Genomic DNA, 55,308 nt, shown 5'->3' with positions numbered 1-55,308 from the left:
TGCCTGCCCGCACTGCGCGGAGGCTGTCAGGACATTTGAAGCGTTGGGCGGGGCAATTCTTGAGCAAACCGAACCGACCGCGTTGTCAGCCGATGCGCTTGCGAAAACATTGGCCCGCATCGATGCAGAAGGGAAACGAGAGGCGAGTGGTGACAACCACAGTCAGCCAATCGTCATCGACGGTGTACGCCTTCCCGACACGCTAAAGGGCTGTGAGATAAGGCGCTGGCGATGGATCGGACCCGGCATTCACATGAGCAGGGTTGGTGTACCGCACGACCCTGAAGCGAATCTCATTTTGCTGAAAGTTGGGCCGGGTCGCGCATTGCCAGACCACGGACATGTGGGGACCGAGCTTACATATATAGTCTCAGGATCATACACCGACGCTCTGGGACAGTTTACACCCGGAGATATTGCTGACGTTGACGAGCATGTTGAGCACCAACCCATCGTTGATCGCGATGGGGAGTGCATCTGTTTAGCCGCAGTTGAGGGCAAGATGCGCTTCAACAGCCTGATAGGCCGCATGTTGCAGCCGATATTCGGGATCTGACATGTGTGCGACCGCGATGTTCTTTGCTGTCGCGGTTCTATCAAGCCTCGTGATGTGCGGTGCCTGGCTCGTGGTTGCAGGCGGATCGAAATTCGGCTGGATCGATGCGAGCTGGTCTTTCCTCGTTGGACTTGCGGGGGTCGTTGTCTCCCTCTTTCCGATTGAAGGTTGGGAGGCGGAGTTCTGGCGACGGACCGTTGTTGCAACTGTTGCCTTGGCTTGGTCGCTTCGGCTCGGTCTGCACATCGTTAGTCGCACGCTGCGAGGAAAAGATGATCCGCGCTATGTCGCCCTGAAAGCGGAATGGGGAGCAAATTGGCGCGGTCGCCTGTTCTGGTTTCTACAAATTCAGGCCGCGGTGGCGCTGCTGCTGGCGGTGACCATATTTATGGCCGCGCGAAACCCGCAGCAGGGATTGCACTGGAGCGACCTCGCCGGGCTGACCCTGCTGGTCATCGCTGTGGTCGGTGAAGGAATCGCTGACGCACAACTGTCGCGATTTGCCCGCAACACGAACGACAGAGACGCAGTTTGCGATGCTGGACTTTGGAGTCTCTCGCGACATCCAAACTATTTTTTCCAATGGTTGGGCTGGCTGGGATATGCGGTCGTCGCGATAGGCCCCTCCGGCACTTGGCCGTGGGGATGGTGCGCCCTCCTAGGACCCTTGATGATGTATTTGCTGCTGACGCGAGCCTCCGGCATACCGCCACTGGAAAAGCACATGATGCAAACGCGGGGCGCGGCATATGCCCAATATCAAAAGCGCGTGAATGCGTTCTGGCCAGGCTTTCAACGCAGCGGGAGTACAGCATGAATATGGCGCAAGCCGCAATCGCGGCTGCTGAAAACCTGCCGCTACCCGACGCTGCACTTCGATTCGGGGTTGCTCGACTTGTCGGGCGCACGAGCCGCTTGCTAGCGAATGCCCGCAATTCAGATCGTGAATTTGCGCAAGGCATGGCGGGGTGGCCCATCGCCACGAATGTCGATCAGGCAAATGAGCAGCATTATGAGTTGCCGCCTGCATTTTTTGAATTGGCGTTAGGGCCACAGAGAAAATACTCGTGCTGCCTGTATCGCGGCCCTGAAAGTACCTTGGCGGAAGCCGAGCTTGCTGCGCTTGAAGAGAGTTGCGAGCATGCCAATCTGACCGACGGTCAGAGCATTCTCGAGCTAGGTTGCGGGTGGGGTTCGCTGTCGCTTTTCATGGCGGAACGCTACCCGCGTTCGAGCATCGTTTCGGTATCCAATTCAGTTTCGCAGCGCATGTTTATCGAAAGCGAGATAGTGCGCCGCGGATTTGAGAACCTTAGCGTCGTGACCGCCGATATGAATGATTTTGACGCGCAAGGAAAATTCGACCGCATAGTGTCGGTAGAAATGTTTGAGCACATGTCGAACTGGGACGCGTTGCTGCGACGTGCCCGTGATTGGATCGCGCCTGATGGCCGGGTTTTCATTCATGTTTTTTCCCATTGCGACAGTGCTTATCGCTTTGATCGCGCCGATAAGACGGACTGGATAGCGCAGCACTTTTTCACGGGTGGCTTGATGCCGAGCCACACTCTGATGCGCCAGTTCGAGGAGAGTTTTGTCGTCGAGCGAGACTGGCGGTGGAACGGGATACACTATCAACGCACTGCGCTTGACTGGTTGGGAAATTTCGACCGCAACAGCGCTGCGATCAGGACGATTTTTCAGCGAACCTATGGTGAAGACGCGGCTCTATGGATGCGCCGATGGCGCTTGTTCTTCCTCGCTACCGCTGGCTTGTTCGGACACGAAGCCGGCAATGAATGGAGTGTCAGCCACTACCTATTGCGACCTTCGGGATCGTGACTGCGATGGGCGCTTTGCAAAGGCTGAGTGCTGCGGTCAATGCATACATCGGAAACCCAGATCCGCGCGTGGCTTTGGCCAACTCCGTTTCCGTTCTGGTTGCGTCAAACCAGCCATTTTATCCGCTCTATCTCTGGTGGTTCGTTGGCGGAAACATAACGCCTGCTTTCTACACATTTCTTTCGACGCCGTTCTTTCTGGCGGTTCCCGCAATCGCGCGGGTAAATTCGGCTGCCGGGCGCGGTCTGCTACCGGTGACGGGCATTGCCAACACTTTGCTTTGCGCCAGGCTTTTCGGAGTTCAATCCGGGGTGGAGATATTTCTCATTCCGTGCGCGGTTCTGGCGCTGCTGATTTTTCGTTCACGCGAGCGGATATTATCGCTCGCTTTGGCAGGTGCATGCTTCGCGGCGTTTCTGTTTTTGCATGGTCGCTATGGCGAGCCGGTCGTGTCTTATTCCGCTGACGAATACGCAGCCTTGGTGCGGCTCAATGTCATGAGCGCGAGCGCGCTTACCGCTCTCGTTGCAATCATGTTCTCGCGGCTGCTGGCGGAATGCGAGGTCTCAGCCAAAGCGACTGGCAGCGAGAAAGCCCGCTGAAGCACCAACGGCGGATACAAACATTCCCCATGGAATATCGGCGAGCGTGATTGTCAGCGGCCAATCGCGCAGCGTTGCCTGGTTTGTAAGATCATATGTGGCGTAGGCGACCAACCCAAGGATGGCGCCATTTAGAGCTGCCTTGGTCAGCCCACCATCCTGAAGCGCTGGGAGCACTGCGAAATAGACGATACCGGCGATATAGATCAGATAAAACAATGTGGCGGGAGCCAATACAAACCCGTCAGCGAGCTTGCTCCCAAGCAGCGGTCGATAAAGTGTCTCCGCCATAACGGTCAGCCAGATGGCATCTACAGCGAGAAATGCCAGACCCGCGACAACATAGGCAACCATAATCGTTTTCATGTTTCGCCCTGTGTGAACATCGAAGTTTTACGTGATTTCCGGGTCGGCGGATCACCCGCCGGTGAACCGAAATGCCTCCACCAACGTAATAGGTAAGACAGGGAGGAAAACGGGTATGGCAAATCCTGTTTCTTATGTGCTTGCTGCGGCATTGCTGTTTGCGACACAGGCTTTCGCCCAGCAAGAGCCTGACCCCAGCGGTGTCTGGATGCGGGATGACGGAAATGCGCGTGTCCGCGTTGCCGCGTGTGGAACCAAAATCTGCGCCACAAACCTGTGGATAGGAGATACCAGCGGCGGCGAAGAAGTTGGCGACAGGCTGGTTATGTCATTGAAGCCAGACGCGACAGGCAAGCTAGCCGGCACAGCCTATGATGAAAAACGGGACCGCACCTACGGTATGACGATGACCGTCGCCAAGGACAAACTGGTTACGCGCGGCTGTGTGCTCGGTGGCATTTTGTGTAAGAATGTTAGCTGGAAGCCTTCAAACTGACGCTCATGGCAATGACAGACAAGCCGACAATAGTTCTTTTCCGCCATGACCTTCGTTTGCGAGATAACGGTGCGCTTGCCGAGGCTGCGCGACTGGATAAGCCGGTCATTCCGGCTTTTGTGTTTGATGACGGTGAAGGCGATTTGCGCCCGAGAGGGGCAGCATCCCGCTGGTGGCTCCATCAATCGTTAAAGGAGTTGGAAAAGGCGCTGGATGGCCTTGCCGGCAAGCTCATCATTCGGCGGGGCGAGCTTTCCAAAGTTGTTTCCGAACTTGTGGCGGAGAGCGGAGCGGATGCCGTGACGTGGAACCGCAGGTACGACCCAAATGGGGCGACAGCGGACCGCAGAATGGAAAAAGCGCTGCGGGCGAATGGCATACGCACCCGAGATTTCGACGGGCATCTGCTGCATGAGCCTTCGCAACTCGCCACCAAATCAGGTTCGTTTTACAAGGTGTTCAAGCCGTTCTGGAATGCTTTGTCGTCTGGCCCGGAACACCGGGACCCGATAGATGTGCCAAAGAGTTTGCGGGCATATTCAGGCGAGGTTTGGACTGAACCTGTCGATGAAGTTCTGCCTTTGCCGAAACCCGATTGGGCAAGCGGTTTACGAGAGGCATGGACGCCCGGTGAGGAAGGCGCGATTGCCGCGCTAAAGGAGTTCGTAGCGGAAAATCTTCGTGGGTATGCGGAGGGACGCGACTTTCCCGCGCGTCTCACATCGCGGCTGTCTCCGCATCTCGCGCATGGGGAAATCACGCCTTTCACCATTTTTGCGGCGATTGCCAAAAATCGAACCTCAAACAGCTCCGATGCTGCGAAATTCAGGCAGGAAGTGGGTTGGCGCGAGTTCTGTTATCACCTCCTGTCGCACAATCCCGACCTTGCACAGCAAAACTTCCAGCGCGCCTTCGATCATTTTCCCTGGCTGACCAACAAGCGCGCGTTGCATGCATGGCAACGCGGAGCGACGGGCTATCCGATTGTCGATGCGGGTATGCGCGAGCTTTGGCAAACGGGCACGATGCACAATCGCGTGCGGATGATTGCAGCGTCGTTTTTGACCAAACACCTGCTGATCGATTGGAGAGAGGGCGAGCGGTGGTTTTGGGATACGCTCGTGGATGCAGACCAGGCCAGCAATCCAGGCAATTGGCAATGGGTCGCTGGGTCGGGAGCGGATGCCGCACCGTATTTTCGAATATTCAATCCGGTTTTGCAGGGTGAAAAATTCGACCTCAAGGGCGAATATGTTCGCACATACGTGCCCGAACTGGCAGCGCTTCCGGATCGCTTCATTCACCAGCCTTGGGAAGCGTCAAGCGGTGTGCTGGAAAAAGCTGGCGTGATTCTGGGTGAAAACTATCCCGCGCCAATTGTGGATCACGCCACAGCGCGCGCCCGCGCATTGGCCGCATACCAATCCGTAAAGGCCGACGTATGAGTCGCGCACGCATCACGACGACTGCCGCGAACGGGACCGCACCGGACGCTGCCGGCACACTCTATGCTGGCAGCGTTATGCACCAGCGCCTGAAGCCGTTCGGCCACCGCTTTTCCTACTCAGTATTTTCTCTCCTCGTGGATCTGGACCGCTTGCCGGAGTTGGACGGACAGACCTTTCTCCTGTGCGTCAATCGGCCCGGCATGGTTTCGCTTTATGAGCGCGACCACGTCGAACAAACCGGCGAGACGCTTAGGCAATACGCTGATGGGTTGCTCGGCAAAGCGGGGTTTCAAAAGCCCGCGCACAGGATTCTGATGCTCGCTTATCCGCGCATCTTCGGATACGCGTTTAACCCCATTTCAGTCTATTTCGCATATGACCAAAACGGGGCTTTGACCGCTCTTATCTACGCTGTGCGAAACACATTTGGCGAACGGCACAGCTATGTTGCTCCGGTTATGCATGGTGAGTCCGGCCCCGCCGGAATTCGGCAAACGCGCGCAAAAGTGCTGCACGTTTCACCGTTCATGGAAATGAGCGCGCGCTATCATTTCCGGGTTTTACCACCGGGCAGGACAGTTCGGCTGCGCATTCACGAAGAAGTCGGCGACGAGCCGGTGTTGGCGGCTACATTCAATGGGGACGCAGTGCATCTCGACAGCGCAAGCCTTGCGGTGTGCCTGGCCAAGTTCCCTTTCATGACGTTGAAGGTAACGCTAGGGATCCATTGGCAAGCACTGCGCCTGTGGTTCAAGGGAGCAAAGTTTCACAAGAGCCCACCGCCGCCACCACATGCATCGTTTCGCGATAGCTGAAATTTATCAGCCTGGCTGTCAGCGCCACCCAAGTTCCGGCGCTACGTACTTTAGAATGGCTTCCAGCACGTGGGCATTGTATTCGACCCCCAACTGATTGGGTACGGTCAGCAACAGCGTGTCGGCCTCTGCGATTGCCTCGTCTTTTGCCAGTTCCTTTATCAAGGTTTCGGGCTCGCCAGTATATCCGCGGCCGAAAATGGCGCGCGTGTTCTCTTCAATGAACCCTATCTGGTCTTGTTCTCTGCTACCGCTGCCGAAATACGCACGGTCGCGATCATCAACAATCGCAAAGATGCTGCGGCTGACCGAAACGCGAGGTTCGCGTTCGTGACCGGCGGCCTTCCATGCCTCCCGGTAAACCCTGATCTGTTGGGCTTGCTGAATGTGGAACGGCTCGCCCGTTTCGTCGAACTTCAGGGTTGAACTCTGTAAGTTCATACCAAGCTTTGCAGCCCACTCTGCTGTCGCATTCGTTGCAGCACCCCACCAGATGCGCTCGCGCAAACCTTCCGAGTGCGGCTCGATACGGAGTTTACCCGGCGGGTTAGGAAACATGGGGCGCGGATTAGGTTCGGCGAACCCCTGGCCCCGCAGCACATCGAGAAATACCTCAGCGTGCCGACGAGCCATATCGGCGTCTGTTTCACCTTCGGCCGGCGCGTAACCGAAATAGCGCCAACCATCGATCACCTGCTCAGGAGAGCCGCGACTAATACCCAGTTGCAGACGTCCACCAGCGATGAGGTCAGCCGCACCGGCATCTTCGGCCATGTAGAGAGGGTTCTCATACCGCATGTCGATGACAGCGGTGCCGATTTCGATGCGTTTGGTCTTCGCGCCCGCCGCAGCCAGCAGAGGAAAGGGCGAGCCAAGCTGCCGCGCAAAATGATGAACCCGAAAATAGGCTCCATCTGCACCAAGTTCCTCCGCGGCGACGGTGAGATCGATAGACTGCAGCAACGTGTCGGAGGCAGATCGCGTCTGCGATTGCGGTGATGGCGTCCAGTGTCCGAAGGACAGAAATCCGATCTTCTTCATCTGTTCAACGTAAATCAGGATTGCGTTCAAAGCTACCGATCGGTGCAAGTGAAACGTGGCGGTCTTTTGGCTGTGCGTTTGAACTGGTGTTTGATTTCGAATCCAAAGTGGCTCGCAATGTGCTAATATTGAAAACCGCCAAACAATAGGTGCTCCTATGTTGGAAGCTGACAAGGTTTTCGCTGGCTCTGTTCCGGAAAACTATGACCGCTACATGGTGCCACTGATCTTCGACTTCTATGCAAATGATATCGCGCAGCAGGCAGCTTCGTTTTCGCCGAAAGCCGTTCTGGAAATTGCAGCTGGTACTGGTGTCGTGACCCGAGCCCTGGCTCCAAAACTTGCAGCGGATGCTGCCTACGTGGTGACTGATCTCAACCCCGCAATGCTTGACTATGCAGCCTCACGCCAGCCGCCGGATAGCCGGATACAGTGGAAGCAAGCGGACGCGATGGCGCTGCCGTTCGACGATGCGGCCTTCGATCTCGCTTGTTGTCAGTTTGGCGCGATGTTCTTCCCGGATCGAACGTCCGGCTATCGCGAGGTGAAGCGTGTTCTGAAACCCGGAGGGCGCTTTTTGTTTAACGTATGGGACCGGATCGAGGAAAACGTGTTTGCGCAAGACGTGCTCGACGCTCTTGGCGAGATTTTCCCGGACGATCCGCCACGCTTCATTACACGCACGCCCCACGGCTATTTTGACACGGGGCTAATCCGCAGCCAGTTGGAAGAGGCGGGCTTTTCTGACGTCGCAATCGAGACGAAAGCAGAGCAAAGCCGTGCGCCTTTGGCTCGAATTGTTGCGACGGCCTTTTGCCAGGGCACGCCCATTCGCAATGAAATCGAGGCGAGGGGCGGAAATCTGGAGGCTATAACCGACCGTGTTGCAGCGACCATTGCAGAAAGGCGCGGAAGCGGAGAAATCTCCGCCAAGATGCAGGCACATGTGATCAAGGCGAACGCTTAGCGTTTCCGGTCTTAATCACTTCAGGCGCGCGGCGTGCCAGTCGATATGATCCGCCATGAACGACGAAATGAAGAAATAGGAATGGTCATATCCCTCGCGCATGTTCAGGCGCAACGGGATTTGCGCCTTCCTGCACGCTTCGGCCAATAGCTCCGGGCGCAGGCCGGTTGTCAGGAAGCTGTCCGCAGTGCCCTGATCCACCAGAAACTCCGGGAAGCGCCTGCCGTCTTCGATAAGCGAAACGGCGTCATATTCGCGCCATGCGGTCTCGTCTTTGCCGAGATATTTCTCGAAGGCCGGGCGCGACCAGTCTGCCGTGCTGGGGTTCACGATGGGCGCGAACGCGGAGCAGCTTTTGAAACGGTCGGGATGTTTGAGCGCAATTGTCAGCGCGCCATGCCCGCCCATTGAATGGCCGAAAATGCCTTGCCGTTTCATATCGGCTGGAAACTGCGAGGCAATGAGCGCGGGCAGTTCGTCCACGATGTAAGAGTACATGTTGTAGTTCGTGGAAAACGGCGCTTGGGTCGCGTCTACGTAAAAGCCTGCGCCTGAACCGAATTGCCAGTTGCCCGGTTCGTCAGGCACGTTTTCGCCGCGCGGGCTCGTATCGGGCGCGACGATGATGACGCCATGCTGTGCAGCGGCAGCACGGTATTCGCCCTTTTCCATCACATTGGCATGGGTGCAGGTCAGGCCCGACAAGTACCACAGCACAGGCACCGGCCCGCTATCCACCTGTGGCGGAACGAACACGGCAAACGTCATGGGCGTTCCGGTTGCGTCAGACGCGTGCCGGTACACACCCTGCACGCCGCCATGCGATTTGGCTTTCGAGACGATCTCCATCGCGCGACCTCAATAAATGACCACGGAGCGGATCGACTTACCCTCATGCATGAGGTCGAAGGCTTTGTTGATGTCGTCCAGCGGCATGGTGTGGGTAATCAGATCGTCAATGTTGATCTTGCCCTCCATGTACCAGTCGACAATCTTCGGCACATCGGTGCGGCCACGCGCACCGCCAAAGGCGGAGCCGCGCCAGTTGCGACCCGTAACAAGCTGGAATGGGCGGGTGGAAATCTCGGCACCGGCTGGCGCCACGCCGATCACGATGCTGGTTCCCCAGCCGCGATGGCAGCATTCCAGCGCCTGCCGCATGACATTGACATTGCCCGTGCAATCGAAGCTGAAATCCGCACCGCCATCGGTCAGGTCTTGAATGGCACTGACGACCTTGTCTACGCCGACATCGTTCGGACTGATGAAGTGCGTCATGCCGAACTTCTTCGCCATCTCGACCTTGCCGGGGTTGATGTCGACGCCGATGATCTTGTCTGCGCCAACCATTCTGGCACCCTGAATGACGTTGAGGCCGATGCCGCCCAAGCCGAACACAACGACATTGGCTCCCGGCCAGACCTTGCCCGTGTAAACTACAGCGCCGATGCCGGTGGTCACGCCGCAGCCGATGTAGCAAATCTTGTCAAAAGGCGCGTCCTCGCGAACTTTTGCCAGCGCAATCTCCGGCAGCACGGTGAAGTTCGAGAAGGTCGAGCAGCCCATGTAATGGAAAATCTCGCCGCCGTCGCATGAGAACCTGCTGGTGTGATCCGGCATAAGGCCTTGACCCTGCGTGGCGCGGATCGAGGTGCAGAGATTTGAGCGCTGCGACAGGCAGGTTTTGCACTGGCGGCACTCCGGCGTGTAAAGCGGGATGACGTGATCGCCCACCTTCAGCGACGTGACGCCCGCGCCGACCTCGCGCACGATGCCCGCGCCTTCGTGACCGAGAATCGCGGGAAACTTGCCTTCGGAATCAAGGCCGTCGAGCGTGTAGGCGTCGGTGTGGCAAACGCCGGTCGCCATGATTTCAACGAGCACCTCGCCCGGCTTCGGCCCTCCGATCTCGATTGTCTCGATGGTCAGAGGCTTCTTGGCTTCCCATGCGACTGCGGCTCTCGTTTTCATATGCATCCCTTGTTGACGATGTGGCGCCCGACCGGGCGCGCGTGCTTCAACAGCATGAGCCGATGTCATAGTGTAAATGAGGGCGAAAGCTCAACCCTTGCGGGAGTGGTGGAAGGGATTTTGGCACCAATACAGTCGCTGGACCTTCGATACGCCTAGTCTTTGGAAAATCGGGTGTGGTAAGGCTCTCTATATATGAGTCGGATGGAATATGATCAACGATAGCAATGGACCGGTGCATCTTGTTGAGGATGAGAAGACCGGCGACCGGTTTCTTGTCTATGGAACGGACAAGGGGCTTCGGCTCGATATCCGGTATGAGGGCGAAAACCTCTGGATGACGCAGGCGCAGATTGCTCAGCTTTTCGGATCAGACCGATCGGTAATTACCAAGCACATCGCAAATGTGTATTCGGACGGCGAACTGGAAGCCGAAGCAACTTGTGCAAAAATTGCACAAGTTCGGCGCGAGGGCGCAAGAAGGGTCGAGAGGCAGATCGAGCACTATAATCTCGATATGGTGATTTCCGTTGGCTACCGCGTGTCGTCAGCACAAGCCACCATGTTTCGGCGTTGGGCGACCGGTATTTTGGTGCAGTTCGCCAAAAAGGGCTTCGTGGTTGATGCGCTGCGTCTCAAAGAACCTGAAAGCAGGGATCGAGTAGCTGAACTCCGCGAGATAATCCGCGATATTCGTTCCGATGAGGCGAATGTCTATCGCGAGTTGCAGCAAATTTGCGCGATGTGCCAAGACTACGACGGCGCGAAAGCAGCAACCGAGTTTTTCCAAAAGATGCAAGCGAAGCTGGTTTTCGCAGTCACATCGCATACTCCGTCAGAGATCGTGGCAGAGCGCGCGGACCATCAAGCCGAGAATATGGGCCTTCAAACTTGGCCGAGCACCAATATTCGGAAACGGGACTGCACGGTTTCCAAGAACTACCTCGCTGAATCCGAGATAAAAGAGCTGAACAGACTGACTACGATCCTGCTGGATATTTTTGAGGATCAGCTTGACATTGGCAGGCTTGTTTTGATGCAGGACGCACAAAACCTCATGGATCAACAATTGCAGAACCTTGGTCGCGCCGTATTGCGTAACGGTGGTCGGATGAGCGCCAGCAGGGCGAAGGCGCTTGCAGAGGCTGAGTTCGAAAAATTCGATGAGCAACGCAAGCTTGATCGATACCAAAGGGCCGATGGAGGTATCGCAGCCTTGGCCAAAGAAGCCAAAGCGCTTCCAAAGACTCGGCGCTCGTGAACTGCTGCGAGAGCTGGCAGCCTAGGGCATGCTTCCTTCGGCCAGTTGAAAGATAGTGCGCGGGTCAACCTCTATCGCTCGGCTAACGACGATAAATTCCGCCACATCCAAGCGCCGCTCGCCTAGCTCAAATTTCGAGACGAATGTTTGGCGCTGGCCGATCCGCTTGCCTAACTCGGCCTGCGTAATGCCAGCGTCTTTTCGAGCTTGCACAAGAAGCTCGATAATTCGTCGATAAAGTTCTGGATTAAGTGAGGACAAGGAAAGCGCCAGTTCAAAAACCAGCTGCTCAATAAAACCCTATTTCGGAATACCCCAAAACAGGGTATTGCATTGCACGATGGGCGATGTTGAGGTGCTGCCGGTGTGGGAGAAATGGAACTGGGTACTCTGGGTTATCGCCCTGTCACCCGCATGGAGCATGTTTCTGTGGGGCTTTTGGCAGCAGAGTGTTTTACCTCGGCTGATTGAGTTGGGAGAGATCAAGGCGGAGGCGGATTGTCTTATTGCGCAATATGGTTCGCGTGCAGAGGAAATCGCCTTCCTGGAAGAGGACCGCGCGTGGCGCTATTCGCAGAACTTTCAGCAAGGCAAATGGCATAGGGTGCGTAAGGAACTCTGGCGGCGATACGATGCCGGTGAATGGGTCGGTCCCGAAGGTTGATAGGGGCGCGGTTTTGGCGCGAATAGCGCGTGAGCCGGGGTTGCCGACCACCGGAAGTTCCAGCTTGGCATGACAGGTCGATTATGATGCACTGCACACCAATGAAGGGGGCACACCGAAGAAGGGGACAGTGCATATATGTCAATCAAGGCGGGGATTTATCACCTTACGCACTACAAATATGACCGACCTGTTTCGCTGGGGCCGCAGATCATAAGGCTGCGTCCCGCTCCGCATAGCCGCACGCGCGTTATCTCACATTCGCTGAAGGTCACGCCGTCCAATCACTTCATCAATCACCAGCAAGACCCGTATGGAAACTGGCTGGCGCGCTTTGTGTTTCCCCAACCTGTGACGGAATTAAAGATCGAGGTCGATCTCGTCGCGGATATGACGGTCTACAACCCGTTCGATTTCTTCGTGGAGGAGAGCGCCGAGACTTATCCGTTCGACTATCCCGAGGACATTCGCGAAGACCTCGCCATCTATCGCACGCCGGAGCCTGCCGGGCAGTTGCTTGCGGGCTTTCTGGAAACCGTTTCGCGCGAGCCGCAGCGTACGGTTGATTTTGTCGTGAACCTGAATGCACGGCTTTCGCGCGAGATCGGCTATGTCATCCGCATGGAGCCGGGCGTGCAATCGCCAGAGGAAACGCTCAGCGTTCGCACAGGCTCTTGCCGCGATACAAGCTGGCTGCTGGTGCAGGCCTTGCGGCATTGCGGATTGGCTGCGCGGTTCGTGTCGGGCTATCTGATCCAGCTCAAGCCGGACCTCGTTTCGCTCGACGGTCCGCCCGGTACGGATCACGACTTTACGGATTTGCACGCGTGGGCGGAAGTCTATCTGCCGGGCGCTGGATGGATCGGACTTGATCCGACATCCGGCTTGCTTACGGGCGAGAGCCATATTCCGCTGGCGGCCACGCCGCATTATCGCAATGCTGCGCCTATTTCGGGGGCGGCGAGTTTCGCGAATGTTGAGTTCAACTTCGACATGCATGTGGAGCGCGTTTCCGAGCATCCGCGCATCACCAAGCCGTTTTCGGATGAATCATGGGCGGCGCTGGATGCGCTTGGGCGCAAGGTGGATGAACTGCTCAAGGAAGGCGATGTGCGCCTGACGATGGGCGGCGAGCCTACCTTCGTTTCGATCGATGATTTTGAATCGGCTGAGTGGAACACGGATGCGGTGGGGCCGACGAAGCGCGGGCTTGCCGACGCGCTTATCCGGCGCTTGCGAGACAAGTTTGCGCCCAACGGTATGCTGCATCACGGACAGGGCAAATGGTATCCCGGCGAGAGCCTGCCACGCTGGACGTTTTCGCTTTTTTGGCGACGCGACGGAAAGCCGATCTGGAAAGATGAAACGCTGATCGCACCGGAGGAAGGCGGCGAGGCGGCGACCATCGAGCAGGCGGCGCGGTTGCTCGCGACCATCGCGCGTGAACTTGCAATCAGCGACGACCATGTTGTGCCTGCGTTTGAAGACCCGGCGGAATGGGTTCTAAAGGAAGCGAACTTGCCGGAGAATGTGACGCCGGAGGATTCCAAGCTGAAGAATCCGGAAGATCGCAATCGCATAGCGCGTGTGTTCGAGCGTGGGTTGAACAACCCTTCCGGCTATGTGCTGCCGGTGCAAAGATGGCAGGCAAAGGCGAGCGGTCATGGCTGGCAATCTGAGAAGTGGAAGCTGAGGCGCAGCCATCTGTTTTTAGCGCCGGGCGATAGTCCGGTTGGCTTTCGTCTGCCGCTCGGCGCGCTGCCCTATGTGCCGCCTTCGGCGTTTCCGTATATTCAGCCAGCCGACCCGACCGAAGAGCGCGGACCATTGCCGGAGATCGACCGGCAACAGCCTGCGACAGTGGTTGAGGCTCCGAGCGTTGAGGTTGGTACGCTTATCGAGCAAACGCTGGATGCGGGCGGTGGCGCGGTTCGTACGGCAATTGCCGTGGAGCCGCGCGACGCCAGGCTGTGCGTGTTCATGCCGCCGGTGGAGCGCATCGAGGATTATCTGGAACTGATCGCGGCGGTGGAGGCGGCGGCAAAGCAGGAGAAATTGCGGGTGCGGATTGAAGGCTATGCGCCGCCGCACGACCCGCGCATCAATGTCATTCGTGTTGCGCCCGATCCGGGCGTGATCGAGGTGAATATTCATCCGGCATCTTCCTGGGATGAATGCGTTGCGACGACCGGGATCGTGTACGAGGAAGCGCGGCAGACGCGACTTGGCGCGGACAAGTTCATGATCGACGGGCGGCACACCGGCACGGGGGGCGGCAACCATGTCGTGGTGGGCGGGCAATCGCCGAATGACAGCCCGTTTCTGCGCAGGCCGGATTTGCTGAAAAGCCTGATCCTGCATTGGCAGCGGCATCCAAGTTTGTCCTATCTTTTTTCGGGACTGTTCATCGGGCCGACAAGTCAGGCGCCGCGCATAGATGAGGCGCGGCATGATGGGCTGTACGAACTGGAGACGGCGCTTTCGCAAATACCCGTGCCGGGTATGGGAGCGCAGCCGCTGCCCTGGTTGGTGGACCGGTTGCTGCGCAATCTGCTGGTGGACGTGACTGGCAATACGCATCGCTCGGAAATCTGCATCGACAAGCTCTATTCGCCGGATGGACCGACCGGGCGTTTGGGATTGGTGGAATTTCGTGGCTTTGAGATGCCGCCGAACCCGCGCATGAGCCTTGCGCAGCAATTGCTGATCCGGGCGCTGATTGCGCGGCTCTGGAAGGCTCCGCTGGATGGGTCGCTGACGCGTTGGGGAACGACACTGCATGATCGCTTCATGCTGCCGCATTATCTGTGGCGCGATTTTCTCGATGTTCTGGCCGATCTGCGGCTGCATGGACTGGACCTGAAGCCGGAATGGTTTGAGGCACAGCTTGAATTTCGCTTCCCGTTCTGCGGGGAGGTAGAGTATGAAGGCGCGGGGTTGGAAGTGCGGCAGGCGCTCGAGCCGTGGCATGTGCTCGGCGAGACAGGCGCGATTGGGGGCACCGTGCGCTATACGGACAGTTCTGTTGAGCGAATGCAGGTCAAGCTGACCGCTGCCGATCCTTCCCGCTATGCGGTGACGTGCAACAAGCGCAGCGTGCCGTTGCAGAAGACCGAGACGGCAGGCGTTTCCGTCGCTGGTGTGCGCTTCAAGGCTTGGCAACCATCCATGGCGCTGCATCCGGTGTTGCCGGTCAACGCGCCGCTGACATTCGATATTTACGACAAGTGGAGCGGGCGAGCGCTGGGCGGCTGCATCTATCATGTCGCACATCCGGGCGGCCGCAATTACGAGACATTTCCGGTCAACGCCAATGAAGCGGAAGCCCGCCGCCTGGCTCGCTTCGAGCCGTCCGGCCACACCGCTGGATTCTATGAAGCCGAGCCTCCGAGCATATCGTCGGAATTCCCCATGACGCTCGATATGCGCCGTCCGGCAGGGCTTTAATGGCGAGCGTAAACGACAAGAAAGTGCCGAAGTGGAACGCGGCATCGGAATATCGTCCGATGCCGGGCGTGCCTGACGAGCTTATGTCGGAGAACGGCGCGATCCGTCCCGTCTGGTCGCAGTTTCTCAGCTATTTCTCATCGCTGGCGCCTGCTGATCTTGCAGGCCGCTTTGCGCGCGGCGACGAATATTTGCGCGATGCTGGTGTTTATTTCCGGCAATATGACCAGAAGAACGCCATCGACCGCTCCTGGCCGCTGAGCCATGTACCAGTGATCCTGCATGAGAGCGAATGGGCTGATATCGCATCGGCGCTGACACAGCGCGCCGACCTGCTGGAACATGTTGCGGCGGACATTTACGGGCCGAACAATCTGGTGGCGGAAGGCAAGTTACCTGCCTCGATTATCGCCGGAAATCCGGAATGGCTGCGCCCGATGGTTGGTGTGCGGCCTGCCAGCGGACACTTCCTGCATTTCCTCGCGTTCGATCTGGGCCGTGGGCCAAACGGGCAATGGTGGGTGCTGGAAGATCGCGTGCAGGCTCCTTCCGGCGCTGGCTTTGCGCTGGAGAACCGTGTCGCGACGGCGCGTGTGTTTTCCGACTATTATTCCGAGGCGCATGTGCATCGCCTTGCGGGCTTTTTCCGCCGCTTCCGCGAGTCGCTCAATCTCATGCGCGGCGGCGACGAGAACGGGATTGCCATTCTCTCGCCCGGGCCGATGACCGACACCTATTACGAACATGCCTATATTGCGCGCTATCTCGGCATGGGGCTGCTGGAAGGCGAAGATCTGAGCGTCGAAAACGACAGAGTGATGGTGCGCTCTGTTTCCGGCAATCGACCGATAAGCGTGCTGTGGCGCAGGCTCGATTCCACATTTGCCGATCCGCTGGAATTTGACGGTGCGTCCAGACTCGGCACGCCGGGTCTGGCTGGTGCAGTGCGGCATGGCAATATCTCCATGGTCAACGCGCTTGGCGCGGGCGCACTGGAGGCAAAGGCACTGTTCGCCTTTTTGCCGCGTATCAGTGAAGCCGTGATGGGGCAGCCACTGGGGATGCCGAATGTCGCGACGTGGTGGTGCGGTTCGGAGATGGAGCGACGTCACGTTGCCGCCAATTCGGAACGGATGGTGATATGCCCGGCGGTGCCGCCTTTGCGGCTGGCAGGCAGACCGGCGCGGCCCGAATTCGGCATGGGCGAAGCGGGGCGGGAGCTGATTCTGACACCGGAAAACGGTCGCCATTTTGTGGGGCAGGAGGCGGTGACGCTTTCGACCACGCCGAGCTGGGAGGATGGGCGCCTGTTGCCGCGGCCGCTAAGTCTTCGCGTTTACCTCGCGCGCACGGCGGATGGCTGGGTTGCTATGCCGGGCGGCTTTGCGCGCATCGGTCATTCGCGTGATCCCAAGGCTATTGCCATGCAGCAGGGCGGAGCGGTGGCGGATGTGTGGGTCGTTTCGGATCGCAAGGTGAGCACCGAGACGATGCTGGCGCCGCCTGCGGGGCCCTATGTGCGCCCGAGGCAGGGCGCGCTGCCGAGCCGCGCCGCCGATAATCTGTTCTGGCTCGGGCGCTATGTCGAGCGCGCCGAATCCACCATGCGCTTGATGCGCGCCTATTTTGCGCGGCTGGCGGAAGCGGGCGAACTGGAAAGCCCGCTGCTGTCTTACGTTCGAGAGCATATCGACGCGCGCGACATTGAGGCGAATGAGGCGATTCCGACAAGTTTGCGCGCCATGTTCTCATCGGCAATCGGAAGCGCGGCAAAGATACGCGACCGCTTTTCGGTCGACGGCTGGATGGCGCTGAACGACCTGGCAGATAGCGCCAATCGCATGACGCTGACCGCCACCGTGGGCGACGACAGTGCGCGCGCGATGAGCGTGTTGCTACGCAAGATCACCGGCTTTTCAGGCCTGGTCCATGAAAACATGTACCGGTTTGTAGGCTGGCGGTTTCTCACCCTTGGCCGATCATTGGAACGTGCGCTGGCAATAACCTCGCTGCTGACCTCGATGACCGACGACGAAGCGCCCGATGGCGCACTGGATTTTGCGGTGGAGGTGGGCGACAGCACGCTATCGCATCGCCGGCGTTATACGGTGCGCACCACTCGCCCGACGGTGATCGACTTGATGGCGCTGGACAGCATGAACCCGCGCTCGATCCTTTATCAGCTGAACGAGATAAAAACGCAGGTCGATCTGCTGCCGGATGCCGGTGTGCCCGGACATATGTCCGAGTTGGCGCGCGCGGCACTGCGAACCCAGACAAACATCGCCGTGCAGACGCCGGAGGCGTTTGACATTGAAGCGCTGAACCAGACGTACGACGAAATTGCTGCGCTGTCGGAACTCATCACGAAAGCCTATTTGAAGTAGCCATGCTCTACGAGGTTTTGCTCCGCACCAGATGTACCTACGACCGGATGGCGGCAGGACGTCAGGCGTTGCGCGTCATGCCCGCAGATGAGGCCGGGATTCAGCGGCTGGTTGCGGGCGCTATCGATATTGATCCAGCGCCGCACGAGCGAATTGACCGCATCGACTTTTTCGGAAATCGCACGGTGGATGTATGTTTCAATACGCCGAACGAAACGGTTGACGTGACTGTGCGTGCCCGCGTTGACCGGTTTGGTTATCCGCCCGCGATGGATGTTTCTGCGCGGCTGGAAGATTTGCCGGTGGAACTGGCGGCTATGCGCAATCTCGGTTCAACCTCGCCGCATCATTTCGTGGATACGTCGCCGCTGGTGGGCCCAAGTCCCGCAATTGCCGAATATGTGCGCGATGTTATGCCCAAGGCTGCGACGACGATGGAGATAGTTGGGGCAATAAACGCCGCGCTGCATCGCGACCTTCGATATGATGGCGACGCGACGACGGTGGACACGCCGCTCGAGGAAGCCTTCGCGAAACGTCGCGGCGTGTGTCAGGATTTCACTCACATCATGATCGCATGCCTGCGTGAGATCGGTATTCCAGCGGGCTATGTAAGTGGCTTTCTGCGCACCGAACCGCCGAAGGGCAAGCCCCGGCTGGAAGGCGCAGATGCCATGCATGCATGGGTGCAGGCATGGTGCGGTGCCAACGCGGGCTGGATCGAGTTTGATCCTACCAATGCGATGATGGCTGGTCTGGACCATATCGTCGCCGCCCGCGGACGAGATTATTTCGACGTCGCACCCGTGCGGGGCGTGTTGCGCACCGCCGGATCCCAAGACATCTCGCAATCCGTTGATGTGATCCCGCTGGCGTAAATGAGGGGTAACTCCCTCACTGCGCGTGGCGGTGAATCAGATCGTGAATGTAGCCCAGCTTCTGGACGGCCTTTGGCGGGATGACGAAGGGGTATAAATCCGGCAGGCCCATGCAGCGGTTGAGACTGTTTGAGGCGTAGCTGAGCGGCAGCCAGGCGTTGATCAGCACATTTACGTCTTCGGTTTCATAAGGATCGAAGGTGATTTGAGTCGCTAGCGCTTCCGTCGCGACAGCGGGGTGTGTTTCGATGCCGAATGACGCGGCCATTTCCAGCGTATCGACGATGTGGAGATAATGCGCCCAGGTTTCCGCCCAGTCTTCCCATGGATGCATGGTCGCGTAGGCGCTGACATAGCTCAGGCGCCAGTCTCCTGGCGCGCCTTGTTGATAATGCCGCTGAAGGGCCTCGGCATAATCGGCACCTTCGTCACCGAACAGAGCGCGAAAGCTTTCAAGCTGGCCGCCATCGCGGACCAGCCGGTCCCAATAAAAATGGCCGACTTCGTGCCGGAAATGGCCGAGGATCGCGCGATATGGCTCGCCCATCGAGGTGCGCGCAGCCTCGCGTTTGGCGTCATCGGCCTCATTCAAGGAGATGGTGATGACTCCACTATCGTGGCCGGTCATGATTTTGGTGCTGCCATCGGGCGCATCCGCCAGAAAGTCGAACACGAGCGGCTCCGGTTCTCCGCTGGCGGGTGTCGGCAGGGGAAGATCAAGCCGGATGAGCGAGTAAAACAAGCGGCGCTTCGCGGCTTCGATCTTGCGCCAGTCGCGATAGTGCTCCGGCGTGGAAATATCCGGGATGGTGCGATTGTGGCGACAGGCGCGGCAGTAGATCTCGCCGCTATCGGCATGTGTCAGCCAGTTGCAGGCGCTTTGCTCCCAATTCGCGCAGAAGCGATAGCGTGAGTGTGGATCGGCGAGCGCGATCCAGTTCGGCCCGTCGGGATCGACGGCGGTCATCTGCCCTTTGTCGGGAAGATATCCGATCTGTTTGCCACATTGCTCGCAGTATGAGTTCTCAAAATAGAGGACGTTGCCGCAATTCTGGCACTGGAACAGGCGCATCGGAATTCCCTCAATCTGTTTTGCCGAAAGCGGCGAACACAATATTCGTTCCGGCTCGCAGATGTTTTCCTGTCATTAAGGTTGGTGAGGTCAGATATGGCTTTGAGGTTTCGGGATAACCATGCAGGAATTTTTGATCTCCGCCAAACCCGATCTAGCCGAAGCACGGCAGGCTTGGTTGAAAGCGCTGGCAAGCGAGCGGCGTCTGTCGAAGCTGACCGTCGAGGCCTATGAGCGGGATACGCGCCAGTTTTTGCAGTTTCTGACGGGACATTGCGGCGGGCCACCGGGCGTTTCCAGCGTGAGCGCGTTGCGGCCAGTCGATTTGCGCGCCTTTCTCGCAGCCCGTCGCTCGGATGGCGCAGGGGCGAGAACGATTGGGCGCGGGCTGGCGGGTGTGCGGTCGTTCCTGCGCTACCTGGATCGCAAGGGGTTGGCCAATGCCGCTGGTGCGTCAGCGTTGCGCGCGCCTAAGCAGCCCAAATCATTGCCGAAGCCGCTGACGGTTTCCGATGCGCGCAGGGTCGTCGATGTTGGCGAGCAGCTTGCGGAAGAGCCGTGGATTGCCGCGCGCAACGCGGCCGTGCTGGCGCTGCTATATGGGTCCGGGATGCGTATTTCGGAGGCCTTGGGGCTGCTGGGGACCGATCTTGCCGCGCGGGGAGATAATGTGCTGCGTGTGACGGGTAAAGGCGGAAAGACGCGGCTCGTGCCGGTATTGCCGGTAGCGTTTGAGGCCGTCACCACCTATCGCAGCCTTTGCCCGTATCATCTGGCGGCAGATCAACCGCTGTTTCGCGGTGCCAAGGGCGGGCAGCTCAATCCGGCAATCGTACAGCGTGAAATGAAGCGAATGCGTTCGGCGCTCAATCTGCCCGAAACGGCAACGCCGCACGCTCTGCGCCACTCGTTTGCGACGCATCTGTTGGGGCGCGGCGGTGATCTGCGCGCGATTCAGGAATTGCTCGGCCATGCAAGCCTCTCGACTACGCAGATCTATACGGGCGTCGATTCGGCTCGACTGCTGGATATTTATGAGGCGGCGCATCCGCGCGCGTGAAAACCGTGCAATTCGAGATAACGGCTTAACCAATCGTCCTGCTTTGCGGATTAAGATGTGCGCATGGCCAGAACAGCGACAGCAACCACCATCGCCGAAACCCTCGCGCTTCCCGCGATGAAGCTGCTTGCAACGTTGAACGTGCTGTTTCTTGTCTCGTTCATCGCGGTCTTTTGCATGGCGGTGGCGCGCTAGGGCGCTCACGCAAAGCGTGATTTGTCAAAGAACTGAGCTTTGTTATTCTTTGTGCTTCTGACTGAAAGGAGCACGAAATGAAGAAAGCTGTTCTAGCCATTAGCCTTCTTGCCTTCTCTGCACCATTCGCGAGCGCTTGCGAGTTTCAACGCTCGGCGCAGGCCAAGGAAGATAAAACAGTCGTAGCTAGTGTAGCTTCCGAGCAAAATCTCAATATGTCGACCCCGGCGCTCCCAACCACCAACGAGCCGGTTCAGACGCAGGAAACTGACCAAAACTAGAAAAATCAGCTACCCATCTGATTTTTGCGTCGCCAAACGACCGAAAGCCGAGATTCTTTGGAACCTCGGCTTATTTCTTACGTTTGTCAGTCCGAAGCTGAACACAAGGAGGACGGCAATGGCTGAACCTGCACGCAAATTGCATGACCACGCCAACGATCCGAAGCATGTGACGGACCCTGTTGGCGCACCGATTGATCCACGGGATTCACGCGTGACGAACGCGGGTGACAACATCGTGTATAATCGCCGTGTTGTTGAAGGACGTGGCACGGGAAATGGCGCGATTATCGCCGCGATTGTTCTGGTACTCGCAGTGATCGCCTATTTCGTTTTCGCTCCGGGTAAATCCGAGGCGCCGGCTCCGGCACCAGCGACAACCAGCGAGCCGGCCCCGGCAACGCCAGCCGCACCGGCACCTGATGCGACGGCTCCGGCTCAACCTGCCACACCGCCGGCAACTGCGCCGAATGCGACGGCTCCAGCACCGCAGCCGACGCAGCCTGCCCCGGCGAACTAACGGGCAAAGCGCTTCTAAAGGAAGGGCGGTCGCGAGCCGCCCTTTTTTTGTTGCTTGAATTTCGCTCGATAGTTGTTCAATGCGCGAAACATGCGCAATCTTGGTGAACGACAAGCCACCAGAGTGGAGAGAAAAGAATGAAGGTGACTATCAACATCGACTGCACACCGGAGGAAGCGCGGCAATTCATGGGGTTGCCGGATGTGCAGCCGCTTCAGCAGGCGATGATGAAACAGATGGAAGAGCGCATGATCGTTGAGATCGATCGGTTTTCGCCGGAAAACCTGCTCAAGACATGGTTCTCCGGCATGCCGCAGAATACGGACTGGATGCGCAACGTTATGGGCGGAATGTTCTCGCCGGGATCTTCGGACGAAAAAAAGAAATAGGCCGCAGGGCGCGGCCTAACTTTTGGAGGCGCGGTACTGGCTCACTTGCACTGGGCGATTGAACTGAGCGCTGCCGAAATGCCTTTGAGCGAGAAGGTGTAGTTCGTCGGGTTGCCGCGCTTGGACTTGGCGGCGATCTTCATGTCCGACCCGCCGCGCATGGCGTTGATCAGCGCTGGTTCGTCTTCCGGCTTTTCCACCCAGGCCGACTTACCCTTGGTGAACATGGAGAACGACTTATTGCCTACGGTGACCTGGACCTTGGAATTGGCCTGCAAATCATAGGAAGCGATGAACTGCGGTTCGTACGAAGCCTTGCCACCGGGGCGCTGGCTTACGAAGAAAAAGATATCGCCGTGGTCCAGTGTGGCTGGCTGCTTGTCGGTCGGAACCGTGAGCACATAGCAGACCTTACCATTCTGCGCCTGATAGCTATACGTGCCCCACGCATTGTGCTGGCCGATCTTGGTGGCCGACTGCGCCAACGCGGGTGCGGCGCTTATCGCCAGCACAAAACTCGTAACCAAGGCAGTCAATCTGTACATTGCTGAGACATTTCCCGTTCTAAAAAATCACTATGCGCCGTGCCTGACGGGCGAGGCAATTTGGTTCATATTGACTTAATCAGAGTTACCAAACCGTTATCCCGCCCAAATCCGGTGCTCGAACATCCGATACCAGACAGTCCAAGCTGCCGCACCAAGCTTGCGCGCACATTGAGGAGGGCATGAAAACGGCAAGAGTTTGACTTGCCGTCTCAGGACAACGTCATGACCAGTCGTCGATGGCCTTGCGCGCTGCGCTGCGATGAGCGGTCGTGATGCTTGCCTGTACGGCAGCTATGGCAGCGGATAGCACCGCAATATCGTCCGTGAAACCTATCCCGGCGAGGATGTCAGGCACCGCATCGATGGGAAGAACGAAATAGGCCAGCGCGCCGAGCAGGATGCCCTTGGTCTTGGTGGACGTTTCCTTGTCCAGCGCACAATAGTAGGCCGAAACAACGTCTTCCATGAACGGTACGTGCCGCGCGGCCTTGCGTGCCGTGCGCCAGAAATTCTGCCGGATATTGTCAGTTCCGTCGGTGCGAAACATTCGCGCTGCGTCCATCGATCCCTCCGTGATCATTACCGATGATGTGGTATAGGTTCTGCCCCGCTGCAAGACCGCAACCTTTCAAATCGGTAGAAGGGGTTATTCGTGACTTCACAATGGCAGTACTCGGTTCTGTTCGTGTGCTTGGGCAATATCTGCCGATCACCGTTGGCCGAGGGGCTTTTTCGCGACGCAGTGCGGAAAAGGGGTTGGGATAATCGCTTCGTGATCGACTCTGCCGGAATTGGCGCCTGGCATCAGGGTTCGCCGCCGGACCCGCGTTCGATAGCGGTGGCTGCGCGATACGGCATTGATATTTCCGACCAGCGCGCGCGGAAAATTCGACCGGACGACTTCGAGCGTTTCGATCTGGTTATGGCTATGGACCGATCGAATGTGGATGATTTGCGCCGGGTGGCAGAACCGGAGGCGCGCGGGCGTATTCATTTGTTCAATCAATATGCGCTGGGGCCAGTTCGGGATGTCCCCGACCCGTATTATGGCGGCAATGACGGATTCGAGTCCGTTTACCGGATGCTCCGTGAAGCGTCCGACGGGCTGGCCATCAAGCTTGGCGAGCGAATGTCCGCGCCGAGTGGCCAGGCTTCCTCGACGACATAAGGTCCACCACCGACCGAATCGCGGGATGACATAAGGACGAATCGCCCGACTTTGAACGGCATGGTGGCGAAATTGCCGCGCGCGGAGAGATACATCGCTACGGCATCGGGCGAGGTATTGCGCAGTCTCGCCAGCGTGACGTGCGGCGAGAATTTGCGAGCGTCAGACGGCAGACCGAGACGCGCAGCAATGCGGTCGATTTCAGCCTGAAGCGCGAAAAGATCTGGCGATGCGGTCACGCCCGCCCAGATCGAATGGGGCTTCTTGCCGCCGAAAGCGCCTACGCCGGAAAGCGTGATCTGGAAGGAAGGGCGGTGTACGCGATCCAGCGCGTTGACTATTTCGTCAGCCACATGGCCTTCGACATCGCCGAAAAAGCGCAAGGTCAGGTGATAATTCTCAACATCGATCCAGCGAGCGCCCGGCAAGCCGCCGCGCAGAAGCGATAGGGAAAGCGCTGCGTCACGAGGAACTTCGAGAGCGGTGAACAAACGGGGCATAGGCAGGCTCCCTATCTCGAATCAAACGCGCATCCCAAGCGAATCACCGTTTGCGCAATGCGGCAAGAGGTTTTCGCAGTTGCGTCGGCAACTGGTTAAAGCAGTGTGTTCAACTTGCCTTTCCATTTGACACAATCACCTTCTCTACGGTCGGCAGAATGCGCTCGACCATGCGGTCGATGCCGGCTGCGTTGGGATGCATTCCGTCTTCCAACAAATAGGTCTTGTCCGCGACGATTCCATCGACAAAGAACGGGTAGAGCGTCACGCCATATTTCTCTGCCAGGCGCGGATAGATGGCGTCGAACTTCGCCTGATAGTCGGGGCCGAGATTGGGTGCAGCGCGCATGCCGGCTAACATGACGGGAATGCCGCGCTTCTTCAGGTTGGCGAGCATCGTATCGAGGTTCTTTTCGGTAAGCGCAGGATCTATGCCGCGCAGCATATCGTTCGCGCCGAGTTCGAGAATGACGAGGTTGGTTCCGTCCGGAATCGACCAATCGAGACGCGAGAGTCCGCCGCTGGACGTATCGCCTGAAACGCCCGCATTTGAGATCACAACATCGTGACCCTTTGCCTTTAGCGCGGCTTGCAGCTTGTCGGTGAAGCTCTCGCCATTTTGAAGTCCGTATCCGGCCATGAGGCTGTCGCCGAATCCGACGATCTGGTACGGATCAGCCTTCGCTGGTGCAGCAAAAGCGAGGAAGATTGCGGCTAGCGCCATCCGCATCGGTTTGATTACCATCTTTCCGTTCCCATATGAGCCGCAGCATCCTTTGTCTCCCATATAGGATTTTCTTGTGACAATGCTCGTCATCGAATTGAAGGACGTTTCGCTGACGCTTGGGCAGGGTGCTTCGTCAGTGCATGTGCTGAAAGGCGTTTCGCTGGATGTGGCGGCAGGCGAGGCGGCTGGCATTGTCGGCCCCTCCGGTTCCGGCAAGTCGACCCTGCTCATGGTTCTGGCGGGGCTGGAGCGCGTGGATAGCGGCAAGGTGAGGATCGCGGGGACGGAGATTACCGGCCTGAGCGAAGATGCCGTTGCGGCTTTTCGCGGTCGTAATGTCGGGATCGTGTTTCAGTCGTTCCATCTCATTCCAAATATGACGGCGCTGGAAAATGTCGCCGTGCCGCTGGAATTGGCGGGCCATCGCGATGCATTTGCCGTTGCTGCACGCGAATTGGAGGCGGTTGGGCTGGGCGAGCGGATAAGCCATTATCCCGGCCAGCTTTCAGGTGGCGAACAGCAGCGCGTGGCGATTGCGCGCGCACTTGCGCCAGAGCCGCGCATTCTCATTGCGGATGAGCCGACCGGCAATCTCGATCAGGCGACGGGCAAGCAGGTGGCCGATCTGCTTTTTGCCAAGGCGCGGGAACGCGGCATGACGCTGGTGCTGGTGACGCATGACCCGGCACTGGCGCAACGCTGCGACCGTCAGATCGCAATGCGGTCCGGCCGGATCGAGACAGCGGTGAAAGTGTAGCGATGGACGCGACCGTCTCGCCAAACGCCTATCAGCCGCCGAAAGGTGCGGCGCAGTTTGGGCTGGCAATGCGATTTGCGCTGCGCGAAATGCGCGCCGGGCTTTCAGGCTTCCTGATCTTTGTCGCCTGCATTGCGCTCGGCGTGGGCGCGATTGCTGGTGTCAATTCCGTTGCGCGAGCGATTGCCGATGGGGTTGCCAATCAGGGGCAAACGCTGCTCGGCGCGGATATGCGATTCGAGCTGAATCAGCGTGAGGCGAACGAGCAGGAACGCGCCTTTCTGAATGGACTGGGAACGCTCGCGGTGAGTGCCGGAATGCGGTCCATGGCGCGACTAGCGGATGGTTCGGATCAGGCGCTGGTGGAAGCCAAGGCTGTCGATCCAGCCTATCCGCTCTACGGGACGCTTGAGACGGAGCCCGCGCTGTCGCGCGATGATCTGTTTGGGTTGCGTGATGGTGCCTATGGTGCTGCCGCGCCGCAAATTCTGTTCGACCGGCTTGCGCTGAAGGTTGGCGATTCGATCGAGCTTGGCAGTCAACGCATCCAGTTGCGAGCGCTGCTGACCAATGAGCCTGACGCGATCTCTGACGGGTTTGGCTTCGCGCCACGACTGCTTATGTCGATGGAGGCGCTGAAAGCATCGGGCCTGATTCAGCCGGGAAGCCTTGTGGAGCATGTTTACAAGGTTCGACTGCCGGGTGGTTCCAGCGAGGCGCAATTGCAAGCGGTCAAGGACCGGGCGCAGGCAGAGTTTCCGCAGGCAGGCTGGAGCATTCGTAGCCGTACCAATGCCGCTCCTGCGCTGTCGGCCAATATTGAGCGGTTCTCGCAATTCCTGACGCTGGTTGGCCTGACCGCATTGGTGGTGGGAGGCGTTGGCGTGGCAAACGCCGTGCGCGCCTATCTCGACTCCAAGCGCGGGGTAATTGCTACGTTCAAAAGCCTTGGTGCTTCGGGCGGCTTTGTTTTTTCTGTTTATCTGATCCAGATCATGCTGATTGCGTCCATCGGCATTGCGATTGGTCTGGTGCTCGGCGTGTTGATGCCGTTTGCGGCCAAGGCAGCGCTTGCCTCGCTCATACCGGTTCCGGCGGAGAGTGGCGTCTATCCAGGCGCGCTCGCGGTGGCGGTGATATTCGGCGTGCTGGTGACGCTGGCGTTTGCGGTGTTGCCGCTCGGCAGGGCGCGCGATGTTCCAGCGACGGCGCTGTTTCGCGAGTTGGGATTTGAGGCGAAGGGCCTGCCGCGCATCGCCTATGTTGCGACGGCGATTGGCGCGGGCGTTCTGCTGGCCACGCTGGCGGTGCTGTTTTCCAGTGACAAGCGCATTGCGATCATTTTCGTGGCAGCGGCGGTTGCGTCGTTTCTTGTATTGCGCGGTGTCGGCGGGTTGGTGCAGGCGCTGGCGCGGCGTGCGCCTTCGGTTCGTTCAACACCGCTCCGATTGGCAATCGGCAATATTCATCGACCAGGCGCGCTGACGCCCTCGGTAGTGCTGTCGTTGGGACTCGGATTGACGCTGGTGGTTACGCTGGCACTCATTGACGGCAATCTGCGGCGACAGATTTCCGGCACGATTGCCGAGCGCGCTCCGAACTTCTTCTTCGTCGATGTGCAGCCGGCCGAAATCGATGACTTTGTGAAATTCGTACAAGCGGAATCGCCGCGCGGCGCGATACAGCGCGTGCCCATGCTGCGCGGGCGCGTGGTGGCGCTGAATGGCGTCGATGCGCAAACGGTGAAGGTGCCGCCAGAGGGCGCGTGGGTGCTGCGCGGCGACCGGGGCATAACCTATTCCGAGGCGATTCCTGAAAATGCGGTGATCTCCGAAGGCGAGTGGTGGCCGAAGGACTACGCCGGCGAACCGCTGGTTTCCTTCTCCGCGGATGAAGCGCAGCAGATCGGCTTGAAGCTGGGCGATACGGTCACGGTTAACGTGCTTGGCCGGAACATCACAGCGAAAATCGCCAATATGCGGCGGGTACAATGGGAGTCGCTCGGCATCAATTTCGTGATGGTGTTTTCGCCGAATACGTTTGCGGGTGCGCCGCATAGCTGGCTGGCGACGCTGCGCGAACAAAACGCCGCGCCAGCCGATGAAGCAAAGCTGCTCAATGCCGTGACGAAGCAATTTCCGGCGGTGACGAGTGTGCGCGTCAAGGATGCGCTGGATGTGGTGAACCAGCTTGTCGGGCAGCTCGGCACGGCGATACGCACTGCGGCGGCGGTGGCGCTCGTTGCGTCGGTGCTCGTGCTTTCCGGTGCGCTGGCTGCGGGCAATCGTGCGCGCGTCCATGATGCGGTGGTGCTCAAGACGCTGGGCGCGACGCGGCGCACGCTGATGGCTGCTTTCAGCCTGGAATATTTGCTGATCGGCCTGGCCACGGCGATTTTCGCGCTGATCGCGGGCGGCGTTGCGGCCTGGTATGTGGTGGCGCGCGTGATGAAATTGCCATCCGTTTTCCTTCCGGAAGTGGCGGTCGCGACAATCGTGCTGGCGCTTGTCCTGACGGTTGGTTTCGGATTGCTCGGCACTTGGCGGATACTCGGCCAGAAGGCTGCGCCGGTGCTTCGCGAGCTCTAAAAGAGCCCGCATCACTGAAATGTTAGCAAAATTTCTTGCGGAATCGTGATTCACGCCGTGTTGCAAGCCGCAACAGGTCTTGTTCTTATCTTCGAGAATGATCATATTTCGGTCAGGCATGCTGGAGTCCCGCCAGCGGCGCCTGGGCATTTGCCTGACACCCGACGGGATGGAAGCAACAGAGGAAAATATGGCTGAACTTCGCAATTATCAGTCGCAGATGGGTACGGGTGCGCGTACAGACGCCGCAATCGACCAGGGTCTGCGCTCCTACATGCTCAAGGTTTACAACCTTATGGCCGTGGCGATGGTCATTACCGGTGTCGCCGCGCTTGGCATCATCACGATGGCTACCACGAACGATCCTTCGGCGGCGGCTGCGACACTCGGCAACGGCAAGATGTTGACCCAGTTTGGCGTGACGGTGTTCACCACGCCGCTCAGGTGGGTTCTCATGCTGGCTCCGCTGGCTCTGGTGTTCTTCCTTGGGTTCCGTATTGATCGGCTGAGCGTTCCAGCCGCGCAGGCGACCTTCTGGGTCTATGCCGCGCTGGTGGGTGCGTCGCTCTCCACGATCTTCCTGGTCTTCACGACTCAATCGATCACGCAGACCTTCTTCGTGACCGCAGCCGCTTTCGGCGCGCTCTCGCTCTATGGTTACACGACGCGTCGCGACCTTACCGCGATGGGTTCGTTCCTGATCATGGGCGTATTCGGCATCCTGATTGCCATGCTGGTGAACATCTTCCTGCAGTCGTCTGCACTTCAGTTCGCCATTTCGGCGATCGGCGTGCTGGTCTTCTCGGGCCTGACCGCCTACGACACGCAGAAGATCAAGGAAATGTATTTCGAGGGTGACGACGTGCTCGTTGCTGGCCGCAAGGCAATTATGGGCGCGCTGACGCTCTACCTCGACTTCATCAACCTGTTCACCTTCCTGCTGCAGTTCATGGGCAACCGCAACTAAGCAGGTCTGGCACAAGAAAATCGAAGGGCGGCTCTCTGGCCGCCCTTTTTGTTTGGACGTATTGCTACCGCGGATAATCCTGATGAGGGGCATTATGGGCATTACGATCCGCGACACGACTGAGGCCGATCTTACAGAGATAACGGAGATCTATGCAGATGCCGTGCTGCACGGCACTGCGACTTATGAACTTGAACCGCCAACGCTGGCTGAGATGACGGAGCGCTATAAAAGCCTGCGCGCGAGTTCATATCCTTACTTCGTGGCCGAAGAGAATGGCCGAGTGCTGGGCTATGCCTATGCAGGCCCATTTCGGGCGCGACCAGCGTATCGGTTCATCGTGGAAGACTCGATTTACATTGCGCCTGAATCGAAAGGTAAGGGTGTAGGCAAGGCGCTCATGCTGGCGCTGATCGAAGCGTGTCGGGCAGATGGCTATCGCCAGTTTGTTGCCGTGATCGGTGATGGGCATCCAGACAGCCCGTCGGTGATATTGCACGAACGGCTCGGCTTTCGCCATTGCGGTGCGCTGCAAGGTTCAGGCTACAAGCACGAACGCTGGCTGGACACGGTTTTCATGCAGCTCGACATGAACGGCGGCAATGTAGGCGCGCCCGATCCGAAGTCAGTGCCAGAGCGGGTCTATCAGGCGACAAGCGGCAAGGGGTAAAACTCGGGGCGTTCTTCGCTTACCCCTCATCCGGCAGGCGGATGAGGGGCGCTAATGGACGCGCGACGTTACTCCGCTCACCCCTTTTTCTTCTCATAAGCATCGCGGATTTCTTCCATCGCTGCTTTGATGCGGTCGCGGAGGATCTCCGTGGATTCCTCGCCCGACTTTTTGAAAATCTCGCCAACTTCGCCAGCATGACGCACTGCGGCCTCAAACGACTTGCGAGCGAACTCCGTCTGTTTGGTGATCGCTTCCTGTGCTGCGCCGCTGGTGCGTAAATTGTGCACCATTTCGGTTATGTCGCGCATTCCCTCCTGAAGTGCCTCGCGCTGCTTTGCCATGACCGAGCTTGCGCCCGCGGCTCCGGCAGAGGCAGCTTTCTGCAAGGCTTCAAGGTTCTTGCGATGGTGCGCGAGAATCTCGTCCACATCGACGGCAGGCATTTTCAGATCTTTGCCGAAGTTCGAGAACATTTCCATGAAATCGGGCATTTCAGGTTGCTTCGCCATTTCATCCTCCCGTTGTTTTCATTGAGAATATGCCAAAGTCCGTCGTGGTCAATTCGTGAGAAATGTCCGTTCGAAAATATAGAGCGCGAGACCGGCCAAGCCGCCGATGGCCATGCCGTTGAAGCGTATATATTGCAGGTCACGACCGATATTGATCTCAATCACGCGGGTCAGCTGGGTAAGATCCCAACGTTTCACCTGATCTGCGATGAAGGCCGAAACGCCGCTCTTCTGGCTTTCGACGAATGAAGCGAGCGCGACAACAAAGCCTCGGTTCATGTCGGCGCGGATGGCGGGGTCTTCGGCCAGATGCCTGCCGATCTCCACGAACATGCCGGAGAGATGTTTGCGTGTGAGAGAATTTTCCGCCTGCGAATCCTGCTCAATGAAGTGTTTGAAACTCCCCCACATATCGTCGGCCAGTTCGCGAAACTGGGGGCGAGCGAGCAAATCCTGCTTCATGCGCTCGGCGCGGCGGGCGTAGTCCTTTGAATTGCGCAGCTTGTTGATGAAGCGGGAGAAAAAGGCATCGAATTCGTGGCGCAAAGGATGGTTCTTGTCTTTGCGGGCCTGCTCCAGAAGAGTGCCTGCGGAATTGACGATGCGTTTGAGAAGGTAGGCGTCGGCGCGAAAAAGATTGAACACGCTCGGCAGTTCGGCCCGGATTTTGTCGCGTAATGTTTCGAGTGCCGTTTCGTCTTTCAGGAAGCGCTCAATGGCGCGCGTGAGTTCGTCGAATATCTTCTGGTGCTTGCGATCTTCCGTAAAGGCGGCGAGAAAATCGGCTGCGAGGGGCGCGACCTCGATCCGGTTTACCTGCTCCACCACGCGCTGGGTGACGAAGCCGCGTAGCCCCGATTGGTCAACTGCCGCCAGTGTTTTGGGAACCAGCCGCGCCACAAACCGCGACAACCCTTGCGAACGTTGCGGGTCTGACAGCCAGTCAGCCACCAGGCTCGCGAAATCCACCTCATTCAGCTTTTCGCGAACCGGTCCTTCGGACAGAAAGTTCGTTTCAATGAAGCGGCCAAGATTGTCGGCAATGCGTTCTCGATTTTCCGGAATGATGGCGGTGTGAGGAATAGGCAGGCCAAGTGGACGCTTGAACAGGGCGACGACGGCATACCAATCTGCCAGGCCGCCGATGGTCGCGGCTTCCGCGAAGGCGGCAACATAGCCAAGCCAAGGATAGCTGGCCTGCATCAGCTTGGCGGCGGCGAATACGGCCACACAAAGCACAAGGGCGGACGTCGCGACGAATTTGGTCCGGCGCAGCGCAGCAATCTTCTGCGAGTCCGCGCTGGCGGGCAGGGGATCAGGCACAGGCTCAGCCTTCAATCAGGCGCAGCTTCTTGTCGAACACGCCAAGCACCCGCGCCAGTTCCTGACCGCGCTTGAGCACCTGACCCGTGCCTGTGAAGACAGCAAAGGCGCCCTGCTTGCGCGCGAGCGCGGGGTTTTTGACGATCTGGAACAAAGGCGTTTCACTCGCTCGCCGGAAAACAGAGAAAATGGCGCGGTCCGTCGTGTGATCAATCGCATAGTCGCGCCACTCATTCGCGGCGACCATACGTCCATATAAACGCAGGATGGTTTCAAGCTCCCGACGCTCAAATGAAACCTGCCGCAGCACGGTCTGCGGCTTCGATTCCGGAAAAGGGATGAGTATTGCCGACTCGTCGTCGCCCTTTGAACCGGTTCCGCGATCCGTCATTCAGCTTCCCTTTGATAACGGTAAATGCAGGGTCGCCTTTTCATTAAGGAAATGCAAGAGTTAGTGGTAAATGCGGGCTCGCACACGCGGAGCTTGCGATCACATCCTGAAACAATTTGTAATGATTGGTGATCATTCAACACATTGTTGCCGCAATTTATCCAAGTTGATGCCCCAAATAAAATCGACGGTGTTGCTGTTGCCTGAGACGGTTCGGTCCGGTTTTGCTCGTAACCCCAAGCCCCCCGCCCACGAGCCTTACCGGATCGAATCAGGCTACTCCCGGAAAGTTCGGGATTTTTTGACCGGCTAGCCCATAGGCTGCGCCGGTTTTTGTTTTTTGCTGGCCGCTCTAGGGGTGTCGAACCAGCGTTGCGCCCAGAATGGGGCCTAGTTTTCCATCGTTAGTTTCGGCTTGCAGCAGTGCCGCGCAGCCGCCCTTGCTTTCAAATTCGCTCTTGGGGAGTTCGAACTCCGCCGCCTTGCCGTGCCAGACGCCTGCCGCGCGGATACCGGTTACCGCGTTAAGATAAATGGCTTTGCGACCGACATTCTCGCCTTTTTCGATATCGATGACTTTGGGAGGCTCGAAATAAACCAGCATCAGATTTGCCTCAGCCGCCGGCTGTGTCGTGGCACCGACTTTGATGATGATGCTGTCTTTCGTCTCCGACACGGTAAGGTTCACCTCCATGCCTTCGCCGCTGTTGCTCAGCGAATTAAGGCCCTCTTCGACAGATTTGCGGTCACCGCCCATGAAATCTTTGCGCCCATTGACGACGAGCTGCGGCGTGTAGATCGACCTGTCGCCGAAGCTGCGCATATATGAATATTGGCGCTCGGTGTGCTCGGGCTTGGCGAGCGTGTCCTTCCAGCCGAGATAATCCCAATAGTCCACGTGGTAGGCGAGCGCGATGACATCGCCTTTCTGGACAAGCTCGTTGAAAAAGCTGTCTGCGGGTGGGCAGGAATTGCAGCCCTGACTCGTGAAGAGTTCCACGACACCTGCCGGCTTGTCCGTACCTGCCAGCGCCGGGGCCGAAAGCATCATGCACGCCGCAAGCACGACGAGTGCTGCTTTTACAGGTTCAAGAAACGCAACCATTTTCATTGTGTATCGCAGAGTCGGAAATCCTCTGCTCGCTTATGTGCCAGAGCAATTGTTCAAAGCGAAGTCACGATGGGGTGAAAAATTCAAGACGAGGAAAGTTCAGACGGTTCGGAATGAAAAAGGCAGCGCGAACTTTCAAAGTTTGCGCTGCCCAATGTGTTGATGTCGCGTGGAATTACGCAGCGAGGTCGCGCAGAACGTACTGCAGGATGCCGCCGTTCTTGTAGTAGTCCAGCTCGTCCAGCGTATCGATGCGGCAGAGAATCGGGACGTTCTTCACCGTGCCATCGGCATAGGTGATCTTCGCCGTCATCATCTGGCGCGGCTTGATGTTCTCAATGCCGTCGATTTCCACCAGTTCATCGCCCTTGAGGTTGAGCGTCTTCCAGTTCGTGCCTTCTTCAAACACGAATGGAATTATGCCCATGCCAACGAGGTTGGAGCGATGGATGCGCTCGAAGGACTGAGCGATCACGGCGCGAACGCCGAGCAGGCTGGTGCCTTTGGCTGCCCAGTCGCGCGACGAACCGTTGCCGTATTCGACGCCGGCGAAGATGACGAGCGGCACGCCCTCTCTCTTATACTCCATCGCTGCGTCGTAGATCGGCAGCTCTTCCTTGGAAGGATAGTGAATGGTGTAGCCGCCTTCACGCCCGTTTTCGCCAAGCATGTGGTTGCGAATGCGGATATTGGCGAAGGTGCCGCGCATCATCACCTCATGATTGCCGCGACGCGTGCCGTACTGGTTGAAGTCCGCAACGCCAACGCCGTGATCCGTGAGGTACTTGCCGGCAGGCGAGGCCGCCTTGATGGAACCGGCAGGCGAAATGTGATCCGTGGTGATCTTGTCGCCGAACAGACCGAGGATGCGGGCGCCCTTGATGTCGCTGATATGACCGGCCTTTCGGCCCATGCCCGCGAAATAAGGCGGATTCTGCACATAGGTCGAGTCGTCGTCCCATGCATAGGTCTGGCCGGATGGCGCGTTGACCGCCTGCCAGTGCTCGTCGCCCTTGAACACATCGGAATATTTCCGGGCGAACAGGTCGCGCGTGACGTTCTTCTCGATGAACTCCTGAATCTCGGCGGAAGTCGGCCAGATTTCGCGCAGATAAACCGGCTTGCCGTCCTTGTCCTCACCGATCGGCTCGGTGGTCAGATCCTTGGTGACGGTTCCGGCCAGCGCGTGCGCCACGACCAGCGGCGGCGAGGCGAGATAGTTTGCCTGCACATCCGGTGAAACGCGGCCTTCGAAGTTGCGGTTACCCGACAGAACCGACGCGGCGATGATGCCCTTTTCATTGATGGTTTTGGCAATCGCTTCCGGCAGCGGACCGGAATTCCCGATGCAGGTTGTGCAGCCAAAGCCAACGAGGTTGAAACCGATCTGGTCGAGTTCCTTCTGGAGCCCGGAGTTTGCCAGATATTCGGCAACCACCTGCGAGCCCGGCGCGAGCGAAGTCTTGACCCAAGGCTTCTGCTTGAGGCCGCGACGATTCGCATTGCGCGCCAGCAGGCCGGCGCCGATCAGCACGGATGGGTTGGAGGTATTGGTGCAGGAAGTGATTGCGGCAATGGCGACGTCGCCGTGCCCGATTTCGAAGTCCTCGCCCTCGACGGCGTAGCGCTTATGCACATCAACGGTCTTCTTGTACTCGGCTTCGAGCGCCTTGGCGAAACCATCGGCGATGCCTTCCAGCGGAACGCGGCCTTCCGGACGCTTCGGTCCAGCCATCGATGGCACGACAGTGCCCAGGTCGAGTTCAAGCGTATCCGTGAACACCGGATCGGCGCTGTCTGCCTCGCGCCACATGCCCTGCGCCTTGCTGTAAGCTTCGACTAGCGCAATGCGGGCTTCCGAGCGGCCCGACATGTTGAGATAGCGGATCGTTTCGGAATCTACGGGGAAGAAACCGCAGGTTGCGCCATATTCCGGCGCCATGTTGCCGATGGTGGCGCGGTCGGCCAGAGTCATGTTGGACAGGCCGGGGCCGAAGAACTCGACGAACTTGCCGACAACGCCCTTCTTGCGCAGCATCTGCGTTACGGTCAGCACGAGGTCGGTCGCGGTAATGCCTTCCTTGACCTTGCCAGTGAGGCGGAAGCCGATGACTTCCGGCAACAGCATGGAAACCGGCTGGCCGAGCATCGCCGCCTCAGCCTCGATGCCGCCAACGCCCCAACCCAAAACGCCGAGGCCGTTGACCATCGTGGTGTGCGAGTCGGTGCCGACGCAGGTGTCAGGATAGGCGATTGTTTCGCCGTCTTCCGTATTCGTCCAGACGGTCTGCGCGAGATATTCGAGATTGACCTGATGGCAGATGCCGGTGCCGGGCGGCACAACGCGGAAATTGCGGAACGCCTGCTGTCCCCATTTCAGGAATTTGTAGCGCTCTTCATTACGCTCATATTCAAGCTCGACGTTGCGGGCGAAAGCCATCGGAGTGCCGAATTCGTCCACGATCACCGAGTGGTCAATCACCAGATCGACTGGAACGAGCGGGTTGATCTTTTCCGGATCTCCGCCGAGCGCCTTGAGGCCGTCGCGCATCGCGGCAAGGTCCACAACGGCGGGAACGCCGGTGAAATCCTGCATCAAAACGCGCGCGGGGCGATAAGCGATCTCAACGCCTGCCGTTCCGCGATCTACCAGCCAGTCTGCGACCGCCTTGATTGATTCTTTGGTGACGGAGCGGCCATCTTCGTTACGAAGCAGGTTCTCAAGCAGAACCTTCATCGAATAAGGAAGCTGGGAAACGCCCGTGAGACCGTTTTTCTCGGCCTCGATCAAGTTGAAATAGGTGTATTCCGCACCGCCTGCCGTGAGGGTGCGCTTGCAATTGAAACTGTCGAGTGATTTCGCCACGTGCGATACATCCTTAGTCTGTTCAGCCTGAAAGGGAACGGACTCCGATGGCATGCAATCACGCGCAAAGGTGCGGGTACGGCCATTTCCGCTGTCCGCTCCCAAGCAACCCGAGCCGTTAAAAGGCGGCGCGTGCGTTGGTTCGGCGCAAATTTCGTTTGCCTTCTCCGACCGCTGGAGTTGGTCCCACGCATATAGAGAAATTCGTAGAATAGTTCTAGACAGAGTTTTGCCATTTTTGCTGCGCCGCACATCGAATCGGGTCAGACTTTCGGCGAAGGAGAGGGAATGCTGCTTGAGGCCGAGAATCTGGCCGCTGAACGGGGCGGAGAACTGGTGTTCTCGGACATCGGGTTTGCGCTGCGAGAGGGCGACGGGTTGGTTGTGACCGGACCGAACGGAGCCGGCAAATCGACCCTGCTCCGTGCGGTAGCCGGGTTGTTGCCGCTGGCGGCTGGCCGCGTGCGATTCGAGGGCGATGCCGAGTTCGATGAGGTGGGCGGTGCGTGCCACTATCTCGGGCATCAAAACGCGATGAAAACGGCGCTGACGGTGGCGGAGAACTTGCGTTTCTGGCGAGAGTTCTCCGGCAACGCGCATCTCGAGATTGCAGAATCGCTTGAGATGGTGGGCCTGGGCGATATCGGACATCTTCCGTTCGGATATTTGTCGACCGGGCAGCGGCGGCGGGCGGCAATTGCCAAGCTGCTGGTTTCCTATCGGCCCGTCTGGCTGCTCGATGAGCCGACAGCAGGTTTGGACAAGGCGTCGGAAACGCAGTTCGCCGAGCTTATGCGGGCGCATCTTGCCGACGGCGGCATGATTATCGCGGCAACGCATCACCCACTTGGGCTGGAAGATGCCGCAGAATTGAGGATGGGGGCGTAATGGCGAATTCGTCAATTTGCCTCTCATCCGCCTGCCGGCAAGCGGATGTGGGGTCAGTAGCGCAAGACGCTTCTCTTACGATATTACCCCCGCTAACGACCCGTCATTCCGTGGAAAATTGCCTGCCATGCTAGCCTTGTTTGTGCGTGAGGTTCGGCTGGGTGTACGGGCAGGCGGCGGGGCGCTGACCGGCGTGCTGTTCTTCCTCGCAGTTATCGCGACTGTTCCGTTTGCGATCGGGCCGGACCTGAATCTGCTGGCGCGAATAGGCCCGGCGATTCTCTGGATCGGCGCGCTGCTGGCGAGCCTGCTCGGCCTCGACAGGCTGTTTCAGGCAGATCGGGAAGACGGTTCGCTCGACCTGATAATTCTATCCACGGATCGGTTCTCGCTTGTGCTGGCCGTGATTACAAAGTGCCTCGCGCATTGGGTTACGGGTGTGCTGCCGCTGGTGATTGCCGCACCGTTGCTCGGCGTGCTGTTGAACATGACGCCTGAAGGTATCGGCGCGACCACGCTGACGCTGCTGGTGGGCACGCCCGCGATCACTTTTATTGGAGCGGCTGGCGCGGCGGTGGCCGTGGCACTGCCACGCGGTGGCGTGCTGATTTCGGTGCTCATTCTGCCGCTGGTCATTCCGGTGCTGATCTTCGGCGTTTCGGCAAGTTATGGCGCGGTTGCGGAGCCAGACCCGTTTCTGCCGCCTTTCCTGATGCTGACCGCGCTGACGCTGTTCCTTGCGGTGGTTGGGCCTGTGGCAGCGGCGCTTTCATTGAGATGGGCGAGCGATTGACTATTGGCGAAACAAATCTAGCGAAACTGCTCGGCGGCATGACGCCCGTGCTGCATGACGCTGTTTATGGCTTTGCGAGTGTGACCAGTGCTCCCCAAGGTCTGAATTCGCTCATGTGCTTTCGCGAGAAAGAAGGCGTTACGATCATAGCGGAAACGCACGAACTGGAAGCGGCGGGCATAGAATATGGCTTCCGCTGCCGGATGATTACTCTCAACATTCACTCGTCGCTGGAGGCGGTTGGCTTTCTGGCGGCAATCACTGCGCAGCTCGCCACAGCCGGGATGGGCGTGAACCCGGTTTCAGCATTCTATCACGACCACTTGTTTGTGCCGGAGGAGCGGGCGGCGGAAGCGGCCACGCTTCTGCAGGCGCTTGCGCGCGAGCACGCCACATGATGCGCGTCAGAAAGTTCAATTGCGCGCCACAATTGCTGCGTTTATGGAGCTTCTATGTCTGAAACCGTGGCCACGGCGCGAAAAATTTCCGATCTCGCCAATCCGACGCGCTTCATTGCGCTGGCGGACAAGCTGGTTCCGTGGCTGGCAGCACTCACGCTGATCGTGCTCGCGGTTGGGCTTTATATGAGCTTTGCAGCTCCTGAAGATTATCAGCAGGGCACCACGGTTCGCATCATGTATATCCATGTGCCTTTCGCGTGGCTTGCCATGATGTGCTACACGATCATGTCGGTGGCGGCGCTGGGTACGCTCGTGTGGCGGCATCCGCTGGCCGATGTGGCGCTGAAGTCCGCTGCGCCGATTGGCGCGGTATTCACCGCGCTTGCGCTGATCACGGGCTCGATCTGGGGCAAGCCGATGTGGGGCACCTGGTGGGTCTGGGATGCGCGGCTGACGTCGGTATTCGTGCTTTTCCTGATTTATCTCGGCATTATTGCCCTGACACGGGCGATGGAAGACCCAACGCGCGCGGCACGCGCCGCCGCGGTCATGACGCTGGTCGGGTTCATCAACATTCCAATCATCAAATTTTCGGTCGATTGGTGGAATACGCTTCATCAGTCCGCCAGCGTTGTCCGCATGGGTGGACCGGCAATCGATCCGAGTATGCTCTGGCCGTTGCTGGTGATGGCGCTTGGCTTCACACTGTTGTTTTTCACGCTGCATCTCATGTCGATGCGCACGGAACTGTGGCGTCGGCGCGTACGGACGATGCGCCAGCTTGCGGCTCGTCGTGCGGAGGCTCGTGCATGAGCGCGCATGACGCCTATGTTGCCGCTGCGTACGGCATAACTTTTATCGTGCTTGCCGGCCTTGTCGTTGCCGTTTTGGCTGACCAGCGCGGGCGAAAGCAGGAGCTTGCCGAATTGGAACGACAGGGTGAGCGCAGGCGTTCGGATCGCGGGGCAGCATATTGAGCATTGAAAAACCGGCTTCCAAAGGGCCGCGTCTCTTGATGGTACTGCTTCCGCTGCTGGTGTTTGTCGCACTGGCGGGGGTTTTCTTTCGCCAACTGATGTCCGGCGAAGACGTTTCGGTGGTGCCATCCGCGCTGATTGGCCAAAAAGCGCCCGCAACGAATCTGCCGCCGCTTGAAGGGGTCGGCTTGCCCGGCCTCGACACGTCCGCGTTTGGCGGAAAGGTTACGCTCGTCAATGTGTTTGCGTCATGGTGCGCGCCATGCCGCGAGGAGCATCCGGTGTTGCTCCAGCTTTCGCAGGACAAGCGGTTTGCGATTGTCGGGCTGAACTACAAGGATCAGCCCGAAAACGCGCGGCGCTTTCTGGGCGAACTTGGAAACCCGTTCACGGCAATAGGCACAGATGAAAAAGGCCGCGCCGCGATAGATTGGGGCGTCTATGGCGTGCCGGAGACGTTTGTCATCGGCAAGGATGGCACCATTCTTTTCAAGCATGTCGGGCCGCTTTCGCCGGAATCGGTGAGCGGCACGCTGATGCCTGAAATCGAAAAGGCGCTGGCGGGATGACCCGCCGGAATTAATCCCACCCCGGCTAAGCGCGCTTACGCTACTGCTTTTGCCGGGTTGGGAAGGGGTCTCGATCCGCTAGGAGAGGCCCCGACTTTAGTGAAACTTTGCCCCGTGTAACTGTCGGACTTAGTGTCCGTAAACAGCCTGATATGCGGCGCGAAGCATTTCATCACGATTGCCGTTGAAATCAGCAAGGTCACGGTCGGTGAGGCTGCGAATTTCAGTGACCATGCGCTGATAGCGATTATGCTTTGCGATAGATTTGCGAATACCTTCGAACATTTTCCTGGTTCCTTTCGGGTTGCCAATTTCCTCCCTTTGGAACACTCCGAATATAGGCCCGATATTGTGCAGTGCAAAATATTTTAGTGCAACGCAGCAATGCAAGTCATGCATGGCTAATTCATCGAATTTTAGGAATTGATGTTTGACGAACAAGCACGGGCGCAAAAAGAAAACGGCCAGTCCCGAGGACTGGCCGTTGATCCCTAGACCTTGACGGGTCGCTTAGCGACCGTAAACGCGAGCGTAGATCTGAGCCAGGCTATCGACGTAGCGGCTTTCCAGCGCGTTGAATTCTTTGGTTTTGGCCGGGGCCTTCCGGTCCGCAGCGAAGTGAGCAATCATACGGTTGAACATTTTGATCTGGTTGGCCACCGCCAACCCCTTTCTTGTTATGCCAACTAAATAAACTCTCGTTTGATTTTCCGGTAGAGGCCTAAAAGCATTCGAGCTATGCAAATTGTGCAAAGCTTGTGCAACTGCTGCCCAAATTATTGGCGCAGGCTATTTTCTGACCTGCTGATCCAGCGAGTGGCGCATTATGAGCGGCATCTGCGAGAAAACGAAAATGAAGGTGAGCGCCGTAAAGCCGAACAGCTTGAATGCCGCCCAATATTCGTCTGCAATATCAGGGGGATAGAACGCGCCGAGGCTGCGCCAGACAACTTCGTTGAGAATGGCGCATACGACGAAAAACAGGCCCCAGCGGAAGGTCAGCTTTCGCCAGCCATCATCATCAAGCTGGAAAGCCTGATCGAAAACATAGCCGAGTAGCGGTCGGTTGAAAGCAAGGCCGCCAAGCAGGATCGCGGCAAAGAGGGCATAGACGATTGTCGGCTTCATCTTGATGAAGGTGTCGTTCTGAAGCCAGATTGACAGGCCGCCGAAGATCAACACCACGACGCCGGAAACCAGTGGCATCATCGGAATCGAGCGCGTGAGCAGCCACGAAACCACGAGAGACACAGCCGTTGCGGCCATGAACAGGGCCGTGGCTATGAAGAGCGGCTTTCCAAGCGCGCCAAGCGCCGGAAAGATCGCGGCCAGCCAATGACCCTTGAAGGTGGCCAGAAAGAAGATGAGCAACGGCCCCATTTCCAGCGCGAATTTCAGGCCGGGGCTGATCTTTTTTTGCCGGGGATCCGAGGGTCCGGTTTCAAGGATTGGGTTGCTCATGGCTTCCTGACCTGCACTTTTCTCAGCCTACGCCGGCGATTGCCTTGGCAAAATCACCTGCGGAAAATGGTTCGAGATCATCGATCTGCTCGCCGACACCGATGAAATAGACGGGAAGTTTATGCTTGGCGGCAATTGCGACAAGAATACCGCCGCGAGCGGTTCCGTCGAGCTTTGTCATCACCAATCCGTTCACACCTGCGACATTGCGGAAAATTTCGACCTGATTGAGCGCGTTTTGTCCGGTCGTGGCGTCGACGGTCTGGAGCACGGTGTGCGGGGCTTCCGGGTCGAGCTTGCCGAGCACGCGCACGATCTTTTCCAGCTCGGCCATGAGTTCAGCCTTGTTTTGCAGCCGGCCCGCAGTGTCGATGATCAGCACGTCGGATCCCGCTTCCTTGGCCTTGGCAAAAGCGTCATAGGCAAGGCCGGCGGCGTCCGCACCGAGCTTGGACGAAACGACCGGCGAGCCTGTGCGCTCGCCCCAGATTTTGAGCTGTTCGATGGCGGCTGCGCGGAACGTGTCGCCTGCCGCAAGCATGACCGAAAGCCCGCCCGCGTGCAGTTTGGACGCCAGCTTGCCGATGGTCGTGGTTTTGCCGGTGCCGTTTACGCCGACAACCAGAATGACGTGCGGCTTGTGAGAAAGGTCTAGCTCCAGCGCCTGCGCGACGGGGGTGAGAACCTTCTCCATTTCCGTCGCCATGACGGCGCGTACCTCCGAATCGCTGATCTCGCGCCCGTAACGCCCGGAGGCAAGCGTGTCGGTGACGCGAATTGCGGTTTCGAGACCCAGGTCTGCGCGCAGCAGAACATCCTCAAGCTCTTGCAGCGTGTCTTCGTCCAGCTTGCGCTTGGTGAAGATCCCCGCAATGTTGCTGGAAAGCTCGCGCGAGGATCGCGCCAAGCCCTGCCGCAAGCGCTGATACCAGGAAAGCCGCGGCTGTACTTCGGGCGCCGGAGCGGGTTCGGCCTTGGCCTCGACCTTCTTCGCGACAGTTACCTTCCCGGCAGATGGTGCCGGGGTGGGTTCCACAACAGGCTGCGGCTGCGGTTCGGCGGGCAGTTCTTCGACCGGCTCCGGTGCTGGGGCGGGTTCAGGCTCCGGCTCCGGCGGAGTCGGAATCTGGATTGTCTCGGCAACAGGCTCGTCAACAATCGGCCCTTCGATAATTGGCTCTGGGACAATTGGTTCGGGCGCAGGTTCTGCCACAGGCTCTGGCTTGGGAGCCTTCTTCGGCTTTGCCGGTTGCTTGGGCGGAGCGCTCGGAACTGGAACGGGCGCGATTTCCGGCTCTGGCCGCGTTGGTGGCAGAGGCTCGACTGGCGCTTCGTCCGGCAGTTCCGGCTCGGCAGGCGGTGGCGCTATTGGCTCTTCGATAACCGGTGGCGCGGCTGGTGCTTCAACCTCCGGCTCCGGTTCAGCAATTTCGGGCGCCGGAATTTCGATCGGCTGCGGCTGTTCTTCCGGCGCAGGCTCAGGCTGTTTGAGTTCCTTGAGCGCATCCCAATTGATCGGGGCGAGCGGCTCGTCTTCAGCCGGTGTCTCGACCACCTCCTTCTTGCCGAAGGAGAATATACGTTTGAGAAGTCCGGCCATCAGGCTGCCCTGGCATTGCTGATATCGCTGATCGGCTCGGCAATCAGCCGTTCGCCGTCATGCTTCGTGATGCGCGCAGACACGATGTCGCCGGGCGCGCCGGTACCGATCACGGTGAGCGCGAAACCTTCCGTGCGGCCTAGCCCCTCGCGCTCGATCAGGATGGACTGGTTCGTGCCGATCAGGCTGTCGAGATGGCGGCGATAAGCCTCGTCGCCAACGGTGCGCAGCCGCGCAGCGCGCTGTTTGATCGTGGAGCGGTCGAGCTGCGGCATGCGCGCAGCAGGCGTTCCCTTGCGCGGTGAAAATGGAAACACATGGAGATGGGTCAGGCCGCATTCCTCGACGATTCGCAGCGAGTTTGCGAACATGTCCTCGGTTTCGGTGGGAAAGCCCGCAATGATATCCGCGCCGAACACGATGTCTGGGCGCAGGCGGCGCACATCCTCGCAAAAGCGGATCGAGTCGTCGCGCAGATGGCGGCGCTTCATGCGCTTGAGAATCATGTTGTCACCCGCCTGCAACGACAGATGAAGGTGCGGCATGAGGCGCGTTTCGGTTGCCAACGCCTCCATCAAATCTTCATCCGCCTCGATGGAATCGATTGAGGAAAGGCGAAGACGCGCGAGGTCGGGCGCTTGCTTGAGAATGGCTTTGACCAGTTTGCCGAGGCGCGGCGTACCGGGAAGGTCTGCGCCATAGCTGGTGAGGTCGACGCCCGACAGCACCACCTCCGCATAGCCATTGCCGGTCAGACGCTTGATCTGCTCTATCACTGCACCCATCGGCACGGAGCGCGAGTTGCCCCTGCCGAAGGGGATGATGCAGAAGGTGCAGCGATGATCGCAGCCGTTCTGCACCTGCACGAAAGCGCGAGCACGACCTTCGATTGCGTCCACCATGTGCGAGGCGGTTTCCGTGACCGACATGATGTCGTTGACGCGAACCTTTTCGGTGTCGTTGACGCCAAAATCCGGCAAAGCACGATAGGAATGCGCCTTCAGCTTTTCCTCATTGCCGAGAATGAGATCGACCTCACCCATTTCCGCAAAATTGTCAGGCTCGGTCTGCGCCGCGCAGCCGGTGACGATAATGCGCGCATTGGGATTTTCGCGACGTGCCTTGCGGATGGATTGCTTCGCCTGCCTCACGGCTTCGGCGGTTACAGCGCAGGTGTTGAAGATGATAGCGCCATCGCGCAGCGTGCCAAGTCCGGCGCTTTCTGCTTCGCGGCGCATGACTTCCGACTCATAGGTGTTGAGGCGACAGCCGAATGTGACGATTTCCACCGCCATCAGGCCGCGCTTTCCGTGTCGCGCGTCCATGCACCGCTAGCTGGGTCGAATGTGCCGGAAAATTCCCATTCGGCCGGGCCGGTCATCATGACGTGATCGTCACCGCGCCATTCGATCCGAAGCAGACCGCCCGGAACATTGACGTTCACGATGCGGCCCGTGCGGCCAGTGCGCGCGGCGGAAACGGCTGCGGCACAAGCTGCTGAGCCGCAGGCACGGGTCAGACCGGCGCCGCGTTCCCATGTGCGCATGACAAGACTGTCCGGGCCGGTGACTTGCGCAATGGTGATGTTCGCCCGCTCCGGAAAAATCGGATGGTTTTCGAGCATCGGGCCGAAACGTTCCAGATCATAAGACCAAACGTCATTATCCACCCAGAAAATCGCGTGCGGATTGCCCATCGAGGCTACGGACGGCGAATGCAGAATCGGCGCGTCGATCGGGCCGATCTGCAATTCGATCATGCGGGTGTCGCGAAACTCCTCGGCCAACGGAATGTCGCGCCAGTCAAAGCGCGGCCGGCCCATGTCGACCGAAATCGAACCGTCGGCGTGTTCTTCCGCGGTGAGGATTCCAGCGATTGTCTCGAAGGTGAAAGACTGCTTGCCCGTTTCGGACGCCAAAGCCTGCACGACGCAGCGCATGCCGTTTCCGCAGGCCTGCGCCATAGAGCCGTCGGAATTGAGAATCTCGACGTAATTCGCGGTGCCGGGCGTGCGCGGATCATGGATCGCCATGATCTGGTCGAATCGCGTTGTTGCGTCGGCGTTCAGCGCGATGGCAGCATCGGGCGTAACGTGGTCCGTGCGACCACGCATGTCGGCAACGATGATCTCATTGCCGAGCCCGTTCATCTTCGCAAATTGCGCGGCCTTTGCCATTGCGCTCGATATTCCCAAATGGTTTTGGGGCTATATGGCGGAAACGGCGTATAATTTCCAGTGTTCGCTTATGCGACGACAACAAGACCGAACAGCACGAGCAGGAACAGGACAAGCACAATGCCGATCAACAGCCTCGCGCCGGTCGCTGCTGCGCCTGCCAGCGAGTTGAAGCCTAGCAGGCTTGCCACGGCCGCGACGATAAGCAGAATCAGGATCCATTTGATCATGGAGACGCTCCCTCAGACTTTTGTCGCATAACGTGCAGGCCAGCTACGAGTTCCAGAGCCCTATAGCGGCAAATAGCCGAGATATATTTGCAACAGTTTCGCCCTGAAAATGCTTTCTTAACCATGGATGGTTGAAATCATGGAGCTTTCTTCGTTTTGGAACGTCGTACGGAATGAAGCGGCGGCTGGAGGTTTGGAAATGACGTTCTCGAAATCGGCAATATTGGCTTTGATGGTCTGTTCCACGGCTTTGGCGGGCTGCCAAAGCTCGCGCATGCAATCTATGGACAGCCAGCCGGAGCCGTTGCCCGCGGCGCCGTCCGGAACTGTTACCGGCGGACAATTGCCGCCGCCGAGCGCGCCGGGTGCTTTTCCTGAAGCGCCGCAGAACCCGCAGGTTGCAGCCGCATCGCCCACCGCGCCTGCCGCAGCACCGCCCGCAAATGCGCCGGACGTTACCAAGAACGGTATGTTGGGCTCCTGGAACACGAGCGTAGGCGGTTCGAGTTGCCAGGTGTTCCTGTCGCTCACCAAGTTCGGCAATGCGTCGCGCGGTGGTTCGCGCGGTTGCGCCGGCGACATGCAGAAGATGCGGAGCTGGGACGTTCAGGGCAAGCAGGTGGTAATGTTTGATGAGAGCGGCAACCAGATTGCATCGGTCTATTCCAGCGGCGCAAATCGCTTCGATGGGCAAACCACCAGCGGACAATCCATTTCGTTGAGTCGCTGATAGTCGAAACGGGGCGGTCCGGCTCATGCCAATGCGAGATGGGCTGGAGCCCCACCCGACTGTTCTCCAGCGCTATACGCATCTGGTGCAGACCGGCGCGGTTACACGCGATGCTGAGCAGGAGCGCATTGCCCGCGCGCTCGACCGCCTGATCGATTCGATAATTGCGCGCAGGCTTGCGACGAAATCCAGTGCCCTGGGCTGGCTGTTTGCACGAAAGCGCGAAACGAAAGAGCGGATCAAGGGGCTTTATGTCTATGGCGGCGTGGGCCGCGGCAAGACCATGCTCATGGACATGTTCTACGATCTGCTGCCGGTTCGCAGGAAGCGGCGCGTCCATTTCAATGATTTCATGGCCGATGTTCACGACCGAATCGCCAAGCATCGGCAGGCGCGCAAGGAAGGTACGGTTAAAGAGGACGATCCGATCCCGCCGGTCGCCAGAGCGCTGGCCGAACAAGCGTGGGTGCTTTGCTTCGACGAGTTCTCCGTAACCGACATTGCCGATGCGATGATCCTCTCGCGGCTGTTTTCGGCCCTGTTTGCGGAAGGGGTCGTGCTGGTCGCCACGTCGAATGTAGCGCCCGAAAATCTCTACCGTGACGGCCTGAACCGTGGCCTGTTCCTGCCGTTTATCGATACGCTGTCGCGCAATGCCGAAATCATGACGCTCGATGGACCTACCGACTATCGGCTGGAAAAGATGAACAGGCTGTCCGTTTATCTCACGCCGATTTCGCCAGCGTCCGACAAGCGCATGGATGAGATGTGGCAATCCGTGACGGCAGGACAGCCAAGCGAGCCAGCGGACCTGACCGTCAAAACGCGCAAGGTGCAGATTCCGCTGGCGTCGGGATCGTCCGCGCGGTTCGATTTTGTGGACCTGTGCGAAAAACCATTGGCCGCGCGCGAATATCTGGCGATCACGGACCGCTATGATACTATTTTCATAGATCACGTGCCGGTGCTGAACCCCACGCTGCGCAACGCGACCAAGCGATTCATTGTGCTTATCGACATTCTATATGATCGCAAGGCACGCGCCGTTATCAGCGCCGATGTCTCGCCCGATCGGCTCTATGCAGGGCGCCCCGGCACGACGGAGGCCTTTGAGTTCGATCGCACCGTTTCGCGATTGATCGAGATGCAGAGCAAGGAATGGCTGGAGGCGTTTGAACAGCGCAAAAGCCTCAAATCCGCCGCGCAATGATTGCAATGAAGCTGAGATCAGGCGCTCGTCTTACTGGGAAGATCCTGAAATTTGCGCAGAATATTGACGTTTACGTAAATCCCAATCAATCTAAACGATTGAAACTATTAGCCCGAAAATAATCGTTTGAATTATTTTCGCAGCGAGTCTATGGCATTCGCCGAATTCCGACGCAGGCACGTCCTGCATTTGGCTAACTCGCAGCGGCAGCGTCCGCGACGTCACAGCGACAGATCGAAGGAAATTCTCCCCACATGGCACGCAAGAAGATAGCGCTCATCGGCTCGGGCATGATTGGCGGCACCCTCGCACATCTCATCGGTCTCAAGGAACTCGGCGATGTGATCCTGTTCGATATTTCGGAAGGTCTGCCGCAGGGCAAGGGCCTCGACATCGCGCAGTCTTCCGCTGTTGAAGGCTTCGATGCCGCGTTTCAGGGCGTGAACGATTATGCCGGTATCGAGGGTGCGGATGTGTGCATCGTCACCGCCGGTGTGCCGCGCAAGCCGGGCATGAGCCGCGACGATCTTCTCGGCATCAACCTCAAGGTCATGGAGCAGGTTGGCGCGGGTATCAAGAAATACGCGCCGAAGGCTTTTGTCATCTGCATCACCAACCCGCTGGACGCGATGGTTTGGGCGCTGCAGAAGTTCTCCGGTATGCCGAAGAGCCACGTCGTCGGCATGGCCGGTGTGCTGGACTCTGCACGTTTCCGCTATTTCCTCTCGGAAGAATTCAACGTTTCCATCGAAGACATCAGCGCGATGACGCTTGGCGGTCATGGCGACGACATGGTGCCGATGGTTCGTTATTCGACGGTTGGCGGCATTCCGCTGCCGGACCTTATCAAGATGGGCTGGACCTCGCAGGAGAAGCTGGACGCCATCGTTGAGCGCACCCGCAAGGGTGGGGGCGAGATCGTCGGCCTGCTCAAGACCGGTTCGGCCTATTACGCGCCTGCTGCTTCCGCAGTGGCAATGGCTGAAAGCTATCTCAAGGACAAGAAGCGCGTGCTGCCATGCGCGGCCTATCTCAGTGGCCAGTATGGCTTGAAGGATATGTATGTCGGCGTGCCGGTGGTGATCGGCGCGGGCGGCGTGGAGCGTGTGATCGAACTCGACTTCAACAAGGACGAAAAGGCCATGTTTGAAAAGTCGGTCGGCGCGGTCAAGTCGCTGTGCGAAGCCTGCGAGGGCATCGCTCCGCAACTCAAGTAAAATCCCAAGCCAGCAGTTCGGGAGCCAGCAATGAACATTCACGAATATCAGGCCAAGCAGCTTCTCAAGAGCTTCGGCCTTCCAGTTGCGGAGGGCGTGCCGGTGCTTAGCGCCGGCGAGGGCGAAGCTGCCGCAAAGGCGCTGCCGGGACCGCTTTATGTGGTCAAGAGCCAGATCCATGCGGGCGGTCGCGGCAAGGGCAAGTTCAAGGAACTCGGCGCAGATGCCAAGGGCGGTGTCCGCCTTTCCAAGTCGGTCGATGAAGTCGTCGCCAACGTCAAGGACATGTTCGGCAATACGCTCGTGACCAAGCAGACTGGACCGGCTGGCAAGCAGGTCAACCGGCTGTATATCGAAGACGGCGCCGATATTGACCGCGAGCTTTATCTCTCGCTGCTGGTGGATCGCTCGGTGGGCCGGGTCGCGTTCGTGGTTTCCACGGAAGGCGGCATGGACATTGAAACCGTCGCGCATGATACGCCTGAGAAGATCATCACGGTCGCGATTGACCCCGAGAAGGGTGTTACCGCGGCCGACGTGAAGAAGCTCAATGAAGCGCTCAAGCTGACCGGCGATGCAGCCAAGGACGGCGAGTCGGTGTTCCCGACACTTTACAAGGCCTTTGTCGAGAAAGACATGAGCCTGCTCGAGGTCAATCCGCTCATCGTCATGAAGAATGGCCGCCTGCGTCTGCTGGACGCCAAGGTGTCTTTCGACAACAACGCGCTGTTCCGTCATCCGGATGTGGTCGAGTTGCGCGACACGACGGAAGAAGACGCGAAGGAAATCGAAGCCTCGAAGTATGACCTCGCTTATGTGGCGCTCGATGGCAACATCGGCTGCATGGTGAACGGCGCCGGTCTTGCGATGGCTACCATGGACATCATCAAGTTGTATGGCGCGGAACCGGCCAACTTCCTCGATGTCGGCGGCGGCGCTTCCAAGGAGAAGGTTACGGCGGCGTTCAAGATCATCACCGCCGATCCGGCCGTGAAGGGCATCCTGGTCAATATCTTCGGCGGCATCATGAAGTGCGACATCATCGCGGAAGGCGTGGTCGCGGCCGTCAAGGAAGTGGGCCTGCAGGTGCCGCTCGTTGTGCGTCTGGAAGGAACGAATGTCGATCTCGGCAAGAAGATCCTGCGCGAATCGGGACTGAACGTTACCCCGGCTGACGATCTGGACGACGCTGCGAAGAAGATCGTCGCGGCTGTTGAAGGCTGATTTTTTAACTCTCGGCACGCACGAAACACGCGTGCCGGATTGTTTTCAAGAAACTGACGGGGGTCCCGTTCAATATGTCAATTCTGGTTGATAAGAACACCAAGGTGATCGTGCAGGGCCTGACGGGCAAAACCGGCACGTTCCACACCGAGCAGGCGCTGGCCTATCACGGCACGCAGATGGTTGCGGGCGTTCATCCGAGCAAGGGTGGGGAAACCTGGACCGGCTCAAAGGGTGAAAAGCTGCCGATCTTCGCCACGGTTGGCGAAGCAAAGGAAGCAACCGGCGCAAATGCTTCGGTGATCTATGTGCCGCCTGCAGGCGCAGGTGCCGCAATCATCGAAGCGATCGAAGCTGAAGTACCTTTCATCGTCTGCATCACGGAAGGCATTCCGGTAATGGATATGGTTAAGGTCAAGGCACGGCTTGAGCGCTCGAAGTCGCGGCTGCTCGGGCCGAACTGCCCCGGCATTCTCACGCCGAACGAATGCAAGATCGGCATCATGCCGGGCAACATCTTCCGCAAGGGTTCGGTGGGCGTTGTTTCGCGCTCGGGAACACTTACCTATGAAGCAGTGTTCCAGACTACCAATGCGGGTCTCGGCCAGACGACGGCTGTCGGCATTGGCGGAGACCCGGTCAAGGGTACGGAGTTCATCGACGTGCTGGAGATGTTCCTCGCTGACGACGAAACCAAGTCGATCATCATGATCGGTGAGATCGGCGGGTCGGCGGAAGAAGATGCAGCGCAGTTCCTGCGCGACGAAGCGAAGCGCGGTCGCAAGAAGCCGATGGCTGGTTTCATCGCAGGCCGTACCGCTCCTGCGGGTCGCACGATGGGGCACGCGGGCGCGGTTATTTCCGGCGGCAAGGGTGGCGCGGAAGACAAGATTGCAGCGATGGAAGCGGCAGGCATCCGCGTTTCACCGTCGCCGGCGCGTCTCGGGACGACGCTGGTCGAAGCGATCAAGGGGTAAGGAGCCGTCCGCTCAGCGGACAAAATTGGCCGTAAACGGCCTGTAAGGATTAGCGCCCGTAGCATCGCTGCGGGCGCAGCGACAAGGAGACGGAGCTTGCTCCGTTAGGGAAGATGGCACGTAACGACCAGGCCAACGACCGGCTTTCCATCACATCATTTCTCTATGGCGGAAACGCTGACTACATCGAGGCGCTTCATGCTGCCTACGAAGACGATCCGACTTCGGTAGATGTCGAATGGCGTGAGTTTTTCGACGCGCTTCAGGACGATCCGGCAGACGTCAAGAAGAGCGCGTCCGGTGCTTCCTGGGCCAAGCCGAGCTGGCCGCTGCAGGCAAATGGCGAGCTGGTTTCAGCGCTCGATGGCAATTGGGGTCTGGTCGAAAAGCACATAGAAAAGAAGGTGCGCGAAAAGAGCGTGGCCAATGGTGCGGTGGCGTCCGAACAGGACGTGCTGCAGGCAACGCGGGATTCGGTGCGCGCTATCATGATGATCCGCGCTTATCGCATGCGCGGCCATCTGCATGCGAAGCTTGATCCGCTCGGCATTGCGCAGCCGATTGAGGATTACAACGAGCTTTCGCCGATCTCGTACGGCTTCACCGAAGCAGATTATGGCCGCCGCATTTTCATCGACAATGTTCTTGGGCTGGAATACGCGACCATTCCGGAAATGATCGAAATTCTGGATCGGACCTATTGCTCCACGATCGGTGTGGAGTTCATGCATATCTCCGATCCGGAGGAGAAGGCCTGGCTTCAAGAGCGCATTGAAGGGACTGACAAGGAAATTCGCTTCACCGAAACCGGAAAGAAGGCGATCCTGCAAAAGCTCATCGAGGCGGAAGGCTTCGAGCAGTTCATCGACGTCAAGTATAAGGGCACCAAGCGCTTTGGTCTGGATGGCGGCGAGTCGCTCATTCCGGCGCTCGAACAGATCATCAAGCGCGGCGGTGCGCTGGGCCTCAAGGAAGTCGTGCTCGGCATGGCGCATCGTGGTCGCCTCAATGTGCTTTCGCAGGTTATGGCGAAGCCGCATCGCGCGATCTTCCATGAGTTCAAGGGTGGTTCCTACGCGCCGGACGACGTGGAAGGTTCCGGCGACGTGAAGTACCATCTCGGTGCGTCATCTGACCGTGAGTTCGATGGCAATAAGGTGCACCTGTCGCTTACGGCGAACCCCTCTCACCTCGAAATCGTTGACCCGGTGGTCATGGGCAAGGCCCGCGCCAAGCAGGACCAGCTTGCAGGCCGCGAGCGCGGCGAGATTGTGCCGCTAGAAGAGCGCGCCAAGGTTATGCCGCTGCTGCTCCACGGCGATGCTGCTTTTGCAGGGCAGGGCGTTATCGCTGAAATTCTGGGCCTGTCCGGGCTGCGCGGCCACCGCGTTGCGGGCACGCTGCATTTCATCATCAACAATCAGATCGGCTTCACTACCAACCCGCGCTTCTCGCGTTCGTCGCCCTATCCGAGCGACGTTGCCAAGATGATCGAAGCGCCGATTTTCCATGTGAACGGCGACGACCCGGAGGCTGTCGTGCACGCGGCGAAGGTCGCGACCGAGTTCCGCATGAAGTTCCACAAGCCGGTTGTGGTGGACATGTTCTGCTATCGCCGCTTCGGCCATAACGAAGGTGACGAGCCTGCGTTCACGCAGCCGATCATGTATCGCACGATCCGAAACCATAAGACGACCGTGCAGCTTTATGCCGATAGGCTGATCAGCGAGGGACTTCTCTCGCAAGAAGAGTTCGAAAAGATGAAGGCGGACTGGCGCGCTCATCTCGAAAGCGAGTGGGAAACCGGACAGGCTTACAAGCCGAACAAGGCCGACTGGCTGGACGGCGCGTGGTCGGGTCTGCGCTCGGCTGACCAGCAGGACGAATTGCGTCGCGGCAAGACGGCAGTGCCGGTCAAGACGCTCAAGGAAATCGGCAAGAGGCTGACCGAGGTTCCGAAGGATTTCGAGGTCCACAAGACCATCGGTCGTTTTCTGGAGAATCGGCGTCAGGCCATCGAAACCGGCGAGGGTATCGACTGGGCGACAGCAGAATCGTTGGCATTTGGCTCGATCCTGCTCGACGGCAATCCGATCCGCCTGTCGGGTCAGGATTCAGAGCGCGGCACGTTCTCGCAGCGCCATTCGGTGCTCTACGATCAACGCGACGAAAACCGCTACATTCCGTTGAACAATCTCTCACCCGCGCAGGCTGGCTATGAGGTCATCAACTCCATGCTCTCGGAAGAGGCTGTGCTCGGTTTCGAGTATGGCTATTCGCTGGCTGAACCCAAGGCTCTGACGCTTTGGGAGGCGCAGTTCGGTGACTTTGCCAACGGCGCTCAGGTGGTGTTCGATCAATTCATTTCTTCCGGCGAGCGCAAGTGGCTGCGTATGTCCGGATTGGTGTGCCTCTTGCCGCATGGCTACGAAGGTCAGGGGCCGGAGCATTCCTCTGCTCGCCTCGAACGCTTCCTGCAACTTTGCGCGGAAGACAATATGCAGGTTGCGTATTGCACCACGCCCTCCAACTACTTCCACATTCTGCGGCGTCAGCTAAAGCGCGATTTCCGCAAACCGTTGATCCTGATGACGCCGAAGTCATTGTTGCGCCACAAGCGCGCGGTTTCGACGCTGGCGGAGCTTTCCGGCGAAAGCTCATTCCACCGCCTGCTTTGGGACGATGCGCAGATGCTGCCGGACCAGAAGATCAAGCTGGTGAAGGACTCGAAGATTCGCCGCGTCGTGCTGTGCACCGGCAAGGTCTATTACGATCTCTACGAAGAGCGAGAGAAGCGGGGCATCAACGACGTCTATCTGTTGCGCGTCGAGCAGCTTTATCCGTTCCCGGCCAAGGCGCTGATCACCGAGCTTTCCCGCTTCCGCGGTGCGCAGATGTATTGGTGCCAGGAAGAGCCGAAGAATATGGGCGCGTGGTCGTTCATCGACCCGTATCTGGAATGGGTGCTTGCGCATATCGATGCCAAATATCAGCGCGTGCAGTATGCGGGACGCCCCGCCGCTGCATCTCCGGCAACGGGCCTGATGTCGAAGCATCTTGCGCAGCTCCAGGCGTTCCTCGACGACGCGCTTGGCGAATAACCACAACGAAATCGAAAAACGGACAGGAACCCCCCCAATGGCAACCGAAATCCGCGTTCCGACACTCGGTGAATCCGTGAGCGAAGCGACCGTCGGCAAGTGGTTCAAGAAGGTTGGCGATGCAATTGCAGCCGACGAACCGCTGGTTGAGCTGGAAACCGACAAGGTGACGGTCGAAGTCCCCGCACCCGCAGCCGGGACGCTTGCAGAGATCACCGCGAAAGAAGGCGAAACGGTCGGCCTTGGCGCGCTGCTTGGATCGATTGGCGCGGCGGGTGCTGCTGCCAAGCCGGCAGAAGCGAAGAAGTCAGATGCCGTAGCGCAGGCTGCAGGTTCGGCGGGCGCCGCTACGGTTAAGGAAGCTGAGGCGAAGACCGCGAAGATTGCCGGGGAAAGCCCGATCGAACCCAAGATGCCGGCGGCACCTTCCGCTGCGAAGATTGCGGCCGAGGCGAACATCTCGACGGATCAGATTCAGGGTTCCGGCAAGCGCGGGCAGGTATTGAAAGGCGATGTGCTGGATGCAATCGCGAAGGGTGCGCCTTCGCAGCCTACGGAAGCGCCTGCCGTTCCCGCAGCCGCGCGCGCGCCGTCGAGCGAAGGTGATGCTGTGCGCGAAGAGCGCGTGCGTATGCCGAAGCTGCGCCAGACCATCGCGCGCCGCTTGAAGGAAGCGCAAAACAACGCCGCCATGCTCACCACCTTCAACGAGGTTGACATGAAGGCGGTTATGGATCTGCGTTCAAAATACAAGGACATCTTTGAGAAGAAGCATGGCGTGAAGCTTGGCTTCATGGGCTTCTTCACCAAGGCCGTTACGCATGCGCTGAAGGAAATCCCCGCGGTAAACGCCGAGATCGACGGAACTGACATTATCTACAAGAACTATGCGCATATCGGCGTGGCTGTCGGCACCGACAAGGGTCTGGTGGTTCCGGTTGTGCGTGATGCCGACCAGATGTCGATTGCCGAGATCGAGAAGGAAATCGGACGGTTGGGCATCGCCGCGCGCGACGGCAAGCTCTCGATTGCGGACATGCAGGGCGGCACGTTCACCATTTCCAATGGTGGCGTTTATGGTTCGCTGATGTCGACGCCGATCCTTAATGCGCCACAGTCCGGCATTCTGGGTATGCACAAGATTCAGGAACGCCCGGTTGTCGTCGGGGGGCAGATCGTGATCCGTCCTATGATGTATCTGGCATTGAGCTACGATCACCGTATCGTTGACGGCAAGGAAGCGGTAACGTTCCTCGTGCGCGTTAAGGAGAGCCTTGAGGATCCGGAGCGGCTGGTGCTCGATCTCTAAAGGGTTGGTCCGACGCGCAGTATCTTTGCGAGCCTCAGGAGGGCGAGATGGAAGCTGGC

General features: G+C 58.6%; 59 protein-coding genes (2 of these 59 running past the window's edge). 37 read left to right on the top strand and 22 right to left on the bottom strand.

Annotated features, from left to right (window positions below):
• The 4 genes in view from DY251_RS05585 to DY251_RS05570 are tightly spaced (at most 5 nt apart) and all read left to right on the top strand, a layout consistent with a single transcriptional unit that may run on beyond the window.
• A protein-coding gene (locus DY251_RS05585; protein ID WP_116622882.1) for a ChrR family anti-sigma-E factor crosses the window boundary here: on the top strand, positions 1-556 show its 3' portion. 98 nt of this gene lie to the left of the window's left edge; 556 of the gene's 654 nt are visible here — the last part of the coding sequence; its start codon lies off the left edge, out of view; it ends in the stop codon at positions 554-556.
• Between the two features lies 1 nt (position 557).
• Complete coding sequence (locus DY251_RS05580; RefSeq protein WP_116622881.1) at positions 558-1,373, top strand: DUF1295 domain-containing protein; 816 nt, start codon at positions 558-560, stop codon at positions 1,371-1,373.
• Positions 1,370-2,398 (top strand): SAM-dependent methyltransferase, encoded by a 1,029-nt coding sequence (locus tag DY251_RS05575; protein WP_116622880.1) that lies wholly within the window; start codon positions 1,370-1,372, stop codon positions 2,396-2,398. Before DY251_RS05580 ends, DY251_RS05575 begins: the two co-directional genes overlap by 4 nt.
• 5 nt (positions 2,399-2,403) lie before the next feature.
• Positions 2,404-3,000, top strand: a complete 597-nt coding sequence (locus DY251_RS05570) for a hypothetical protein (protein ID WP_116622879.1) — start codon at positions 2,404-2,406, stop codon at positions 2,998-3,000.
• Here the strand turns inward: DY251_RS05570 and DY251_RS05565 are convergent.
• Positions 2,965-3,366, bottom strand: coding sequence for a DUF2177 family protein (locus tag DY251_RS05565; RefSeq protein WP_116622878.1), 402 nt, complete (start codon positions 3,364-3,366; stop codon positions 2,965-2,967). The genes DY251_RS05570 and DY251_RS05565 overlap by 36 nt on opposite strands.
• A 115-nt stretch (positions 3,367-3,481) precedes the next feature.
• On the opposite strand from DY251_RS05565, the gene DY251_RS05560 reads away from it, so the two are divergent.
• Genes DY251_RS05560 through DY251_RS05550 form a run of 3 tightly spaced genes read left to right on the top strand, consistent with a single transcriptional unit; the run spans position 3,482 to position 6,125 of the window.
• Positions 3,482-3,862, top strand: a complete 381-nt coding sequence (locus tag DY251_RS05560; RefSeq protein WP_116622877.1) for a DUF2147 domain-containing protein — start codon at positions 3,482-3,484, stop codon at positions 3,860-3,862.
• A gap of 5 nt (positions 3,863-3,867) precedes the next feature.
• Positions 3,868-5,307 (top strand): cryptochrome/photolyase family protein, encoded by a 1,440-nt coding sequence (locus tag DY251_RS05555; RefSeq protein WP_116622876.1) that lies wholly within the window; start codon positions 3,868-3,870, stop codon positions 5,305-5,307.
• Entirely contained in the window at positions 5,304-6,125 is an 822-nt protein-coding gene (locus DY251_RS05550) for a DUF1365 domain-containing protein (RefSeq protein WP_116622875.1), read from the top strand. The genes DY251_RS05555 and DY251_RS05550 overlap by 4 nt, the downstream gene beginning before the upstream one ends.
• Before the next feature lie 18 nt (positions 6,126-6,143).
• Here DY251_RS05550 and DY251_RS05545 read toward each other — a convergent pair whose 3' ends face one another.
• Positions 6,144-7,166: an LLM class flavin-dependent oxidoreductase gene (locus DY251_RS05545; RefSeq protein ID WP_116622874.1), complete on the bottom strand. Its 1,023-nt coding sequence runs from the start codon at positions 7,164-7,166 to the stop codon at positions 6,144-6,146.
• A gap of 157 nt (positions 7,167-7,323) precedes the next feature.
• Here DY251_RS05545 and DY251_RS05540 point away from each other — a divergent pair, with 157 nt between their 5' ends.
• The gene (locus tag DY251_RS05540; RefSeq protein WP_116622873.1) at positions 7,324-8,133 is read left to right on the top strand and encodes a class I SAM-dependent methyltransferase; all 810 of its coding nucleotides are present in this window, start codon (positions 7,324-7,326) and stop codon (positions 8,131-8,133) included.
• A 15-nt stretch (positions 8,134-8,148) separates the two neighbouring features.
• Here the strand turns inward: DY251_RS05540 and fghA are convergent, their stop codons facing one another.
• Both fghA and DY251_RS05530 read right to left on the bottom strand, forming a co-directional pair.
• A complete protein-coding gene (fghA, locus tag DY251_RS05535; protein ID WP_116622872.1) occupies positions 8,149-8,982 on the bottom strand; it encodes an S-formylglutathione hydrolase in 834 nt (277 codons plus the stop codon).
• Between the two features lie 9 nt (positions 8,983-8,991).
• Complete coding sequence (locus tag DY251_RS05530) at positions 8,992-10,104, bottom strand: S-(hydroxymethyl)glutathione dehydrogenase/class III alcohol dehydrogenase (protein ID WP_116623125.1); 1,113 nt, start codon at positions 10,102-10,104, stop codon at positions 8,992-8,994.
• Positions 10,105-10,315: 211 nt separating this feature from the next.
• On the opposite strand from DY251_RS05530, the gene rhuM reads away from it, so the two are divergent.
• On the top strand, positions 10,316-11,365 hold the full coding sequence (rhuM, locus tag DY251_RS05525; RefSeq protein WP_116622871.1) for a RhuM family protein: 1,050 nt from the start codon (positions 10,316-10,318) through the stop codon (positions 11,363-11,365).
• Between the two features lie 21 nt (positions 11,366-11,386).
• Here the strand turns inward: rhuM and DY251_RS05520 are convergent, their stop codons facing one another.
• A complete protein-coding gene (locus tag DY251_RS05520; protein ID WP_116622870.1) occupies positions 11,387-11,626 on the bottom strand; it encodes a helix-turn-helix domain-containing protein in 240 nt (79 codons plus the stop codon).
• A gap of 79 nt (positions 11,627-11,705) precedes the next feature.
• Between DY251_RS05520 and DY251_RS05515 the strand changes: the two genes are divergently transcribed.
• From DY251_RS05515 to DY251_RS05500, 4 genes are all read left to right on the top strand, one after another.
• Positions 11,706-12,029, top strand: a complete 324-nt coding sequence (locus tag DY251_RS05515; RefSeq protein ID WP_116622869.1) for a hypothetical protein — start codon at positions 11,706-11,708, stop codon at positions 12,027-12,029.
• Positions 12,030-12,167: 138 nt separating this feature from the next.
• On the top strand, positions 12,168-15,476 hold the full coding sequence (locus tag DY251_RS05510) for a transglutaminase family protein (RefSeq protein WP_116622868.1): 3,309 nt from the start codon (positions 12,168-12,170) through the stop codon (positions 15,474-15,476).
• Positions 15,476-17,863: a circularly permuted type 2 ATP-grasp protein gene (locus tag DY251_RS05505; protein ID WP_116622867.1), complete on the top strand. Its 2,388-nt coding sequence runs from the start codon at positions 15,476-15,478 to the stop codon at positions 17,861-17,863. The genes DY251_RS05510 and DY251_RS05505 overlap by 1 nt, the downstream gene beginning before the upstream one ends.
• A 2-nt stretch (positions 17,864-17,865) precedes the next feature.
• Positions 17,866-18,741 carry a transglutaminase family protein gene (locus DY251_RS05500; RefSeq protein WP_116622866.1) on the top strand — a complete coding sequence of 292 codons (876 nt, stop codon included), beginning with the start codon at positions 17,866-17,868 and terminating at the stop codon, positions 18,739-18,741.
• A gap of 16 nt (positions 18,742-18,757) precedes the next feature.
• Here DY251_RS05500 and DY251_RS05495 read toward each other — a convergent pair whose 3' ends face one another.
• Positions 18,758-19,813: a zinc-binding metallopeptidase family protein gene (locus tag DY251_RS05495; protein ID WP_116622865.1), complete on the bottom strand. Its 1,056-nt coding sequence runs from the start codon at positions 19,811-19,813 to the stop codon at positions 18,758-18,760.
• 121 nt (positions 19,814-19,934) lie between these two features.
• On the opposite strand from DY251_RS05495, the gene DY251_RS05490 reads away from it, so the two are divergent.
• From DY251_RS05490 to DY251_RS05475, 5 genes are all read left to right on the top strand, one after another.
• Positions 19,935-20,873, top strand: a complete 939-nt coding sequence (locus DY251_RS05490; protein WP_116622864.1) for a tyrosine recombinase XerC — start codon at positions 19,935-19,937, stop codon at positions 20,871-20,873.
• A 63-nt stretch (positions 20,874-20,936) separates the two neighbouring features.
• On the top strand, positions 20,937-21,068 hold the full coding sequence (locus DY251_RS21870; RefSeq protein ID WP_281004437.1) for a hypothetical protein: 132 nt from the start codon (positions 20,937-20,939) through the stop codon (positions 21,066-21,068).
• A gap of 77 nt (positions 21,069-21,145) precedes the next feature.
• The gene (locus DY251_RS05485) at positions 21,146-21,349 is read left to right on the top strand and encodes a hypothetical protein (RefSeq protein WP_116622863.1); all 204 of its coding nucleotides are present in this window, start codon (positions 21,146-21,148) and stop codon (positions 21,347-21,349) included.
• 118 nt (positions 21,350-21,467) lie between these two features.
• On the top strand, positions 21,468-21,869 hold the full coding sequence (locus DY251_RS05480; RefSeq protein ID WP_116622862.1) for a hypothetical protein: 402 nt from the start codon (positions 21,468-21,470) through the stop codon (positions 21,867-21,869).
• Between the two features lie 137 nt (positions 21,870-22,006).
• Positions 22,007-22,258, top strand: coding sequence for a DUF6489 family protein (locus DY251_RS05475; protein WP_116622861.1), 252 nt, complete (start codon positions 22,007-22,009; stop codon positions 22,256-22,258).
• A 41-nt stretch (positions 22,259-22,299) separates the two neighbouring features.
• Here the strand turns inward: DY251_RS05475 and DY251_RS05470 are convergent, their stop codons facing one another.
• Together DY251_RS05470 and DY251_RS05465 are read right to left on the bottom strand one after the other, a co-directional pair.
• The gene (locus DY251_RS05470; protein WP_116622860.1) at positions 22,300-22,803 is read right to left on the bottom strand and encodes an invasion associated locus B family protein; all 504 of its coding nucleotides are present in this window, start codon (positions 22,801-22,803) and stop codon (positions 22,300-22,302) included.
• A 223-nt stretch (positions 22,804-23,026) separates the two neighbouring features.
• Entirely contained in the window at positions 23,027-23,368 is a 342-nt protein-coding gene (locus DY251_RS05465) for a YkvA family protein (protein ID WP_245415869.1), read from the bottom strand.
• Positions 23,369-23,458: 90 nt separating this feature from the next.
• Between DY251_RS05465 and DY251_RS05460 the strand changes: the two genes are divergently transcribed.
• Positions 23,459-23,974: a low molecular weight protein-tyrosine-phosphatase gene (locus DY251_RS05460; protein WP_116622858.1), complete on the top strand. Its 516-nt coding sequence runs from the start codon at positions 23,459-23,461 to the stop codon at positions 23,972-23,974.
• Here the strand turns inward: DY251_RS05460 and thpR are convergent.
• Complete coding sequence (thpR, locus tag DY251_RS05455) at positions 23,881-24,474, bottom strand: RNA 2',3'-cyclic phosphodiesterase (RefSeq protein ID WP_116622857.1); 594 nt, start codon at positions 24,472-24,474, stop codon at positions 23,881-23,883. The genes DY251_RS05460 and thpR overlap by 94 nt on opposite strands.
• A gap of 109 nt (positions 24,475-24,583) precedes the next feature.
• Positions 24,584-25,219: an arylesterase gene (locus DY251_RS05450; protein ID WP_116623124.1), complete on the bottom strand. Its 636-nt coding sequence runs from the start codon at positions 25,217-25,219 to the stop codon at positions 24,584-24,586.
• 55 nt (positions 25,220-25,274) lie between these two features.
• Between DY251_RS05450 and DY251_RS05445 the strand changes: the two genes are divergently transcribed.
• The 4 genes from DY251_RS05445 to DY251_RS05430 all read left to right on the top strand — a co-directional run bounded on the left by DY251_RS05445 (position 25,275) and on the right by DY251_RS05430 (position 30,183).
• A complete protein-coding gene (locus DY251_RS05445; protein ID WP_116622856.1) occupies positions 25,275-25,958 on the top strand; it encodes an ABC transporter ATP-binding protein in 684 nt (227 codons plus the stop codon).
• A 2-nt stretch (positions 25,959-25,960) separates the two neighbouring features.
• Positions 25,961-28,546, top strand: a complete 2,586-nt coding sequence (locus tag DY251_RS05440; RefSeq protein ID WP_116622855.1) for an ABC transporter permease — start codon at positions 25,961-25,963, stop codon at positions 28,544-28,546.
• A 190-nt stretch (positions 28,547-28,736) separates the two neighbouring features.
• Positions 28,737-29,513: a Bax inhibitor-1/YccA family protein gene (locus DY251_RS05435; protein ID WP_116623123.1), complete on the top strand. Its 777-nt coding sequence runs from the start codon at positions 28,737-28,739 to the stop codon at positions 29,511-29,513.
• 91 nt (positions 29,514-29,604) lie between these two features.
• Complete coding sequence (locus tag DY251_RS05430) at positions 29,605-30,183, top strand: GNAT family N-acetyltransferase (protein WP_116623122.1); 579 nt, start codon at positions 29,605-29,607, stop codon at positions 30,181-30,183.
• Positions 30,184-30,260: 77 nt separating this feature from the next.
• Here the strand turns inward: DY251_RS05430 and DY251_RS05425 are convergent, their stop codons facing one another.
• From DY251_RS05425 to acnA, 5 genes are all read right to left on the bottom strand, one after another.
• Positions 30,261-30,695: a phasin family protein gene (locus DY251_RS05425; RefSeq protein WP_116622854.1), complete on the bottom strand. Its 435-nt coding sequence runs from the start codon at positions 30,693-30,695 to the stop codon at positions 30,261-30,263.
• A 48-nt stretch (positions 30,696-30,743) separates the two neighbouring features.
• Positions 30,744-32,018 carry a DUF445 domain-containing protein gene (locus tag DY251_RS05420; RefSeq protein WP_245415868.1) on the bottom strand — a complete coding sequence of 425 codons (1,275 nt, stop codon included), beginning with the start codon at positions 32,016-32,018 and terminating at the stop codon, positions 30,744-30,746.
• Between the two features lie 4 nt (positions 32,019-32,022).
• On the bottom strand, positions 32,023-32,409 hold the full coding sequence (locus DY251_RS05415; protein ID WP_116622852.1) for a DUF2794 domain-containing protein: 387 nt from the start codon (positions 32,407-32,409) through the stop codon (positions 32,023-32,025).
• Positions 32,410-32,761: 352 nt separating this feature from the next.
• Positions 32,762-33,520, bottom strand: coding sequence for a DUF1223 domain-containing protein (locus tag DY251_RS05410; protein WP_116622851.1), 759 nt, complete (start codon positions 33,518-33,520; stop codon positions 32,762-32,764).
• Between the two features lie 175 nt (positions 33,521-33,695).
• Complete coding sequence (gene acnA, locus DY251_RS05405) at positions 33,696-36,386, bottom strand: aconitate hydratase AcnA (RefSeq protein WP_116623121.1); 2,691 nt, start codon at positions 36,384-36,386, stop codon at positions 33,696-33,698.
• 288 nt (positions 36,387-36,674) lie between these two features.
• Between acnA and ccmA the strand changes: the two genes are divergently transcribed.
• The 6 genes from ccmA to DY251_RS05375 all read left to right on the top strand — a co-directional run bounded on the left by ccmA (position 36,675) and on the right by DY251_RS05375 (position 40,014).
• Positions 36,675-37,274 carry a heme ABC exporter ATP-binding protein CcmA gene (gene ccmA / locus DY251_RS05400; RefSeq protein WP_116622850.1) on the top strand — a complete coding sequence of 200 codons (600 nt, stop codon included), beginning with the start codon at positions 36,675-36,677 and terminating at the stop codon, positions 37,272-37,274.
• Between the two features lie 127 nt (positions 37,275-37,401).
• Positions 37,402-38,067 carry a heme exporter protein CcmB gene (gene ccmB / locus DY251_RS05395; protein ID WP_116622849.1) on the top strand — a complete coding sequence of 222 codons (666 nt, stop codon included), beginning with the start codon at positions 37,402-37,404 and terminating at the stop codon, positions 38,065-38,067.
• Entirely contained in the window at positions 38,052-38,465 is a 414-nt protein-coding gene (locus DY251_RS05390) for an ACT domain-containing protein (protein WP_116622848.1), read from the top strand. Before ccmB ends, DY251_RS05390 begins: the two co-directional genes overlap by 16 nt.
• A 54-nt stretch (positions 38,466-38,519) precedes the next feature.
• The gene (locus tag DY251_RS05385) at positions 38,520-39,281 is read left to right on the top strand and encodes a heme ABC transporter permease (protein WP_116622847.1); all 762 of its coding nucleotides are present in this window, start codon (positions 38,520-38,522) and stop codon (positions 39,279-39,281) included.
• On the top strand, positions 39,278-39,445 hold the full coding sequence (gene ccmD, locus DY251_RS05380) for a heme exporter protein CcmD (RefSeq protein WP_116622846.1): 168 nt from the start codon (positions 39,278-39,280) through the stop codon (positions 39,443-39,445). Before DY251_RS05385 ends, ccmD begins: the two co-directional genes overlap by 4 nt.
• Before the next feature lie 38 nt (positions 39,446-39,483).
• Entirely contained in the window at positions 39,484-40,014 is a 531-nt protein-coding gene (locus DY251_RS05375; RefSeq protein ID WP_116623120.1) for a DsbE family thiol:disulfide interchange protein, read from the top strand.
• A 129-nt stretch (positions 40,015-40,143) separates the two neighbouring features.
• On the opposite strand, the gene DY251_RS21600 is transcribed toward DY251_RS05375, so the two are convergent.
• From DY251_RS21600 to DY251_RS05345, 7 genes are all read right to left on the bottom strand, one after another.
• Positions 40,144-40,299: a YjiS-like domain-containing protein gene (locus tag DY251_RS21600; RefSeq protein ID WP_116623119.1), complete on the bottom strand. Its 156-nt coding sequence runs from the start codon at positions 40,297-40,299 to the stop codon at positions 40,144-40,146.
• Positions 40,300-40,524: 225 nt separating this feature from the next.
• Positions 40,525-40,674, bottom strand: a complete 150-nt coding sequence (locus tag DY251_RS21435; RefSeq protein ID WP_158553225.1) for a hypothetical protein — start codon at positions 40,672-40,674, stop codon at positions 40,525-40,527.
• Positions 40,675-40,803: 129 nt separating this feature from the next.
• Positions 40,804-41,475 (bottom strand): septation protein A, encoded by a 672-nt coding sequence (locus DY251_RS05365; protein WP_116622845.1) that lies wholly within the window; start codon positions 41,473-41,475, stop codon positions 40,804-40,806.
• 22 nt (positions 41,476-41,497) lie between these two features.
• Positions 41,498-43,075: a signal recognition particle-docking protein FtsY gene (ftsY, locus tag DY251_RS05360; protein ID WP_199498792.1), complete on the bottom strand. Its 1,578-nt coding sequence runs from the start codon at positions 43,073-43,075 to the stop codon at positions 41,498-41,500.
• A complete protein-coding gene (gene mtaB, locus DY251_RS05355; protein WP_170971280.1) occupies positions 43,075-44,370 on the bottom strand; it encodes a tRNA (N(6)-L-threonylcarbamoyladenosine(37)-C(2))-methylthiotransferase MtaB in 1,296 nt (431 codons plus the stop codon). Before mtaB ends, ftsY begins: the two co-directional genes overlap by 1 nt.
• Positions 44,370-45,251, bottom strand: a complete 882-nt coding sequence (gene dapF / locus DY251_RS05350; RefSeq protein WP_116622842.1) for a diaminopimelate epimerase — start codon at positions 45,249-45,251, stop codon at positions 44,370-44,372. Before dapF ends, mtaB begins: the two co-directional genes overlap by 1 nt.
• A gap of 68 nt (positions 45,252-45,319) precedes the next feature.
• Positions 45,320-45,481, bottom strand: a complete 162-nt coding sequence (locus DY251_RS05345; RefSeq protein ID WP_116622841.1) for a DUF1328 family protein — start codon at positions 45,479-45,481, stop codon at positions 45,320-45,322.
• Positions 45,482-45,680: 199 nt separating this feature from the next.
• Here DY251_RS05345 and DY251_RS05340 point away from each other — a divergent pair, with 199 nt between their 5' ends.
• From DY251_RS05340 to DY251_RS05305, 8 genes are all read left to right on the top strand, one after another.
• Entirely contained in the window at positions 45,681-46,211 is a 531-nt protein-coding gene (locus DY251_RS05340) for a protease inhibitor Inh/omp19 family protein (RefSeq protein WP_116623118.1), read from the top strand.
• 25 nt (positions 46,212-46,236) lie between these two features.
• Positions 46,237-47,421 carry a cell division protein ZapE gene (gene zapE / locus DY251_RS05335; protein WP_116622840.1) on the top strand — a complete coding sequence of 395 codons (1,185 nt, stop codon included), beginning with the start codon at positions 46,237-46,239 and terminating at the stop codon, positions 47,419-47,421.
• Positions 47,422-47,675: 254 nt separating this feature from the next.
• The gene (gene mdh / locus DY251_RS05330; protein WP_116622839.1) at positions 47,676-48,638 is read left to right on the top strand and encodes a malate dehydrogenase; all 963 of its coding nucleotides are present in this window, start codon (positions 47,676-47,678) and stop codon (positions 48,636-48,638) included.
• A gap of 30 nt (positions 48,639-48,668) precedes the next feature.
• The gene (gene sucC / locus DY251_RS05325) at positions 48,669-49,862 is read left to right on the top strand and encodes an ADP-forming succinate--CoA ligase subunit beta (protein WP_116622838.1); all 1,194 of its coding nucleotides are present in this window, start codon (positions 48,669-48,671) and stop codon (positions 49,860-49,862) included.
• 74 nt (positions 49,863-49,936) lie between these two features.
• The gene (gene sucD, locus DY251_RS05320; RefSeq protein WP_116622837.1) at positions 49,937-50,839 is read left to right on the top strand and encodes a succinate--CoA ligase subunit alpha; all 903 of its coding nucleotides are present in this window, start codon (positions 49,937-49,939) and stop codon (positions 50,837-50,839) included.
• Between the two features lie 113 nt (positions 50,840-50,952).
• Positions 50,953-53,940, top strand: a complete 2,988-nt coding sequence (locus DY251_RS05315; RefSeq protein ID WP_116622836.1) for a 2-oxoglutarate dehydrogenase E1 component — start codon at positions 50,953-50,955, stop codon at positions 53,938-53,940.
• Between the two features lie 37 nt (positions 53,941-53,977).
• Entirely contained in the window at positions 53,978-55,249 is a 1,272-nt protein-coding gene (gene odhB / locus DY251_RS05310) for a 2-oxoglutarate dehydrogenase complex dihydrolipoyllysine-residue succinyltransferase (protein ID WP_116622835.1), read from the top strand.
• Positions 55,250-55,296: 47 nt separating this feature from the next.
• Positions 55,297-55,308, top strand: partial view of an MAPEG family protein gene (locus DY251_RS05305; protein ID WP_116622834.1) — the 5' portion only. The gene runs 393 nt beyond the window's last position; only the first 12 of its 405 coding nucleotides appear in the window; its start codon is at positions 55,297-55,299; its stop codon lies beyond the right edge, outside the window.

Origin of the sequence: Mesorhizobium denitrificans (assembly GCF_003403035.1) — a bacterium.
Classification (GTDB): domain Bacteria; phylum Pseudomonadota; class Alphaproteobacteria; order Rhizobiales; family Rhizobiaceae; genus Mesorhizobium_G; species Mesorhizobium_G denitrificans.
The sequence above is the reverse complement of the archived record's forward strand: the minus strand, read 5'-3'. Positions and strand labels throughout refer to the sequence as shown.

Coding starts and splice junctions, on each gene's coding strand:
- DY251_RS05580 (WP_116622881.1), top strand. CDS start 558: ATGTGTGCGACCGCGATGTTCTTTGCTGTCGCGGTTCTATCAAGCCTC.
- DY251_RS05575 (WP_116622880.1), top strand. CDS start 1,370: ATGAATATGGCGCAAGCCGCAATCGCGGCTGCTGAAAACCTGCCGCTA.
- DY251_RS05570 (WP_116622879.1), top strand. CDS start 2,404: ATGGGCGCTTTGCAAAGGCTGAGTGCTGCGGTCAATGCATACATCGGA.
- DY251_RS05565 (WP_116622878.1), bottom strand. CDS start 3,366: ATGAAAACGATTATGGTTGCCTATGTTGTCGCGGGTCTGGCATTTCTC.
- DY251_RS05560 (WP_116622877.1), top strand. CDS start 3,482: ATGGCAAATCCTGTTTCTTATGTGCTTGCTGCGGCATTGCTGTTTGCG.
- DY251_RS05555 (WP_116622876.1), top strand. CDS start 3,868: ATGGCAATGACAGACAAGCCGACAATAGTTCTTTTCCGCCATGACCTT.
- DY251_RS05550 (WP_116622875.1), top strand. CDS start 5,304: ATGAGTCGCGCACGCATCACGACGACTGCCGCGAACGGGACCGCACCG.
- DY251_RS05545 (WP_116622874.1), bottom strand. CDS start 7,166: ATGAAGAAGATCGGATTTCTGTCCTTCGGACACTGGACGCCATCACCG.
- DY251_RS05540 (WP_116622873.1), top strand. CDS start 7,324: ATGTTGGAAGCTGACAAGGTTTTCGCTGGCTCTGTTCCGGAAAACTAT.
- fghA (WP_116622872.1), bottom strand. CDS start 8,982: ATGGAGATCGTCTCGAAAGCCAAATCGCATGGCGGCGTGCAGGGTGTG.
- DY251_RS05530 (WP_116623125.1), bottom strand. CDS start 10,104: ATGAAAACGAGAGCCGCAGTCGCATGGGAAGCCAAGAAGCCTCTGACC.
- rhuM (WP_116622871.1), top strand. CDS start 10,316: ATGATCAACGATAGCAATGGACCGGTGCATCTTGTTGAGGATGAGAAG.
- DY251_RS05515 (WP_116622869.1), top strand. CDS start 11,706: ATGGGCGATGTTGAGGTGCTGCCGGTGTGGGAGAAATGGAACTGGGTA.
- DY251_RS05510 (WP_116622868.1), top strand. CDS start 12,168: ATGTCAATCAAGGCGGGGATTTATCACCTTACGCACTACAAATATGAC.
- DY251_RS05505 (WP_116622867.1), top strand. CDS start 15,476: ATGGCGAGCGTAAACGACAAGAAAGTGCCGAAGTGGAACGCGGCATCG.
- DY251_RS05500 (WP_116622866.1), top strand. CDS start 17,866: ATGCTCTACGAGGTTTTGCTCCGCACCAGATGTACCTACGACCGGATG.
- DY251_RS05495 (WP_116622865.1), bottom strand. CDS start 19,813: ATGCGCCTGTTCCAGTGCCAGAATTGCGGCAACGTCCTCTATTTTGAG.
- DY251_RS05490 (WP_116622864.1), top strand. CDS start 19,935: ATGCAGGAATTTTTGATCTCCGCCAAACCCGATCTAGCCGAAGCACGG.
- DY251_RS21870 (WP_281004437.1), top strand. CDS start 20,937: ATGGCCAGAACAGCGACAGCAACCACCATCGCCGAAACCCTCGCGCTT.
- DY251_RS05485 (WP_116622863.1), top strand. CDS start 21,146: ATGAAGAAAGCTGTTCTAGCCATTAGCCTTCTTGCCTTCTCTGCACCA.
- DY251_RS05480 (WP_116622862.1), top strand. CDS start 21,468: ATGGCTGAACCTGCACGCAAATTGCATGACCACGCCAACGATCCGAAG.
- DY251_RS05475 (WP_116622861.1), top strand. CDS start 22,007: ATGAAGGTGACTATCAACATCGACTGCACACCGGAGGAAGCGCGGCAA.
- DY251_RS05470 (WP_116622860.1), bottom strand. CDS start 22,803: ATGTACAGATTGACTGCCTTGGTTACGAGTTTTGTGCTGGCGATAAGC.
- DY251_RS05465 (WP_245415869.1), bottom strand. CDS start 23,368: ATGGACGCAGCGCGAATGTTTCGCACCGACGGAACTGACAATATCCGG.
- thpR (WP_116622857.1), bottom strand. CDS start 24,474: ATGCCCCGTTTGTTCACCGCTCTCGAAGTTCCTCGTGACGCAGCGCTT.
- DY251_RS05450 (WP_116623124.1), bottom strand. CDS start 25,219: ATGGTAATCAAACCGATGCGGATGGCGCTAGCCGCAATCTTCCTCGCT.
- DY251_RS05440 (WP_116622855.1), top strand. CDS start 25,961: ATGGACGCGACCGTCTCGCCAAACGCCTATCAGCCGCCGAAAGGTGCG.
- DY251_RS05435 (WP_116623123.1), top strand. CDS start 28,737: ATGGCTGAACTTCGCAATTATCAGTCGCAGATGGGTACGGGTGCGCGT.
- DY251_RS05425 (WP_116622854.1), bottom strand. CDS start 30,695: ATGGCGAAGCAACCTGAAATGCCCGATTTCATGGAAATGTTCTCGAAC.
- DY251_RS05415 (WP_116622852.1), bottom strand. CDS start 32,409: ATGACGGATCGCGGAACCGGTTCAAAGGGCGACGACGAGTCGGCAATA.
- DY251_RS05410 (WP_116622851.1), bottom strand. CDS start 33,520: ATGAAAATGGTTGCGTTTCTTGAACCTGTAAAAGCAGCACTCGTCGTG.
- ccmA (WP_116622850.1), top strand. CDS start 36,675: ATGCTGCTTGAGGCCGAGAATCTGGCCGCTGAACGGGGCGGAGAACTG.
- ccmB (WP_116622849.1), top strand. CDS start 37,402: ATGCTAGCCTTGTTTGTGCGTGAGGTTCGGCTGGGTGTACGGGCAGGC.
- DY251_RS05390 (WP_116622848.1), top strand. CDS start 38,052: ATGGGCGAGCGATTGACTATTGGCGAAACAAATCTAGCGAAACTGCTC.
- DY251_RS05385 (WP_116622847.1), top strand. CDS start 38,520: ATGTCTGAAACCGTGGCCACGGCGCGAAAAATTTCCGATCTCGCCAAT.
- ccmD (WP_116622846.1), top strand. CDS start 39,278: ATGAGCGCGCATGACGCCTATGTTGCCGCTGCGTACGGCATAACTTTT.
- DY251_RS05375 (WP_116623120.1), top strand. CDS start 39,484: ATGGTACTGCTTCCGCTGCTGGTGTTTGTCGCACTGGCGGGGGTTTTC.
- DY251_RS21600 (WP_116623119.1), bottom strand. CDS start 40,299: ATGTTCGAAGGTATTCGCAAATCTATCGCAAAGCATAATCGCTATCAG.
- DY251_RS05365 (WP_116622845.1), bottom strand. CDS start 41,475: ATGAGCAACCCAATCCTTGAAACCGGACCCTCGGATCCCCGGCAAAAA.
- ftsY (WP_199498792.1), bottom strand. CDS start 43,075: ATGGCCGGACTTCTCAAACGTATATTCTCCTTCGGCAAGAAGGAGGTG.
- mtaB (WP_170971280.1), bottom strand. CDS start 44,370: ATGGCGGTGGAAATCGTCACATTCGGCTGTCGCCTCAACACCTATGAG.
- dapF (WP_116622842.1), bottom strand. CDS start 45,251: ATGGCAAAGGCCGCGCAATTTGCGAAGATGAACGGGCTCGGCAATGAG.
- DY251_RS05345 (WP_116622841.1), bottom strand. CDS start 45,481: ATGATCAAATGGATCCTGATTCTGCTTATCGTCGCGGCCGTGGCAAGC.
- DY251_RS05340 (WP_116623118.1), top strand. CDS start 45,681: ATGACGTTCTCGAAATCGGCAATATTGGCTTTGATGGTCTGTTCCACG.
- zapE (WP_116622840.1), top strand. CDS start 46,237: ATGCCAATGCGAGATGGGCTGGAGCCCCACCCGACTGTTCTCCAGCGC.
- mdh (WP_116622839.1), top strand. CDS start 47,676: ATGGCACGCAAGAAGATAGCGCTCATCGGCTCGGGCATGATTGGCGGC.
- sucC (WP_116622838.1), top strand. CDS start 48,669: ATGAACATTCACGAATATCAGGCCAAGCAGCTTCTCAAGAGCTTCGGC.
- sucD (WP_116622837.1), top strand. CDS start 49,937: ATGTCAATTCTGGTTGATAAGAACACCAAGGTGATCGTGCAGGGCCTG.
- DY251_RS05315 (WP_116622836.1), top strand. CDS start 50,953: ATGGCACGTAACGACCAGGCCAACGACCGGCTTTCCATCACATCATTT.
- odhB (WP_116622835.1), top strand. CDS start 53,978: ATGGCAACCGAAATCCGCGTTCCGACACTCGGTGAATCCGTGAGCGAA.